48 protein-coding genes and 2 pseudogenes (2 of these 50 only partly in view) are annotated in these 56,735 nt (G+C 68.8%); 26 read left to right on the top strand and 24 right to left on the bottom strand.

The genetic code is table 11. The features are described 5' to 3' along the window. Together ACW5F0_RS09210 and ACW5F0_RS09205 are read left to right on the top strand one after the other, a co-directional pair. Positions 1-626, top strand: partial view of an McrB family protein gene (locus ACW5F0_RS09210; protein ID WP_456999605.1) — the 3' portion only. Its footprint begins 355 nt before the window's first position; only the last 626 of its 981 coding nucleotides appear in the window; the start codon falls outside the window, past its left edge; it ends in the stop codon at positions 624-626. Further along, a complete protein-coding gene (locus ACW5F0_RS09205) occupies positions 571-2,019 on the top strand; it encodes a 5-methylcytosine restriction system specificity protein McrC (protein WP_456999604.1) in 1,449 nt (482 codons plus the stop codon). The genes ACW5F0_RS09210 and ACW5F0_RS09205 overlap by 56 nt, the downstream gene beginning before the upstream one ends. Before the next feature lie 284 nt (positions 2,020-2,303). Here the strand turns inward: ACW5F0_RS09205 and ACW5F0_RS09200 are convergent, their stop codons facing one another. From ACW5F0_RS09200 to ACW5F0_RS09185, 4 genes are all read right to left on the bottom strand, one after another. Continuing rightward, positions 2,304-2,612 (bottom strand): hypothetical protein, encoded by a 309-nt coding sequence (locus ACW5F0_RS09200; protein WP_456999603.1) that lies wholly within the window; start codon positions 2,610-2,612, stop codon positions 2,304-2,306. A 306-nt stretch (positions 2,613-2,918) separates the two neighbouring features. Beyond that, entirely contained in the window at positions 2,919-3,677 is a 759-nt protein-coding gene (locus ACW5F0_RS09195; protein WP_456999602.1) for a hypothetical protein, read from the bottom strand. A 780-nt stretch (positions 3,678-4,457) separates the two neighbouring features. Next, positions 4,458-5,267, bottom strand: coding sequence for a hypothetical protein (locus tag ACW5F0_RS09190; protein WP_456999601.1), 810 nt, complete (start codon positions 5,265-5,267; stop codon positions 4,458-4,460). Further along, entirely contained in the window at positions 5,264-6,460 is a 1,197-nt protein-coding gene (locus ACW5F0_RS09185; RefSeq protein WP_456999600.1) for a tyrosine-type recombinase/integrase, read from the bottom strand. The genes ACW5F0_RS09190 and ACW5F0_RS09185 overlap by 4 nt, the downstream gene beginning before the upstream one ends. Before the next feature lie 392 nt (positions 6,461-6,852). Here ACW5F0_RS09185 and coxB point away from each other — a divergent pair, with 392 nt between their 5' ends. The 4 genes from coxB to ACW5F0_RS09165 are packed head-to-tail and all read left to right on the top strand — an operon-like array spanning position 6,853 to position 10,940. After that, positions 6,853-7,524 (top strand): cytochrome c oxidase subunit II, encoded by a 672-nt coding sequence (coxB, locus tag ACW5F0_RS09180; protein WP_456999599.1) that lies wholly within the window; start codon positions 6,853-6,855, stop codon positions 7,522-7,524. Next, entirely contained in the window at positions 7,521-10,040 is a 2,520-nt protein-coding gene (ctaD, locus tag ACW5F0_RS09175; protein WP_456963642.1) for a cytochrome c oxidase subunit I, read from the top strand. Before coxB ends, ctaD begins: the two co-directional genes overlap by 4 nt. Beyond that, complete coding sequence (locus tag ACW5F0_RS09170; RefSeq protein WP_456999598.1) at positions 10,037-10,411, top strand: hypothetical protein; 375 nt, start codon at positions 10,037-10,039, stop codon at positions 10,409-10,411. The genes ctaD and ACW5F0_RS09170 overlap by 4 nt, the downstream gene beginning before the upstream one ends. Position 10,412: 1 nt before the next feature. After that, on the top strand, positions 10,413-10,940 hold the full coding sequence (locus ACW5F0_RS09165) for a DUF2231 domain-containing protein (RefSeq protein ID WP_456963640.1): 528 nt from the start codon (positions 10,413-10,415) through the stop codon (positions 10,938-10,940). 31 nt (positions 10,941-10,971) lie between these two features. On the opposite strand, the gene ACW5F0_RS09160 is transcribed toward ACW5F0_RS09165, so the two are convergent. Beyond that, positions 10,972-11,430 (bottom strand): CopD family protein, encoded by a 459-nt coding sequence (locus ACW5F0_RS09160; protein ID WP_456963639.1) that lies wholly within the window; start codon positions 11,428-11,430, stop codon positions 10,972-10,974. Positions 11,431-11,502: 72 nt separating this feature from the next. On the opposite strand from ACW5F0_RS09160, the gene ACW5F0_RS09155 reads away from it, so the two are divergent. Continuing rightward, entirely contained in the window at positions 11,503-12,408 is a 906-nt protein-coding gene (locus ACW5F0_RS09155; protein WP_456999597.1) for a cytochrome c oxidase assembly protein, read from the top strand. A 32-nt stretch (positions 12,409-12,440) separates the two neighbouring features. Here ACW5F0_RS09155 and ACW5F0_RS09150 read toward each other — a convergent pair whose 3' ends face one another. The 5 genes from ACW5F0_RS09150 to ACW5F0_RS09130 all read right to left on the bottom strand — a co-directional run bounded on the left by ACW5F0_RS09150 (position 12,441) and on the right by ACW5F0_RS09130 (position 16,506). Then, positions 12,441-12,941 (bottom strand): hypothetical protein, encoded by a 501-nt coding sequence (locus ACW5F0_RS09150; protein ID WP_456963637.1) that lies wholly within the window; start codon positions 12,939-12,941, stop codon positions 12,441-12,443. 80 nt (positions 12,942-13,021) lie between these two features. Further along, entirely contained in the window at positions 13,022-14,494 is a 1,473-nt protein-coding gene (gene trpE / locus ACW5F0_RS09145) for an anthranilate synthase component I (protein WP_456963636.1), read from the bottom strand. Then, positions 14,491-15,426 (bottom strand): lipid kinase YegS, encoded by a 936-nt coding sequence (yegS, locus tag ACW5F0_RS09140; protein WP_456999596.1) that lies wholly within the window; start codon positions 15,424-15,426, stop codon positions 14,491-14,493. The genes trpE and yegS overlap by 4 nt, the downstream gene beginning before the upstream one ends. Then, entirely contained in the window at positions 15,423-16,100 is a 678-nt protein-coding gene (gene rpe, locus ACW5F0_RS09135) for a ribulose-phosphate 3-epimerase (RefSeq protein ID WP_456963634.1), read from the bottom strand. The genes yegS and rpe overlap by 4 nt, the downstream gene beginning before the upstream one ends. A 76-nt stretch (positions 16,101-16,176) precedes the next feature. Next, positions 16,177-16,506 (bottom strand): J domain-containing protein, encoded by a 330-nt coding sequence (locus tag ACW5F0_RS09130; protein ID WP_456963633.1) that lies wholly within the window; start codon positions 16,504-16,506, stop codon positions 16,177-16,179. Between the two features lie 79 nt (positions 16,507-16,585). Between ACW5F0_RS09130 and ACW5F0_RS09125 the strand changes: the two are divergent. Then, positions 16,586-17,503: pseudogene (locus ACW5F0_RS09125) on the top strand (phosphoribosylaminoimidazolesuccinocarboxamide synthase); the annotation flags it as partial. A 46-nt stretch (positions 17,504-17,549) separates the two neighbouring features. Here the strand turns inward: ACW5F0_RS09125 and glnE are convergent. Continuing rightward, positions 17,550-20,348, bottom strand: a complete 2,799-nt coding sequence (gene glnE, locus ACW5F0_RS09120) for a bifunctional [glutamate--ammonia ligase]-adenylyl-L-tyrosine phosphorylase/[glutamate--ammonia-ligase] adenylyltransferase (protein ID WP_456999595.1) — start codon at positions 20,346-20,348, stop codon at positions 17,550-17,552. A 118-nt stretch (positions 20,349-20,466) separates the two neighbouring features. On the opposite strand from glnE, the gene ACW5F0_RS09115 reads away from it, so the two are divergent. Further along, the gene (locus ACW5F0_RS09115) at positions 20,467-21,219 is read left to right on the top strand and encodes an FkbM family methyltransferase (RefSeq protein ID WP_456999594.1); all 753 of its coding nucleotides are present in this window, start codon (positions 20,467-20,469) and stop codon (positions 21,217-21,219) included. Positions 21,220-21,359: 140 nt separating this feature from the next. Here ACW5F0_RS09115 and ACW5F0_RS09110 read toward each other — a convergent pair whose 3' ends face one another. The 3 genes from ACW5F0_RS09110 to ACW5F0_RS09100 are packed head-to-tail and all read right to left on the bottom strand — an operon-like array spanning position 21,360 to position 25,034. Then, complete coding sequence (locus ACW5F0_RS09110; protein WP_456999592.1) at positions 21,360-22,976, bottom strand: phytoene desaturase family protein; 1,617 nt, start codon at positions 22,974-22,976, stop codon at positions 21,360-21,362. Positions 22,977-22,980: 4 nt separating this feature from the next. After that, positions 22,981-24,123: a UDP-N-acetylglucosamine--N-acetylmuramyl-(pentapeptide) pyrophosphoryl-undecaprenol N-acetylglucosamine transferase gene (locus ACW5F0_RS09105; RefSeq protein WP_456963629.1), complete on the bottom strand. Its 1,143-nt coding sequence runs from the start codon at positions 24,121-24,123 to the stop codon at positions 22,981-22,983. After that, positions 24,120-25,034 carry a DUF808 domain-containing protein gene (locus ACW5F0_RS09100; protein WP_456963628.1) on the bottom strand — a complete coding sequence of 305 codons (915 nt, stop codon included), beginning with the start codon at positions 25,032-25,034 and terminating at the stop codon, positions 24,120-24,122. Before ACW5F0_RS09100 ends, ACW5F0_RS09105 begins: the two co-directional genes overlap by 4 nt. A 153-nt stretch (positions 25,035-25,187) precedes the next feature. Here ACW5F0_RS09100 and ACW5F0_RS09095 point away from each other — a divergent pair, with 153 nt between their 5' ends. Continuing rightward, positions 25,188-25,763: an ECF-type sigma factor gene (locus ACW5F0_RS09095; protein WP_456963627.1), complete on the top strand. Its 576-nt coding sequence runs from the start codon at positions 25,188-25,190 to the stop codon at positions 25,761-25,763. Then, positions 25,753-28,374 (top strand): protein kinase domain-containing protein, encoded by a 2,622-nt coding sequence (locus ACW5F0_RS09090; RefSeq protein WP_456963626.1) that lies wholly within the window; start codon positions 25,753-25,755, stop codon positions 28,372-28,374. The genes ACW5F0_RS09095 and ACW5F0_RS09090 overlap by 11 nt, the downstream gene beginning before the upstream one ends. A gap of 66 nt (positions 28,375-28,440) precedes the next feature. Here ACW5F0_RS09090 and groL read toward each other — a convergent pair whose 3' ends face one another. From groL to ACW5F0_RS09075, 3 genes are all read right to left on the bottom strand, one after another. Next, positions 28,441-30,081, bottom strand: a complete 1,641-nt coding sequence (groL, locus tag ACW5F0_RS09085; RefSeq protein ID WP_456963625.1) for a chaperonin GroEL — start codon at positions 30,079-30,081, stop codon at positions 28,441-28,443. Positions 30,082-30,134: 53 nt separating this feature from the next. Further along, the gene (locus ACW5F0_RS09080) at positions 30,135-30,422 is read right to left on the bottom strand and encodes a co-chaperone GroES (protein WP_132986752.1); all 288 of its coding nucleotides are present in this window, start codon (positions 30,420-30,422) and stop codon (positions 30,135-30,137) included. Positions 30,423-30,594: 172 nt separating this feature from the next. After that, complete coding sequence (locus ACW5F0_RS09075) at positions 30,595-31,101, bottom strand: hypothetical protein (RefSeq protein ID WP_456963624.1); 507 nt, start codon at positions 31,099-31,101, stop codon at positions 30,595-30,597. 162 nt (positions 31,102-31,263) lie between these two features. On the opposite strand from ACW5F0_RS09075, the pseudogene ACW5F0_RS09070 reads away from it, so the two are divergent. Further along, positions 31,264-33,027: pseudogene (locus ACW5F0_RS09070) on the top strand (endonuclease); the annotation flags it as partial. 190 nt (positions 33,028-33,217) lie between these two features. On the opposite strand, the gene ACW5F0_RS09065 reads toward ACW5F0_RS09070, so the two are convergent. After that, complete coding sequence (locus ACW5F0_RS09065) at positions 33,218-33,715, bottom strand: hypothetical protein (RefSeq protein WP_456999590.1); 498 nt, start codon at positions 33,713-33,715, stop codon at positions 33,218-33,220. A gap of 216 nt (positions 33,716-33,931) precedes the next feature. On the opposite strand from ACW5F0_RS09065, the gene ACW5F0_RS09060 reads away from it, so the two are divergent. From ACW5F0_RS09060 to purD, 11 genes are all read left to right on the top strand, one after another. Continuing rightward, positions 33,932-36,319 (top strand): protein-disulfide reductase DsbD family protein, encoded by a 2,388-nt coding sequence (locus ACW5F0_RS09060; protein ID WP_456999662.1) that lies wholly within the window; start codon positions 33,932-33,934, stop codon positions 36,317-36,319. Then, positions 36,319-36,918, top strand: a complete 600-nt coding sequence (locus ACW5F0_RS09055) for a TlpA family protein disulfide reductase (RefSeq protein ID WP_456963622.1) — start codon at positions 36,319-36,321, stop codon at positions 36,916-36,918. Before ACW5F0_RS09060 ends, ACW5F0_RS09055 begins: the two co-directional genes overlap by 1 nt. 113 nt (positions 36,919-37,031) lie before the next feature. Next, on the top strand, positions 37,032-37,478 hold the full coding sequence (gene aroQ / locus ACW5F0_RS09050) for a type II 3-dehydroquinate dehydratase (protein WP_456963621.1): 447 nt from the start codon (positions 37,032-37,034) through the stop codon (positions 37,476-37,478). A 49-nt stretch (positions 37,479-37,527) separates the two neighbouring features. Then, complete coding sequence (gene accB, locus ACW5F0_RS09045) at positions 37,528-38,007, top strand: acetyl-CoA carboxylase biotin carboxyl carrier protein (protein ID WP_456963620.1); 480 nt, start codon at positions 37,528-37,530, stop codon at positions 38,005-38,007. Positions 38,008-38,017: 10 nt separating this feature from the next. Then, positions 38,018-39,385, top strand: coding sequence for an acetyl-CoA carboxylase biotin carboxylase subunit (gene accC / locus ACW5F0_RS09040; protein ID WP_456963619.1), 1,368 nt, complete (start codon positions 38,018-38,020; stop codon positions 39,383-39,385). Positions 39,386-39,485: 100 nt separating this feature from the next. Next, positions 39,486-41,483 carry a hypothetical protein gene (locus ACW5F0_RS09035; RefSeq protein ID WP_456963618.1) on the top strand — a complete coding sequence of 666 codons (1,998 nt, stop codon included), beginning with the start codon at positions 39,486-39,488 and terminating at the stop codon, positions 41,481-41,483. 89 nt (positions 41,484-41,572) lie between these two features. Continuing rightward, on the top strand, positions 41,573-42,493 hold the full coding sequence (gene prmA / locus ACW5F0_RS09030) for a 50S ribosomal protein L11 methyltransferase (RefSeq protein WP_456999661.1): 921 nt from the start codon (positions 41,573-41,575) through the stop codon (positions 42,491-42,493). 40 nt (positions 42,494-42,533) lie between these two features. Then, on the top strand, positions 42,534-43,592 hold the full coding sequence (locus ACW5F0_RS09025; protein ID WP_456999588.1) for a DUF3426 domain-containing protein: 1,059 nt from the start codon (positions 42,534-42,536) through the stop codon (positions 43,590-43,592). 86 nt (positions 43,593-43,678) lie between these two features. After that, a complete protein-coding gene (fis, locus tag ACW5F0_RS09020) occupies positions 43,679-43,951 on the top strand; it encodes a DNA-binding transcriptional regulator Fis (protein WP_456963616.1) in 273 nt (90 codons plus the stop codon). A gap of 67 nt (positions 43,952-44,018) precedes the next feature. Further along, positions 44,019-45,602 carry a bifunctional phosphoribosylaminoimidazolecarboxamide formyltransferase/IMP cyclohydrolase gene (purH, locus tag ACW5F0_RS09015; RefSeq protein ID WP_456963615.1) on the top strand — a complete coding sequence of 528 codons (1,584 nt, stop codon included), beginning with the start codon at positions 44,019-44,021 and terminating at the stop codon, positions 45,600-45,602. Between the two features lie 153 nt (positions 45,603-45,755). Continuing rightward, entirely contained in the window at positions 45,756-47,063 is a 1,308-nt protein-coding gene (gene purD / locus ACW5F0_RS09010) for a phosphoribosylamine--glycine ligase (RefSeq protein ID WP_456963614.1), read from the top strand. Here the strand turns inward: purD and ACW5F0_RS09005 are convergent. Both ACW5F0_RS09005 and ACW5F0_RS09000 read right to left on the bottom strand, forming a co-directional pair. Beyond that, on the bottom strand, positions 47,051-48,064 hold the full coding sequence (locus ACW5F0_RS09005) for an Mbeg1-like protein (RefSeq protein ID WP_456999586.1): 1,014 nt from the start codon (positions 48,062-48,064) through the stop codon (positions 47,051-47,053). The two genes, purD and ACW5F0_RS09005, sit on opposite strands and share 13 nt — an antisense overlap. 57 nt (positions 48,065-48,121) lie before the next feature. Next, the gene (locus ACW5F0_RS09000; protein WP_456999584.1) at positions 48,122-48,877 is read right to left on the bottom strand and encodes an ankyrin repeat domain-containing protein; all 756 of its coding nucleotides are present in this window, start codon (positions 48,875-48,877) and stop codon (positions 48,122-48,124) included. A 113-nt stretch (positions 48,878-48,990) separates the two neighbouring features. Here ACW5F0_RS09000 and ACW5F0_RS08995 point away from each other — a divergent pair, with 113 nt between their 5' ends. Beyond that, entirely contained in the window at positions 48,991-50,901 is a 1,911-nt protein-coding gene (locus ACW5F0_RS08995; protein WP_456963611.1) for an MFS transporter, read from the top strand. 111 nt (positions 50,902-51,012) lie between these two features. On the opposite strand, the gene ACW5F0_RS08990 is transcribed toward ACW5F0_RS08995, so the two are convergent. Genes ACW5F0_RS08990 through ACW5F0_RS08975 form a run of 4 tightly spaced genes read right to left on the bottom strand, consistent with a single transcriptional unit; the run spans position 51,013 to position 54,123 of the window. Continuing rightward, on the bottom strand, positions 51,013-51,975 hold the full coding sequence (locus ACW5F0_RS08990) for a hypothetical protein (RefSeq protein WP_456999582.1): 963 nt from the start codon (positions 51,973-51,975) through the stop codon (positions 51,013-51,015). Between the two features lie 44 nt (positions 51,976-52,019). Further along, the gene (nudC, locus tag ACW5F0_RS08985; protein WP_456963609.1) at positions 52,020-52,943 is read right to left on the bottom strand and encodes an NAD(+) diphosphatase; all 924 of its coding nucleotides are present in this window, start codon (positions 52,941-52,943) and stop codon (positions 52,020-52,022) included. Then, positions 52,940-53,320, bottom strand: a complete 381-nt coding sequence (gene erpA, locus ACW5F0_RS08980; protein ID WP_456999580.1) for an iron-sulfur cluster insertion protein ErpA — start codon at positions 53,318-53,320, stop codon at positions 52,940-52,942. The genes nudC and erpA overlap by 4 nt, the downstream gene beginning before the upstream one ends. A 32-nt stretch (positions 53,321-53,352) precedes the next feature. Further along, on the bottom strand, positions 53,353-54,123 hold the full coding sequence (locus ACW5F0_RS08975; RefSeq protein WP_456963607.1) for a DUF6776 family protein: 771 nt from the start codon (positions 54,121-54,123) through the stop codon (positions 53,353-53,355). A gap of 89 nt (positions 54,124-54,212) precedes the next feature. On the opposite strand from ACW5F0_RS08975, the gene ACW5F0_RS08970 reads away from it, so the two are divergent. Both ACW5F0_RS08970 and ACW5F0_RS08965 read left to right on the top strand, forming a co-directional pair. Beyond that, positions 54,213-54,794 (top strand): DUF4126 domain-containing protein, encoded by a 582-nt coding sequence (locus ACW5F0_RS08970; protein WP_456963606.1) that lies wholly within the window; start codon positions 54,213-54,215, stop codon positions 54,792-54,794. Between the two features lie 108 nt (positions 54,795-54,902). Continuing rightward, on the top strand, positions 54,903-56,735 hold the 5' portion of the coding sequence (locus ACW5F0_RS08965) for an EAL domain-containing protein (RefSeq protein WP_456963605.1). Its footprint extends 30 nt past the window's final position; 1,833 of the gene's 1,863 nt are visible here — the first part of the coding sequence; its start codon is at positions 54,903-54,905; its stop codon lies off the right edge, out of view.

Here is a 56,735-nt window from a genome sequence, read left to right as displayed (position 1 = left end):
ATGTATGCGCCGATGCTGAAGAGAATCCCGATAGAATTTTTGTTCTAGTTATCGATGAAATTAGCCGCAGTGATGCAGCGCGGGTCTTTGGTGAGGCGTTAACGTATCTGGAAACGTCGAAACGCGGAATGGAATTCAGTCTCGCGTCAGGCACCACTACTAGCGTCCCCAAGAATGTCGTCATCATCGGCACCATGAATCCTTGGGACCGAGGTGTTGACGACGTTGACGTGGCACTACTTCGTCGCTTTGCCCAAATTGAGATGGCCCCGAATGCCAACATCCTAGACGACCTGCTCACGCGTAATGGCGTTGAGCAAAAGCTGATAGATGGGGTCGTTCAGTTCTTCGCCGCATTGCAGAAGCAGGCCAACCCGATGCTCCACGTTGGGCACGCTTACTTTGCTCACGTGAATGACGCTGATTCACTCGGCCGTGTGTGGGAGTTCCAGTTGCGGCATCATTTCCGGTCCGTGTGCCGCCTCGAACCTGAGGAGCTGAAGAAGCTCGAAAGCATGTGGGGACAGCTAGTAGTACCGCTACTTTCAAACGCGCCGGCACGGGCTGGCGATGCTTCTGAAGAGGCTGCTCCTGCACCACAGGCTGTTGAGGGCCAACCGGCCTAGCGCCATGGCAGTGAAAATGTTGCCGCAAGAGGCGGGTGAGCGCGGCATACTCCAAGCGCCAGTTGGCTCTGAACGCAGGCTCGTCTTCCAGACCTCTGAATATCAAGAGGTTCCGATTCCCATCGACTTGCTGGTGGTAAATGGGCGACTAGACATCTACCCGGAACTGCTCCGGACAACGGTACTCCGCTCTTACTCTCGTGACGGAAATTTATTGTTTCAAGCTGGCGGCTGGATTGGGTTTATCCCTGTCAACGACCGTGTCGCAATCGAAGTCCGTCCTAGAGTTCCAATAGCGAATCTTGAGCGGGTGCTCTGCCTTGCAGGCAACACATCTCCGCTCGTACTTAAGGGGCACTTGCACGCGTTTGCAGGAGCTGCAGGCGGGCTGCCCGCATCGCTCATCGACATCCTAGCCGAGCGCCTCGCAGTGCTCACTGAGGCCTGCTGGAGCGAAGGTCTGCATTCCGAGTACGTTCGACGCGTTCGAGTAGGACAGAATCCGCGCGGGAGGCTACTTCCTTTTGCCACCGCAAAACATCGCATACGCACTCACGACCTGCTGTCCACCGTATCCGAGCAGTACGAGAGAACCCACGATACAGGGCCTAACCAATGTATAGCTGCGGCGCTGGACCGGCTGCACACGATTTACTCAGGAATCCGAAACAGGGCCGGGGTTCGCTCTCTGGCTTCACGACTTGGCCGGGCGCGGCAACTGCTGCTGCATGTGAGTCGCGTCAGCGAGACTACCTTTCTGTCAAACCCGCTTGTAATCGACCCTACTCGACTGCCAGCATCTCGGCCGAGCTACCCGGCAACCGTGGCTCTCGCAAAGATAGTTCTATCTGGTAGCGGGATAGACCTAAGAAGCACTAGCGGCCACATATCGTTGCCGCCGATGATGATAAGCATGGAGACGGCGTTCGAGAGCTATCTTCGTAACGTTCTTCTCGAAGGTGCGGATGGCATCTTGGTACAAGATGGAAACGCGCGACCACCCGCAGGCGCGAGCGCAAACCTGTTCCATGATGCTCCTCTCGATAGCCCGCTGAGGAAGACCCAATCAACCCCTGATATCGTCTGCTCTGCGTTAGGAGAGCCTACCGAGCGTCTCGTCATTGACGTCAAGTACAAGCCCGACACCAGTCGAGATGACCTTAATCAGGTGCTGGGCTATGCCTTGACGTACCGAAGCAACGCGGTGCTGCTTGCCTGCCCAAGAAAGAGCGCCTCATCCCCTATCGGTCTTCAGTTGCTTGGGACGGTCGGAGGAGTAAAGGTTTACCACTATTTCGTGGATCTCGGCGCCTCCGACTTGGAGCAAGAAGAGAGAGTCTTCATCACAGCAATTCGGCAGCTATTACGAGTTGAAAGCATTACAACCGATTAGTTACTGCGACCCAGAGCCGGCCCCACTGTGTCCACATCAACCCCCGATTTTGCAGAGAATCCGGGCCAAGACTGACCGATGGAACTCATCGAGCAACCTTGACCGCATGTACCGACATCCCCGGATATTGTGTCGCGGCGATGTTGCGAGCCATACCCGGAGACAACGCTGCAATTAATGCAGTGAAAACACCTGCTCCGCCGCCCGGACGGCCCATCGTGACGAGGTATGTGACCATGGTGACTCTCCGAGTATGGATTGCACTATGGTACATACCGCCTGTATCACGCCGTGCGAATCACGCCCTGCAATGGGCTATCTGAGGCGAGCTTTCTATTAATGGACCGAATGGCTTGTAACAGCGTCTCACTTGGAAGGTAGTGCGGGTCAACATCAAGCTTGTTGACGATGAAGTTGGCCAGTTCGATTTCATCCCGGGCTAGCGCACGGCAGTTGAATAGCATGTTGGCCACTCGAGCGTTTAGCAGCGCCGCGATTTCAGGACGTATTGCGTTCCGCCCAGCCCCATACTCGCCAAGATGTACGTCAGGCGCGGACGCTCCATCAGCCCCGGTGATGTCCTCTATCTTCATAAAAATACTCCGACGTCGCGCAGATGCGACCTATGAGCTATTTATCAAAAGCTCAGAGGTTGAGCATGCGTCGGACGCAGTGACAGCGAGCCATGCTGAACGCTGCGGGTCAGTGAATACCAAAATAGGACATCTATCGCCACATGAGCTGGTAGCACAAGGTTCTGCACTACCATTCTGTATGTACCTAATTATTAAAGAGCACTAGAAAGTCTAGACGGGGCTTCACCGAGCGAACCAGTTGATTGCGATGTAGGTACCACCCCTCCTTTACGAAAAGCAGGATACAAGTCCCGCAGTCGAAGCCTAATCGAGATGTAAGTACTTAACTAGCAGACCGAGCGTGTCCGTTGCTTGCTGCTTGAGAACGTAGCCGACATACGTCTTTCGCAGCGCGCCACTCGTCAGCGGTAGGAACCATTGGTCACTGTCAGGACAGTAAATCTTCGGGTCTCCGCATAGTCTTCCGGTGACTTTCCAAGCCTCTTTGATTGCGTCCTTGTACTTGTACGGGTCGTCACCACGTAGTCGCATCAAGACATGGAGATGGGTTCCTTCCCGGCCCTCCATTGTCAGCCCCAATTCTCGAAGTTGCTCCTTGCTATCTTCGATTATTGGCACCATCGGAACTCTTCCATTTCGAATCCCCTTCCGCAGCACGATTGGAGCAAGGCGCTGAAGGAACTTGCCAAATAGTTTAGTTGCTAACGCGAGGCTGACCCCGTCCGCAGAGTCAAAGGTCAGCGTAATCATGACGTTGAAGTGGCCTTGGCCTAGCCAATCCGCTAACTCCGCTTGCAATCGCGTTTGAGAGTATTTATCACTGCTGGAGACGTGTGCGTCGCCTTCCGGCTCGCCAAGCGAACTGGGTGCGCTCTTGCGCTTCGCTGCAATCGTAGGCCTACCGGCGATGCTAACCTCGCGTCTTTCGTCAACGAAACCTTCCAGACGATTCGCCCGCAGCAGTTGCCATTTTGCCCACGCCCTAACCTCTTCATGGGTGGCGATGTGGGGATTGCATGAGCCGCGTGGAGAAATCCTCTTTCGCTGCGAGAATTCGTTCATGTGCTCGTTCACTCCCCTATCCGAAGGAGAAGGGGGAAGTAGGGGAGGGAGACAAGTCATGTCATCTCCTCCGGGCCGGAGAGCCACGACCCCAGAATGAATTTTTGGAGCACTACGACCTTCTGAAGCGGGACTTCTTCAACGCACCCCATCCAGTGGTTCGGGTTGCTACCGACTCCATACGCCACCCGCTCTAGCGCATTTGCCACCTTACGGCGCATCCCCGTTTTCTTTCGCAGTGACGGCCAGCTCAATAGGCCGGATGACTCGACGCCGAACCTGTAGCGCCCCCCTGCCAGCCGGTCCAGCTCATCCATCGTGGCGTCGCGGTTCCGTCCTGTCCCGGGGTCGAGAATTCCTTTGGTCGCAGTCGGCTCCCACGATTCATTTAGAGAGAACCAGACGGCCGGCCTTTCGCACCGGGGCACCCCCTCGGTGGCAGGCAGGATGACGCCTGCTTGCACGATTTGAATTGCGCAATGACCAGTGGTGTAGTGCCAAGCGATTGAGCTGGTCACGCCTGCCCCCTCTCTGCGGAACCCACCCGGAGTGGCAAAGAGCGAAGGCTATCGATGTAGACAAATCGGCGTGTGCCGAGACGGAATGTACGGAGTTGGCCGCCAGATGCCAGCTCGTACGCCTTCGTCTTGCCGATGCCGAAAGCACGGCACGCCTTGACGAATGGTGCGTATGTAGGGGTTGGGTTGTGGTCGCCGCTCATCGTGTCCTCCTGTAGGCAGGAGGCGATGATTGCTGTTTACGGAATTCCCGCGTGAGGAGTTAAGCGAGCGATTTCTTGCCCTTAGCTCCATTGATGACCTTTGCGACGGTGGACTGGTCTAGCACACCCTCTGGGTACAGACAGTTCACGAGCGCGGTAGTCACATTGTCGAGCCGCTTTGAGAGCCGGGTGCCGTCCTCCATTTCTGCTGAGTAAAACTCTTCGAACCAATCGGCCATGCTGATGATGAAGTAGCGGCGAGCCGCATCACCCCTCCCCGGGCGCTGAAGGACGGGTGCTCTCTGCACCCAAATGTCAGCCCCCTCCGCAATCCGCGACAGAAGAACCTGCAGCTCTTCGTGAGGGAGTGGGCACACGAACGGGTACTCACGCTCGTCCGGAGAGCTTGCGAGCCACACCGTCTCAAGCTCGGACGCCAGCTTGCGGGCCGAAATGGATATCGCGTCACCCAATGTCTTACGGTGGCTGCGGGTCATAGCCTCCAAGCGCGTATGCCCGCGATGCGCCATGTGTGCTGCCTGCAAGAGGTCGGCCACTTGGTTGATTTGAGGTTCTTCGTCCGACCACTCTGCACGCCCTTGCGCGAAGTGAGCGGACACCAGCCAGCGGTGTTGCTCAAGTGCCGTCCACACCGGTGCGGAGGTAACGTTTCCGAGAATAGTTTCGTAGAACTTCAGCCGGTCCGATGTAGAAATCGCGGCGTCATCTCGAAGTTCGCCATCGGGACCTAGCGTTTCCCACAAGTAGGTGAGGTACTCCTTCTTAACCCATGGCGGAAGCGAGCGCATTGTCGGGCGGATTAGTTCCTCTTCCCAACCGCTACTTTCGTCAATGTGCGGGACGCTCATGATGCTGCGGCCTTCCGGCCATTCAGTCGGTAGCCGTCGATGAAGTTCGACCAGCTTTGCATCATATCGGTGCGCTCCTTCAGGTACTCCGCATGGTTGTACGGCCTGCGCGAAGCGTTGCGTTCTTGGTGGGCAAGCTGCCGTTCTATCAGGTCAGCCCGCCAGCCGCTCTCGTTTAGGTGGGTCGATGCCGTAGCGCGGAATCCATGCGCAGAGAACTTGCCTGCGTAACCCATACGCTCGATTCGGCGGTTCAGGGTAGTCGCCGACATCGGTCGCTTTGGGTCCCGTTGATTGCGGAACAGCAGGCCAGCGCCGCTATGAATCTGCCTGAGTTCCTCTAGAAGGGCCACGACCTGTTCGGATAGGGGAACGATGTGCTCGTGCCCCTTCTTCATCCGAGCGCCGGGGATGTGCCACTGCCGGTGAGCTAGGTCAAACTCAGACCAACTTGCACATCTCAGCTCAACTGGGCGAACGAACGTGTGCATAAGAAGTTCGAGCGCGATTCGCACATGCGGCTCGCCGGCCGACCGGTCTAGCTTGCTCAAGAATTCTGTCAGCTCTGCTTTCTTCAGCGCCTTCTTGTGCTTTGTTGGCGGCCGAACGACAACGCCCCGAAGGGCACTGGCTGGGTCCGCTTTCAGCCCCCGGGTGCGAATCGCGTAACGGAAAATCTGCGATGACCACATCTGTATGAGTGCGGCAATAGATGGTGCGGGCCGCTCCATGACCTTCGTCACGACTGATAGAAGATGCGCGGCCGTTACATCCTTGATGGGAAGGTCACCGATAGCAGGGAATACGTCGTTCTTAAGAACTGTTGCTACCTGTCCTCGGTAGTACGGCTTCCAGTTCTTGTTTGCGGCAATCCACTCCTCAGAAACGGCCTTGAACGTCGTGGCTGCCTCATGTGAGGCCAACAACTTGCCTGCTCTCCGATGCTGGGTTGGGTGGACCCCACCACTGACGAGCTGATACGCCGCAGCCCGGGCCGACCGGGCTTCCAAGAGGGACACTTCCGGATATCGACCTATGGCAAACAACTGCTCTTGGCCGTTCAAGCGGTACTTGTAGCGCCACAAGCGCGACCCGGTTGGCTGGACGAGCAAGTACAGGCCGTGACCATCTGCGAGCTTGTAACGCCTCTTAAGAGGCTTTGCGTTTCGCACCTTGGCGTCGGTCAGTGGCATAGGGGTATCCGCAAGAAAGTACCCCCAATTATACCCCCGATGTGAGCGGCTTCGGGCGAACGATGGCGAACCGGAGCGGCCACATACCCCTTGTTTTATAGGGTTTTTTTGAAGCTACCCGAACAACGTCGAACTGCAGCGAACGGCTGTGGCAGTTTTCGATCATCAGCAGCATCGGCTGCGCGCTCCGTTCGAGTGGCGGCCCGTGCCTCCCATCCCCGCATTCTCTCGCAAAAGTGCCGCGCCACGGCGTATTCACGCCGGCTGCCGCGGGACATGGCTAGCCTGTCCCGCACTCGCGCACACCGTGTCCGGTGCGGCATCCATGAGGAGGGGAGATCATCGCGTCCAGGTCACGCTTCCGATGCGCATCCGCCGCGTCTGCGCTTACCGTGGCGCTCTCCGTCGGCGCCTGCGCCGGCCCGCAGTCGGCGCTGGACCCGGCCGGCCCGTCCGCGGCCGCCATCGCCGACATCTGGTGGCTGATGTTCTGGGGCGCGCTCGCGGTCTGGCTGCTGGTGATGGCGCTGGTGACCTGGGCGCTCTACCGCGGCCGCAACACGCGCGCGCTGGCCAGGCCCGAGCGCCTGATCGTCGGCGGCGGCCTGGTGCTGCCGCCGGTCCTGCTGGCGGGCCTGCTGGTGTATGGCTCGGTCTCGAGCGCGCGCATCACCGGTTCGGCGGACCAGGTCGATGCGCGCATCGAAGTCGTGGCCGAACGCTGGCGCTGGCGCTTCCGCTACCTGGACGACAAGGGCCAGGTGGTGGCCGAATCGCTCGACGCGCTGTCGCTGCCGCGCGGGCGCATGGTCGAGTTCCATATCACCAGCAACGACGTCATCCACTCGTTCTGGATCCCGCGCCTGGGCGGCAAGATCGATGCCATCCCCGGGCGCGTGAACCACCTGCGCCTGCGCGCCGATCGCGTCGGGCCGATCCGCGGCCAGTGTGCCGAATACTGCGGAACGGGACATGCGGTGATGGCTTTCAACGTCCTGGTGCACGACGACGCGGCGCACGCGGCGTGGCTGGCCGAACGCCCGGTGGACGGGAGCGCGCCTTGAGCACTACGACGAACGACGTCGCAACCGGCGACATGGACGAACGCCTGCGCGCCCTCCACGCCACCTGGGCCACGCCGCCGGGCTGGCGCGGAACGCTGACGGCGGTCAACCACTCCACCATCGGCCTGCGCTTCATCGTCACCGGCCTGGTGTTCTTCCTGATCGGCGGCCTGCTGTCGATGTTCATCCGGCTGCAGCTGGCCTGGTTCGGCAATCAGGTGCTCGATCCGCAGCGCTACGCCGAGTTCGTGACCATGCACGGCACCACGATGATGTTCCTGTTCGCGGTGCCGGTGATGGAGGGCTTCGCGCTGTACCTGGTGCCGAAGATGATCGGCTCGCGCGACCTGCCCTTCCCGCGGCTGTCGGCCTTCGGCTACTGGTGCTATCTGTTCGGCGGGCTGTTCCTGTACTCGAGCTTCCTGTTCGACGCGGTACCGGATTCGGGCTGGTTCATGTACGTGCCGCTGACCGACTCGACCTGGTCGCCCGGCCTCAACGCCGACTTCTGGCTGATCGGCGTGACCTTCTCCGAGATCGCGGCGGTGGCGGCGGCGGTGGAGATGATCGTCGCCATCCTCATCTGCCGCGCGCCGGGCATGGACCTGCGCCGCATCCCGCTGTTCGCATGGGCGATGTTGGTCACCTCCTTCATGATCGCCTTCGGCTTCCCGCCGCTGATCCTCGCCAGCATCCTGCTGGAGATCCAGCGCGCGTTCGATTTCGTGTTCTTCGATGTCGCGCGCGGCGGCGACCCCCTGCTCTGGCAACACCTGTTCTGGCTGTTCGGCCACCCCGAGGTCTACATCATCTTCCTGCCGGCGGCGGGCGTGGTGTCGATGGTGGTGTCGACCTTCGCGCGCCGGCCGATGGTGGGCTACACCTGGGTCGTGCTTGCGCTGGTGGCAACCGGCTTCCTCAGCTTCGGGCTGTGGGTGCACCACATGTTCACCGTCGGCATCCCGCTGCTGGCGCTGGCCTTTTTCAGCGCGGCGAGCATGGCGGTGGCGATCCCGATGGGCATCCAGGTCTTCGCTTGGATCGCGACGCTGTGGGCGGGGCGTCCGTGGCTGCGCGTGCCGACGCTGTACCTGTTCGGCTTCTTCTTCGTGTTCGTGCCCGGCGGCCTGACCGGGGTGATGGTGGCGATGGTGCCCTTCGACTGGCAGGCGCACGACAGCCACTTCATCGTGGCGCACCTGCACCACGTGCTGATCGGCGGGCTGATGTTCCCGCTGTTCGCAGGCCTGTACTACTGGCTGCCGCTGGCCAGCGGACGCGAGCCGTCGGAGAGCCTCAGTCGCACCGCGTTCTGGCTGGTGTTCATCGGCTTCAACCTGACCTTCCTGCCGATGTACCTCACCGGGCTGCTGGGCATGCCGCGGCGCGCATACACCTATCTCCCCGAACTCGGCTTCCACTGGCTCAACCTGGTCTCGACGGCGGCCGGCTTCGTGCTCGCCATCGGCATGGTGGCGGTGCTGTTCGACGTGGTGCTGAGCTTCCGCCACGGGCCGCGCTGCAGGCGCAATCCCTGGCGCGCGGGCACGCTGGAATGGGCGATCGAAGCGCCGGTGCCATCGTTCAACTTCGCTTCGATCCCGCAGGTGCAGGGGCGCGATCCGCTCTGGGCCGATCCGATGCTGGCGCAGGCCAGCGCGAAGCCCGATGGATTGCTGGGCGATGCCCGCCACGGGCACCGCGAAATCCTCGGCACCGGGCTGCTCGACGCGAAGCCGGAGCAGGTCATCCGTATCTCGGGACCGACCTGGCTGCCGCTGCTCGCGGCGCTCGCGCTGGCGGTGCTGCTGGCCTGCTTCATCGCCAAGGCCTACTGGTTCGCGCTGGCCCTGGTCGTCCCGCTGCTGGCGCTGCTCTGGCGCTGGGCATGGACCACCGGCCATCCCGGTGCGCCAGCGATGCTCGAGGCCGGGCCCGGCATGACCCTGCCCAGCCACTACGCCGCACGCAATGCGCCGGGCTGGTGGGCACTGGTGATCTCGCTGTTGGTGGATGGCTCGCTTTTCGCCTCGCTGGTCTTCAGCTATTTCTATCTGTGGCTGGGCACCGAGGCCTGGCCGCCCGCAGGCCTGGGCGTGTCGTCGATGGGGGTGGCCGCGGTGGCGCTCGGCCTGCTCCTGGCCTGCGCGGCGGCGACGCGCCTGGCGGCCCGCGCGCTCCGGCGCGACGCGCGGCGCGTGGCGGCGCTGTGCTGGCTGGCCGCGGCCGCCTGCGGCATGGCCTTCGTCATCGCACACGGCTGGGCGCTGCTGCCTTCGGGCCGGCCGCAGATGCATGCCTATGCGTCCGTGGCGTGGACCCTGGCCGGCTTCCATGCCCTGCACGTGGTGATCGCCGCCCTGTTCGCCGTCTTCGTGGCCGCGCGGCTGCAGCGTGGGCTGGTCTCTGCGGCGCGCCCGCTGGAATCGCGCGTCACGGCCGGGCTATGGCGCTACACCGTCGCGCAAGGGCTGCTGGCCTGGGGCGTGCTCCACCTGTTCCCGAGGCTGACATGAAGGAGCCCTTGTCTCCGTACCGGCTGACCGGGATCGCCGCCCCCATGGCGGTCTGGGCCCTGCACCTTGTAGCCGTCTACTCGCTGCAGGGCGTGACCTGCGCCGAAGGCCTGGACCACGTCCGCTTCGCCGGCATGGAGGCGCTGGCCTGGTGGCTGTGCGGCATGACGCTCGTCGCCCTCGCCGCCCTCGCCTGGCTCGGCCTGCGTGCATGGCGCGGCTGGCGCGACGCGCCGCCGGGCAGCGACGTTCCGGCGCGCGCGGCGCGACGCCGCTTCGCGGCCGCGGTGACGGGCGCGCTCTCGCTGATGGCGATCGTCGCGGTGTGCTTCACCACCATCCCTGTCCTGCTGCTGCCGGGGTGCGCCTGACATGCGCCGCTCGCTGAAACAGCCGACGCCACCGCAGCTCACCCGCACCGTCGAAAGCCGGATGGCGATCCGCAAGCATCCGATCCATCCGATGCTGGTCGTGTTCCCCATCGCCTTCCTGTCCGTGGTGATGCCGCTGGACCTGCTGCACCTGTGGAGCGGGCTGCCGTTCTGGGCCCAGATGGGCGCCGTGCTCAATGCCGCGGGGCTGGCGATCGGACTGGTGGCGGCGGTCGTGGGCAGCGTCGACCTGCTGCTGATCCGCGTGGTGCGGCGGCATGTCTCGGCGTGGAGCCACGCGATCGCGGCGGTGATGCTGCTGGCGGTCGCCGCGGCCAACACCTGGCTGCGCTGGCCCGATCCGGTAGCCGCCGTATGGCCCTGGGGCCTGATGCTGTCGGCGGTGATGCTGGTGCTGGTGGGCGTTGCCGGCTGGCTCGGCGGCGGCCTGAGCTTCCACCACGGCATCGGCGTGGCGGGCCATGAGGGTGGAGAAGACCGGGGGCCGGACGCGCCCCCCGAGGGATGACTCCGTGCGCGACGCTGATCGTGTCCGACCCTCAGCGCTCGGCCCCGGCACTGGGCGGCGGCGGGAGGTCCCCGACGGTTTCGGGCTTGGCACCGGTGAGCCCGGCGACCGCCAGCACGATAAACAGCGGCGCCCAGCCAAGGAGCCGGTACAGCGCCGGGCCATGGCGTTCGCGTCCCTGGCCGAGTTCGTACAGCACCATGCCCATGTACAGGTGCAGCAGGACCGCGCAGGTCACCACCACCAGCTTCATCACCAGCCACGCGCCGGTCGGGCCGAACGCGATCAGCACCATGCCCGACGCCACCGCCACCAGCGCGGCCGGCGTCGCCACGCGGAAGAACACGGTGTTGGCGGCCACGTTGAAGTAGGACGCCGCGCCGTCGCGCTCACCGCGGTGGCGGGCCACGAACAGGCGCGGCAGGAAGAACAGCCCCGCGAACCAGAGGACCATCGCCGACACATGCAGGATCTTCAGCCAGAAATACACGGTGCGCCCCCGCTCGGTTCACGCCAGTGTGCACGCGTGCGTGCGAAGCGGCCGTGGTGGCGGCGGGCCTGCGTGCCGGCATGGCCACTGCGGGCGGGCCCGACGCTGGTGGTCGCGCTGTCGCTGTCGCTGGCCACCGGCCCGGCCTTCGCGCACGCCGGGCACGAACATCCCCCGACGCTGGCAACTGCGTGGACGCCGTCTGCGTGGCTGCTGGTGCCGCTGGCGGCGTGGGTGGTCCTCTATTCCGTGGGCCTGCACCGGCTGTGGGGCCGGGCCGGCATCGGCGCCGGCGTGGGCGCAAGCGGCGTCGCCTGTGCCGCGACCGGGCTTGTCGTTCTCCTGTTGTCCACCACCTGGCCGCTTGATGCGTACGGAGAGTGGTCGCTGGCGGCGCACATCGCGCAGCACATGCTGCTGATCGCGTTCGTGCCGCCGCTGCTGCTGGCCGGACAGCCCTTGGCAGTCGCCGCGCACGCGCTCTCCAGCAGGATGGCGGGGCGCGTGCATCGATGGCTCGGCGCGGCGCGCGCATGGGCCACGAATGCCCTCACTGCCGCCTCGGTGGCGCACGGAGCCGTCCTCTGGACCTGGCACCTGCCGGTCGCCACCACCGCCGCGCTCGAGAGCGATCCCGTGCACTGGGCCATGCACGGCAGCTTCCTCGCCACCGGCCTCTGGCTGTGGGCGGCGATGTGGCGGCGCATCCGCGACCCACGCGTCGGCGCCGGCGCCGGCGTGGTGGCGATGGTCGCGGTGATGATGCAGATGGGCTTTCTCGGCGCGCTGCTGACCTTTGCCCCGCGGCCGCTGTATCCGATCTATGCGGAACGCGCGCCGCAGCTAGGCCTGGACGTCATGGCCGACCAGCAGCTCGCCGGCGTGCTGATGTGGGTGCCCAGCTGCATTCCCTACCTTGCCGGCGCGATGTGGTTGCTGTGGCACGGCTTCGCGCGGCTGGCGCGGCGCGGGTCCTGACAGCCGCCGCGCAGGTGGCGACGCTGGCCCTGTCAGGGGTTCGGGCTCCCGTACCAGCTACGCAACGTGGTGTTGAGCGTCGTACCGGGCGGCAACATGCAGCTCAGATTCATGGGCCCCGTCAAGGGCTGGTCTTCAGTTGGCCACCATTGGAAAACAGAGAACCCGTTCTCCGCCACCACCCTGGACTGCGGGAGGTACAGCGGAACGGCTCCCTCCTTTTCCCAGCCGCCTACCAACGTGCAATTGATCGTGCTCGTACCGGCACCGTGATTGCGCACCAGAACCTGGAGCGCAGACGTGTCGTCCTGGTACATGAAGTCGCCGCTCAGAGAACATGTGACAAAGGCCGGAGCATCGCCCTCGTTGCCGATCGCCATGGGGCGCTTGCGGATCTGGCCGTCGAATACCGGCAGGGCAGACTGGCAGTTGCCGGTCGCGTTCTGGATGTCCATTCCGGCATCGGCATCGGCATCGCCCGCGAACAGCAGGAGCAGCGGAAATAAAGCGAGGAGTGGCGCGTGGAGTTTCATGGTCCGGTACCGCTTTCACTGAGGTAGCCTGATGTACGACGTCCCTGGTCTCAACCGGACAGCCGAGCCACGCCCCGGAGTCAGAGCCCCCCGGCCGCCTGCGCCACCGCCCGGAACAACGCGCGGCCCTTGCTCATCGTTTCTTCCCACTCCTTCACCGGGTCCGAGTCGTACACGATGCCGGCGCCGGCCTGCACGTGCAGGCGGCCGTCCTGGATCACCGCGGTGCGGATCGCGATCGCCATGTCGGCGTCGCCGTTCCAGCCGATGTAGCCGATGCTGCCGGCGTAGACGTTGCGGCGCGTCGGCTCGAGCTCGCGGATGATCTCCAGCGCGCGGATCTTGGGCGCGCCGCTGACGGTGCCTGCGGGGAACGTGGCGCGCAGCACGTCGGCATAGGACAGCCCGTCGCGCACGCGACCGGTGACCTCGCTGACGATGTGCATGACGTGGCTGTAGCGTTCGACCACGAACTGCTCGCCGACCTCGACCGTGCCGGGCTTCGCGACATGGCCGACGTCATTGCGGCCGAGGTCGACCAGCATCAGGTGCTCGGCGCGCTCCTTGGGATCAGCCAGAAGCTCCGCTTCCAGCGCGACGTCCTCGGCCGGTGTGGCGCCGCGGGGGCGCGTGCCGGCAATCGGGCGCACGGTCACTTCACCGCCCTGCATGCGCACCAGGATCTCCGGCGAGCTGCCGACCACCTGGGTGCCGCCGACGTCGAGGAAATACATGTACGGCGAGGGATTGAGCGCGCGCAGCGCGCGGTAGACATCCACCGGGCGCGCTTCGAACGGCACCGACAGGCGCTGCGACAGCACCACCTGGAACACGTCGCCGGCGGCGATGTAGTCCTTGACCTTCGCCACCGCGTCGATGAAACCCTCGCGCGTGAACCCGGAGACGAAGTCGCCTTCGACCAGCGCCGCAGGGCGCAGCGTTTCGGGATAGCCCGCGCCGGCCTGGCGCAGGCGGTGCACCAGCGCATCGAGCCGCCGCTGCGCGCGCGCCAGCGCCTGCGGTTCGGCCGGATCGGCGTGCACCACCAGGTACAGGCGGCCCTTGAGGTTGTCGAACACCGCCAGCTCGTCGCACTGCATCAGCAGGATGTCGGGCGTGCCGATGTCGTCGGGCAGCGCGCCCTGCGCGAGCCGCGGTTCGATGTAGCCGATGGTCTCGAAGCCGAACCAGCCCACCAGGCCGCCGCTGAAGCCGGGAAGCCCCTCGACCTCGGGCACCGACTGCGCTGCGCGCAGCCGCTCCACTTCGGCGAAGGGATCGGCGACCTCGCGTTCGTCCACGATCTCGCCATGCTCGCGCACCGCCAACCGATGGCCCCGGAACTCGTACACGCGCGTCGCCGGCAGGCCGATGATCGAGTAACGGCCGAAGCGCTCGCCGCCCTCGACCGACTCGAACAGGCAGCTGTGCGGGCCGTCGGCGAGCTTCAAATAGACCGACAGTGGCGTATCGAGGTCGGACAGCACCTCGCGCACCACGGGAATACGGGTATGGCCGGCGGCGGCGTGGTCTTGGAACTGTTCGGGCGTCATCGGGCCACCAGCAGCGGGCAGTCGGCAGGCAGGTGCATGCACAGCCGACCGGCAACGGCTTCGATCCGGAAGCGGGAGGACTCGACCGGTTCGCCGTCGAGATTCAACGCCAGTGGCTGGTCGGCCTCGATTTCGATCCAGGGCAGCTGCGCGCGGACGGCCACGCGGTCGAGCGCGGCGTGCCGGCCCTCGGTCATCACCGCGCCCAGCGTGGCGCCGACCTCGCCTTCAAGCGTCGGGACGATGGTGAGATCGAGCAGCCCGTCGTCGAGCTGTGCATCCGGGCACAGCGCCTGGCCGCCGCCGGCCTGCCGTCCATTGCCGATGCCCAGCGCGATGAAGTCTCCTGCCCATTCGAATCCCGGGCCGCGCGCGCGCGCGGTGAGCGGTTCGATGCGCCCCAGCTTGGCCATGCCGGTCACGAGGTAGGCCAGGCCGCCGAGCAGCTTCTTCAGGCCTTCGTCTGTCTCCAGCGTCACCTGCGTGCCGAAGCCGCCACTGACCAGATTGGCCGCCCAGTGCACGCTGCCGCCGTCGGCTTCGAGCTTCAGCAGGTCCATCCGACGCGCCGGCTGCTGCAGCACCAGCTCCAGCGCCGCCAGCGGCGTGTCCGGAATGCCCGCCGCGGATGCGAAATCGTTGGCCGTGCCCATCGGCACCAGCCCCAGGGACGGCAGCGCATCGGCCGGCTCGTCGCGATGTGCGAGCACGGCCGCGACCGTGCTCAGCGTTCCGTCGCCACCCGCCGCGATGACGCGATCTACTCCGCGTTCGATCGCCGCCGCCACTTCGCGCTCGGCGTCGCCGTCTTCCCAGGTCACGCGCACGTCCAGCGCGACGCCGCGCGCGCGCATCGCCTGGACGGCGTCGCGCAGGTCGTCGTCGCCGGCGGATTTGCCGTTGAGGACCAGCAGCCAGCGCGGCGAGTTCATCGCGATACCGTCGCCTTGACCTCTTCGCGCATGCGCGCGATCACCGCGGCGTAGTCGGGCTGGCTGAAGATCGCCGAGCCGGCCACGAATGTGTCCGCGCCCGCGGCGGCGATGGCGCCGATGTTGTCCGGCTTCACACCGCCGTCGATCTCCAGGCGGATGTCGCGCCCGCTGGCGTCGATGCGCTTGCGCACCGCGCGCAGCTTGTCGAGCGCGGAGGGAATGAAGGCCTGGCCGCCGAAGCCGGGATTGACCGACATCAGCAGCACCAGGTCGAGATCGTCGAGCACGTAGTCCAGCACGTCCACCGGCGTCGCCGGGTTCAGCACCAGGCCGGGCTGGCAGCCCGCGGCGCGGATCAGCTGGATGGTGCGGTGCACGTGCAAAGTGGCTTCGGGATGGAAGCTGATCAGCGTCGCGCCGGCCTCGGCGAAGTCGCCGACGATGCGGTCCACCGGCGACACCATCAGGTGCACGTCGATCGGCGCGGTCACCCCGTGCTTCCGCAGCGCCGAGCACACCAGCGGCCCGATCGTGAGGTTGGGCACGTAATGGTTGTCCATCACGTCGAAGTGCACCCAGTCGGCGCCGGCGGCGAGCACGTTGTCGACCTCTTCGCCGAGGCGTGCGAAGTCCGCCGAGAGGATGGAGGGGGCGATGACGGTGGGCAGCATGGCGGTGCTCGTGGCGACGATGGGGAGTGCATGCCGGCCCGGCGCGAAGCCGCGGGCGGCGCTGCGGGGATCGATTCTACCGGCCGCCGCGCTGCTTCCGGATCCGGTCGTAGGCGCGGTTGACCTCGGCGGCGCGCTGCTGGGCCTGCTCGAGCAGTTCGGGCGCGGCGCCGGTCATGCGGTCGGGGTGGTACTGGGCCATCAGCCGGCGGTAGGCGAGGTCGATCTCGGTGTCGCTGGCGTCGTTGTCCACGCCCAGCACGTCGTAGGCATCGTGCGCCGGGCGCCGGAACCAGTCGCTGTCGAAGGCATGCCCGATCAACAGGCCGATGAGACCGCCGGCCGGGTGGCGCATCAGCAGCCAGCCGGCAATGAACCCGAGGAGTTTCCCGTACCAGCGCTTCATGCGCGTGATTCTACCGTCCGGTGAGCACGCACGCGCCACGCATCGCTACAATGCCCCCCCGACGGCTGCGATACGACCCATGGCAACGACCCTGATCGAAGCCCGCCTGCCCGGCCTCGAACTGCTCCACCGCGGCAAGGTCCGCGACGTGTACGCGCTCCCTCCCGGCTCCGGGCCGGAGGCGTTCGGCCCGCTGCTGCTGATGGTCGCCACCGACCGCCTCAGCGCCTTCGACGTGGTGCTCCCCGACCCGATTCCCGGCAAGGGCGAGATGCTCTGCCAGGTGTCGAACTTCTGGTTCGACATGACCGAGCACCTGGTGCGCAACCACCTCACGGGCATCGACGTGGCCTCGGTGCTGCCGGCCGGCGTCGATCCCGACGCCTACCGCCTGCGCTCCGTCGTCACCCGCCGGCTGAAGCCGGTGCCGGTCGAGGCCATCGCGCGCGGCTATCTGATTGGCAGCGGCTGGAAGGACTACCAGCGCACCGGGCGCGTCAGCGGCATCGCGCTGCCCGACGGCCTGCGCCAGGCCGAGAAGCTGCCGCAGCCGATCTTCACGCCCTCGACCAAGGCCGCCGCCGGCGACCACGACGAGAACATCGACTTCGACACCATGGTGCGCACCATCGGCGCCGAGCTCGCCGAGCAGGTGCGCGACGCCACCCTGCGCCTGTACGCGTTCGCGGCCGACTACGCCGCCGAGCGCGGCATCATCCTCGCCGACACCAAGTTCGAGTTCGGCACCGATGCCGATGGCCGCCTGTACGTCATGGACGAAATGCTCACGCCGGACTCGTCGCGCTACTGGCCTGCCGACGGGTACGAGGTGGGCACCAGCCCGCCGAGCTACGACAAGCAGTTCGTGCGCGACTACCTTGAAACGCAGGACTGGGACAAGACCGCGCCCGGCCCGAGCCTGCCCGCGAACGTCATCGATCGCACGCGGGCGAAGTACGCCGAAGCCCTGCAGCGCCTCGCCGGCATCAGCATCGACGATGACACCGCCGCGGGCAGCGAAGTCCGCTCGGGCAGCGCGGGCGCTAGCCGGGGCTGAGTCCGGCGCCGTGCAGCGCGTCGCGGATCGCCGCACGCGCCGCGTCGAGGGCGTCGTCGGCCGCGGGCACGACCCGCGCGCGCCGGTCCAGGGTGCGCTCCAGGCCCAGCGCCACCAGCAGCGCGTGCGCATCGCGCAGGGCGGATGCCGCATCGCCATCGAGCAGGCCGGCACCGCGGCAGGCGTCGATCAGGGCCGGCGTCGAACGCGGGCCGAGCAGTTCCGGATGTGAGGCCGCACCACCCAGCACCAAGGCCTGCAGCAGGAACTCCAGGTCGACCAGGCCGCCTTCGCCCTGCTTGAGATCGAACAGGCCGTCGCGGCCGCGGTCGAGTTCGGCGCGCATGCGCGCGCGCATTCCCGAAACGTCGGCGGCCAGCGCGACCGGATCGCGGGGACGCCCCAAGGCTGCCGCGCGCACGCGTTCGAATGCGGCGTGCAGCGACGCGTCGCCCGCCACGCAGCGCGCGCGCACCAGCGCCTGGTGTTCCCAGGTCCATGCGCGCTCGCGCTGGTAGGCGTCGTAGGCCGCCAGCGACGACACCAGCAGTCCGCTGCCACCATCCGGGCGCAGGCGGACGTCGACCTCGTACAGTTGCCCGGCGCCGGTGGGGGTGCCGAGCAGGAGCACGATCTTCTGCGCCAGGCGCGCGAACCAGCGCTGTGCCTCCAGCGGTCGCGGGCCGTCCGACTGCGCATCGGCCGACGCGTCATACAGGAACACCAGGTCGAGGTCGGAGCCGACCCCGAGCTCTTCGCCACCGAGGCTGCCGTAGCCGATCGCGGCGAAGGGCGCGTCGGGCACCGTCCCGTGGGCGGCGCGCATTTCGCGTTGTGCCAGCTCGACCACGGTGGCGACCACGGCATCGGCCAGCCAGGCCAGCTGGCGGGCGCTGTCGACCGCGGGCATGCGCCCATCGAGCGTGGCCAGGGCGATGCGGAAGCTCAGCGCCTGGCGGGTTTCATTGAGCGTGAACAGCGCGCCCTCGAGATCGTCGCGAGACAGCACCGCGGCGCAGGCGGCGTCGACCTGCCCGCGCCCGGGCATCGGTCCCTCGACGCGCGCATCGAGCAGCTCGTCGAGCAGCAGCGGGTGCGCCGCGACGCGCTCGGCGAGGAAGGCGCTACGCGTGACCAGGCCGATCAGCCGCGACAGCGCCGCGGGCTGCTCATCGAGCAGGGCCAGGTAGCTGGCCCGGCGCAGGATGTTGTGCAGCAGCGCCAGCAGGCGGCGAATCGCCTGCAGCGGACGGTCGGCCGGCACGCTGGCCTGCAGCATCACCGGCATCACCCGGTCCAGGCGCGCGCGCGCGGCGTCGGACAGCTCGCGCACGCTGGGCGACCGCGCGAAGTCGCGCAGCGCGGCGTCGACCTCGGCTGGATCCCCGAAGCCGGCCGCGGCGAGCACGCCGGCATCGCCGCCCTCGGGCAGGGCGCGCCAGTAGCCTGCAAGGTCACCGCTGACCGCGCCGCGCGATTCGTCGCGGTGCGACAGCAGGGCGTCGAACTCCGCGGCAACAAGCGCGCGACGCCGCGTGACGTCGGCGACCAGCGCAGGCCAGTCGGGATAGCCCAGGCCGTCGGCGATGCGCAGCCGGTCCAGCGGATCGTCGGGCAGGACATGGGTCTGCGCGTCACGCAGCATCTGCAGGCGGTTTTCCACCCGGCGCAGGAACAGATAGGCCTCGGCGAGATCGCGCGCGGCGTCCGGCTCCACCTGCCGCGCCGCGCGCAGGGCATCGAGCATCGGCAGCAGCCGGCGGCCGCGCAGCGCGGCTTCGCGGCCGCCGCGGATCAGCTGCAGCACCTGCACCAGGAATTCGATCTCGCGGATGCCGCCGGAGCCGCGCTTGACGTCGTCGGCCAGCTCCTTGCGCGCGACCTCGGCCTCGATCGCCGACTTCATCTCGCGCAGGCCGGCCAGCGCGCCATAGTCGAAGTAGCGGCGGTAGACGAAGGGGCGCAGCGCTACGAGAAAGCGCTCGCCGGCGTCGAGGTCGCCGGCCACCGGCCGCGCCTTCTGCCAGGCATAGCGCTCCCAGTCGCGGCCCTCGCGCTGGAAGTACTGCTCCATCGCCGCGAAGCTGAGCGCCACGCGCCCGGCATTGCCGAACGGTCGCAGGCGCAGGTCGACGCGATGGCAGAAGCCGTCGACGGTGGGTTCGTCGAGCAGCTTCGCCAGCGCACGTCCCAGGCGCGCGAAGTACTCCTCGGCGGCCAGCGGGCGCGGGCCATCGCTCTCGCCGGCCTCGGCGTAGGCATAGACCAGGTCGACGTCAGAGCTGAAGTTGAGCTCGCCACCGCCGAGCTTGCCCAGGGCGAACACCACCAGGCGGACCGGGGTTCCTTCGCTGTCGCGGACCACGCCGTGGCGGCGGATGAATTCACCCTCAAGCGCCTCCAGTCCCAGCTGCAGGCACTCCTCGGCAAGACGGGTGCTGCCCGCAAGGGTGTCGGCGACATCGTCGAGCCCGTTCACGTCGCGCCAGACCAGCCGCGCCGAGGCCGCCATGCGGTACCTGCGCAGCAGCGCGGGCCAGGTGTCGGGCGCATCCGGGTCCAGCAGGGGCAGGGGAACCTGCGCCACCGGATCGGCCAGCAGCGCTTCCAAGGTGGACGGCCGGCGGATGAACACGTCCAGCGCGAAATCGCTGGCGCCGGCCACGCGACGCAGCGGTTCGCTCCCGCGTTCGGCCAGTCCTGGCGGCAGTCGCGCGAACGCACGCGCAACGTGAGCGCTCAGGGCCAGGGACGGGGCGCGGGCGGCAACGGTGGAGGGATCCATCCGGGGGATTGTGGCACCCCGCCCTCCCGGTCGCCGCGCACTTGGCCGAGCAGGATGGTCTGCCGCGTTCCTGCCAAGAGCATGCCGACACCGGGACGCGCCGGGACGGGGGGGTCGCTTGAAGCTGGCATTCGATATCGGCATGTACGACGGCGCGGATACGGACTATCTGCTGCGATCGGGTTTCCGGGTCGTCGCCATCGAGGCCCAGCCCGGCCTCTGCAGCCAGGCGGAAACGCGGTTCGCGGAGGAAATCGGGGAAGGCCGACTGACGGTCGCCAACGTCGCCATCGCAGGCAGGGAGGGGGTGGCCGATCTCGCCCTGTGCAGCGACGACATCGGCTCGAGCTCGATCGTCGCCGGGAAGCTGGGCGGCCTGCGCCACGGCGGCACGCTGCGGGTCGCCGCGACGACGATCCTGTCGTTGATCTCGAGGCACGGCACGCCGGACTTCATGAAGATCGACATCGAGGGCGCCGACCGGCACTGCATCCTGCCGCTGACGCCCGACGTCGCGCCGCGCTACCTCTCGTTCGAGGTCGACGAGGACGTGGCCGAACTGGTTGATCACACGGCCGCGATCGGCTACACGAAGTTCAAGCTGATCGGGCAGACCAGCTTCCTGGAAATAAGCCGCGAACGCGGTGTCGGCTACCGGGCCCGCAACCGCGTGATGAAGTGGCTCGGCTACGGCGAGCCCGGCCTGGCGCGGCGCAGCGGCCAGTGGTTCCCCCTGATGCACAGCAGTGGCCCCGGGCCGTGGGAGAGCGACGGCGACTGGTATTCCGCCGCAGTCCTGCTCGACAGATGGACGCGAAGCAGTGCAATGAATGGCCGCCAAGGCTGGTACGACGTTCACGCGATGCGTTGACCAGGCGAAAAAAAGCCCGGAACGGCGGACCGTTCCGGGCTTTGCTCCCTCCCCCACGTCGGGTGCGCAGTGATCGTGAAGGAAACGTTATCCAAAGTGCACGCTGCAGCGCAAAACGAAACCGGCGAGTACAGGAACTGTCAAGTGCTGGTGGCCGCCTTGCGGCCGAAGTCGCGGAGCATTTCGCGCGCTGCATTTCGACCCGGCAATCCAGTGACGCCGCCACCGGGGTGCGTGCCGGAACCGCAGAGGTACAGGGCTTTCAGCGCGCCGCGGTAATTTCCCTGGCCCAGCAGCGGCCGGGCGGAGAACAGCTGGTCGAGCCCCAGCGAGCCGTGGAAGATGTCGCCGCCGACCAGGCCGAAGCGGCGCTCCAGGTCCAGCGGCGTCAGTGCTTCGTAGCCGAGCACGCTGGCGCGGAAGTTGGGGGCGACCGTGTCGACGGTATCGATCATCAGGCCGGCAACGGTGTCGCGGTGCGCGTCCCAGCCCCCGTCGACGTCCGGATTCACGTGCTGGCAGAACAGGCTGGCGACGTGCTGTCCCGGCGGCGCCAGGGTGTCGTCGAGCGTCGAGGAAATTACCAGCTCGACGATCGGCGCGCGCGACCAGCCGGCGTTGTGTTCCTTCGACTTCGCATCGAAGTAGGCCTGCTCGAAATAGCGCAGCGAGTGGCCGACCAGGATGCCGCTCTGGTGGTGCGGCTGCAGCGCGGTGCCCGGCGCGGCCGTGAAGTCCGGCAGCTCCGACAGCGCCACGTTCATGCGGAAGGTGCCGGACCCGCAGCGGTAGCGCTCGATGCGCCGCGCGGTGTCGTCGTCGAGGTGTTCCCGCGGCACCAGCTTCGTGTACAGCAACTTGGGATTGAGATTGCTCGCCACCGCGGCCGCGCGCAGCTCGCGGCCGTCGGCCAGCGCGACGCCCACGGCGCGGCCACCCTCCACCAGCACACGCGCGACCTCGACGTCGGTTTCGATGGCGACGCCGCGCGCGGCGCATTCAGCGGCCATGGCCTGCGTGATCGCGCCCATGCCGCCGATGGCGTGCCCCCAGGCGCCTTGCTTGCCGTTCACCTCGCCGAAGACGTGGTGCAGCAGCACGTAGGCCGACCCCGGCGTGTAGGGACTGGCGAAGTTGCCGACCACCGAGTCCCAGCCCAGCGCTGCCTTCAGCGGCTCGGACTCGAACCAGTGGTCGAGCAGTTCGCCCGCCGACTTGGTGAACAGGTCCAGGAGGTCGCGGCGGCCGCGCATGTCGAGGCGGCCCAGGCGCCGCGCCACCGACGCCGACGCCAGCCAGTCGGCGAGCACGAAGCCATCGGACACGTTCGGCGGCGTCAGCTGCATCAGTTCGCGCAGCACCACGACCACGCGTTCGAGCATCGCGAAGTAGTCGGGCAGCCGCGCGGCGTCTCGGGCCGACCACTTCGCCACTTCGGCCGTGCCGTGCTCGCCACCGAGGCGGAAAGCGCGGCCGTCGGGCAGCGGCAGGAAGTTCGAATACGGCCGTTCCACCACGCACAGGCCATGCTGCGCCAGGCGCAGGTCGGCGATCACCTGCGGGTTGAGCAGGCTCACGGTGTAGCTCGCCACCGAGTTGCGGAAACCGGGGTGGAACTCCTCGGTGACGGCGGCCCCGCCGACGATGCCCCGGCGCTCGAGCACCCGGACCTTCAGGCCGGCGCCCGCCAGGTAGGCCGCACACACCAGACCGTTGTGGCCGCCGCCGATGATGAGGACGTCGTCGCGCGCGGCCATGGCGTCAGCCCCGGGCAGACCCGGCACGCGACTGCAGCAGCGCCTCGACCTCATCGGCCAGGCGTGCCGCGGCATCCGGCCGTCCGAGCCGCGCGGCGGAATGGGCGGCCGCAGCCAAGGCCGTCGGATCGGTGAACAGCGCATCCAGCCGCGCCGCCAGCGCGGGCGCGGTGAACCCGCCGGCGTCCTCGGCCATGCACCAGCCGGCGCCCAGACGCTCCAGCGCTTCGGCATTGCCGCGCTGCTCGTCGCGCGAACCGCCCTGCGGGATCGGCACCACGATCGCCGGGCGCCCCACCACCAGCAGGTCGGCGATGGTGGTCGCGCCGGCACGGGTCACGACCAGGTGTGCGTCGCGCAGCCGCGCGGACATATCGTCGAAGAAGGGTTGGAGGTCGACCGCGATGCCTGCATCCCGCAGCTGCGCGGCCACCGCATCGGCATCGTCGCCGCGGTATTGCAGCGACACGCGCAGCCGCGCGCGCAGTGCGGCGGGCAGCGCCAGCAGCGCCGGCGGCACCACGCGTCCGAACACCGCCGCGCCCTGGCTGCCGCCGACCACCAGCAGATGCAGCGGCGCATCGCCGGTCAGCGGCGGATACGGCGCCCGCGCGGCTTCGAGGATCGTCGCCCGCACCGGATTGCCGGTCTCGACCAGCTTGCCGCGCGCGCCGACGTCCACCCCGCCGATGTCACCGAACGAGGTCGCCACACGGTCGGCGAAGCGCAGCAGCTGCCGGTTGGCCATGCTCAGCCGCGTGCCCTGTTCGTGCAGCAGCAGCGGCAGGCCCAGGCTGCGCCCCGCCATCACTGGCGCAAAGCTCGGATAGCCGCCAAAACCCGCGACCAGTGCCACGCCACGCCGCTTCATGTCCGCGCGCGCGATCGCCGCGGCCCGCGTGATCACCGCCGCGGCAGCGAGCTTGCCGCCGAGGCCGCCCGCCAGGCTGCGCGCCGGCAGCACCAGGTGCGGCAGGCCGGCAAGTGCCTGCGTGAACTGCGCGCCGCGGCGCTCGGTATAGATGACCACGCCGTGGCCGCGCGCCTGCAGCTCGCGCGCCAGCGCCTCGGCCGGGAACAGGTGGCCGCCGGTACCGCCGGCGGCGAGGCCCACCGTCCCACGCACGCGTCCGACGCCCGTGTTCAATGCGCGACCTCGGCCGTCTTGCCGCGCAGCTTCCCGACCAGGGCGACCGCGCCCAGCACCAGCGCGCCCACCACCAGGCCCACCATCAGGCTGGCCAGCATGTCGGCGAGGAACGCGGGCACGCCCGCGCCCTCCATCACTTCAAGCACATGGTGCAGGACATCGATGTTGTGCACGAAGATCCCCCCGCCCACCAGGAACATCGCGATGGTGCCGACAATGCCGAGCGTCTTCATCAGCCATGGGGCCGCGTAGACAAGTCCCCGGCCCAGGGCCGGCACCACAACGCCCCGCTTCTGGGCCATCCACAGGCCCGCATCGTCCATTTTCACGATCGCCGCCACCAGGCCGTACACGCCGATGGTCACCCCCAGCGCGATCACCGAAAGCGTGGTGGCGCGGGTCAGCAGCGGCTCGGCGGCGACCACCGCCAGCGACAGCACGATGATTTCGGCGGACAGGATGAAATCGGTGCGCACCGCGCCCCGGATCTTCGTCTTCTCGAGTTCCTCCGGGGTTTCGCCCGATTCCAGCACGGCCTTCGCCCGCGCCTCCGGATCCGGCTTCGCTTCGCGATGGAACAGCTTGTGCACCACCTTTTCAAAGCCTTCGTAGCAGAGGTAGGCGCCGCCCACCATCATCAAGGGCACCACCAGCACCGGCGCAAGCCAGCTGATCAGGAGGGCCGCCGGCACCAGGATCAGCTTGTTGACCAGCGAGCCCTTGAAGACCGACCAGACCACCGGCAGCTCGCGGTGCGCCTTCACGCCGGCCACCTGCTGGGCATTGAGGGCGAGGTCGTCACCCAGGACGCCCGCGGTCTTCTTCGCCGCCACCTTGGTCAGGATCGAGACGTCATCGAGAAGCGTGGCGATGTCGTCGAGGAGGGTGAGCAGGGAGGCACCAGCCATGCGGGTTCCGGGGATTCGGGCAGGACGCGGATTGTCGCACCGCCCGGACCGGCCCCGCATGACGGCCCCTCACCCCGGGGACGCCCCGATTGCGACCAGGCGACGGCCCCTGCTACCGTCGCCCGCTTCACACGTCTCCGGGAGGGGAGTCGCGTGGCCGAAAAGGAAATCACCCAGCTGCTGGTGCGTGCCCGGAGTGGCGAGCCCGAACTCATGGGCGAAGTATTCAAGGCGCTGTATCCCGAACTCATGCGCATGGCGCGCTCGCGGCTGCGCGGGCGGGACGCCACCATGACGCCCACCGTGCTGGTCCACGAACTGTTCCTGCGCGTGACCGCGTCGGAACAGCTGAGCCTGGTCGACCGCCGCCATTTCTTCGCGGCCGCGGCGCAGGCGCTGCGCTGGATCATGGTGGAAGAGGCGCGCAGGCACCTGTCGCAGAAGCGGGGCGGCGGCGCCATCCACATCGAACTCGACGAAGACCTGTCCCCGGCCGCGCCCGCGGGCAGCGCCGATACCGGCGTGCTTGCCCTGCACGAAGGCCTCGACGCGCTGGGAGAAATCAGCCCGCAGCGCCGCCAGGTGGTCGAGCTGCGCTACTTCGCGGGCCTGGAGTTCAAGGAGGTCGCCGAGCTGCTGGAGATCTCCGAGCGCACGGCCCAGCGTGAGTGGGAGCGCGCGCGCGCCTTCCTGCTCGCGATGCTCGACGGGGACGCGGATGGACCATGAACAGCTCGCCCAGTGGCAGGCGGCCGACATCGCCTTCGACCGCTGGCTGGACCTGCCCGCATCGGGACGCGACGACTGGCTGGCGGCGCAGGACCTGACGCCGCCCGTGCGACGCCGGCTCGAGCAGCTCATTGCCGCCCACGAGCGCCCGCGCGCGGCACTGGCTCCCGACGGCAGCAACCTCGCGGGCTGCCAGCTCGGCGACTGGACGCTGGACAGCGAACTCGGCCGCGGCGGCATGGCCGTGGTCTACCGCGCCTGGCGTGAGCAGGGCGTGGCGCGCCAGCAGGCCGCGGTCAAGATCCTGACCCTGGGCGCGCTCGGCGCGATCGGGCGCGAGCGCTTCCGGCGCGAGGCCGAGATCCTGGCGCGCCTGAACCACCCCAACGTCACCGCACTGGTCGATTCCGGGGTGGCCGAAGACGGCACGTTCTGGCTGGCGATGCCGCTGGTCGACGGCGAACGCATCGATCACTGGTGCGACGCGAAGGCGCTGGATGCGCGGGCGATCGTGCGGCTCCACCTGCAGGTTTGCGGCGCGGTGGCGTATGCGCATCGCAACCTCGTGATCCATCGCGACCTCAAGCCTTCCAACGTGCTGGTGGATGCGGACGGCCAGGTGCGGCTGCTCGATTTCGGCATCGGCCAGTTCACCGATGTGGAGAGCGAGCGCACGCACACGATGTGGCGCGCGCTGACGCCCGGTTACGCCGCCCCGGAACAGCTGCGCGGCGATCCGCCCAGCACCGCCATCGACATCTACGGCCTGGGTGCCCTGCTGCACCGGCTGCTGACCGGCCGGACGCCGCAGGGAACGACCGGAGGCGCCGATACGACGCGCCCCTCGCTGCTGGTGCGCGCGACCGACGATGCCTACCACCGCCACTACCTGCCGCTGAAGACCGACCTGGACCGGGTGCTGCTCAAGGCGCTCGCCGAGGAGCCGGAGCAGCGCTACGCCACGGCGGAGGCCCTGGCCGACGACCTGCGTCGTTGGCTCGACGGGCGGCCGGTGATGGCGCAGAAACCGGGCCTGGGCTATCGCGCGCGGAAGTTCGTGGGGCGCAACCGGGTGGGCGTGGCGGCGGCGGTGCTGCTGGCGGCCAGCCTGGCCGGCGGCATCGGGGCCACGCTGTGGCAGGCCCGGGAAACGCAGCGGGAAGCGGAGAACGCCAGGATCCAGGCGCAGCGGGCAACGCGCGTGCGCGACTTCCTGCAGCGCGTGTTCGAGTCCACCGAGCCGGCAGCGGGCGGCGTGCCGGATGCGCTGGAGCTGCTGGACGAAGGCGCGCGCCGCGCACGGGCCGACGTGCTAAGCACCGACCCGCTGGCCGCCGCCGACATCCTGATGCTCACCGGCCGGGCGCGCCTGGCGCTGAGCGAGCACGACGACGCCCGTGCGGACCTGGAGCAGGCACGCGCACTGTTCGCCGCCACCGCGCCCGAAGCCTACCGGGAACGCGCCGACATCGAGGGCGAACTGGCCCAGGTGGCGCGCGTGCGCGGTGAAGTCGACGCCGCGCTGCTCCATTCCCGTGCAGCCATGGCGCTCGGGGAACGTGCGCTCGCAGAACACGGCGACCCCGAAACGCTGCTTGCTGCCAAGGTCAGCCTGGGCATGACCCTGTTCGCCAGCGACCCGCAGGCCGCGAAGATCCTGTTCGAAGAAGTCCTCGCTGCCCTGCCGTCGCATGGCCTGCAGGACACCGTGCTGCACATCACCGCACTCGATGGCCTGGGGGTCACGCTCGGCGTCACCGATCCGGAGGACACGCGGCGGGTGCTCGAAGTGGCCGAAGAACAGATTCGCCTGTCGCGACGCATCGACGGTCCCGAAAGCGGCCATTACGCGACCACGCTGTCGGACATGGTCCCGGACCTGGGCCGGGCGGGCGACCATGTGCGCGCGGAGCAGGTCGCATTCGAGGCGGCCGCGATCGCGGATCGCGCGTACACGAAGCCGCACTCGGGAAGGGCCCGCGTGCACTGCCAGCTGGCCGCCCATCTCCAGTGGCGCGGACGCTATGCGGAAGCCGTGGAGCATTTCGCGATCGCCAACGACATTGCCAGGCAGCTCCAGCTCAGCGACCTGCACGTGCAGGCCTGCTTCCTGTTCGGGGCGTATTCCCGCGCCGTCACGGGGGACTACCAGGGCGCGCTGGAAGACGTGCAGCGCAGCTGGGAGATCGTCGGGCAGCACGACTACCGCCAATCACCCATGGGATACGCGACCTGCGGCACGCAGGCGGCGATCGAGCTGCGTCTAGGCAATCTCCGCGGCGCGGAATCCACGCTGGCCGCCTGTCCCACCGCCGAAGGTGACGTCTCGCAGCTGCAGCATGCCCAGGCCCGCGCGGAGCTGCACCGCGCCCTCGGCAGATTGGATGAAGCCGCGGCCCTTGCGACCGAAGTCCGCAAGACCAGGCCGCCAGAGGCCGGTGATCGCTACTGGATGCGGCCCTGGATGCTGTCCGTACTGCTCGCCCATCAGCGCGGCCAAGCGGACGCAGTGGCTTCGCTGACCGCCGAGCTCGGGGAACACGCCACCACGCCGCCGCTGTCGCATTGCCTCGCGCAGCCGAACGAAACCAGCTGCCTCGCCCTTCCCTGACCAAAAAGAAGAAGGCCCGCGCGAGGCGGGCCTTCCAGTGTTGCAGTCTCGTGCGAGACAGGCGGATCAGAAGCCCATGCCGCCCATGTCGCCCATGCCACCGCCGCCGCCCATGGCGGGCTCGTCCTTCTTCGGCAGCTCGGCCACCATCGCTTCGGTCGTGATCATCAGACCGGCGATCGAGGCCGCGTTCTGCAGCGCGGTGCGGGTGACCTTGGTCGGGTCGAGGATGCCGAACTCGACCATGTCGCCGAACTCGCCGTTGGCGGCGTTGTAGCCGTAGTTGCCCTTGCCGTCCTTGACCTTGTTGACGATGACCGACGGCTCTTCACCCGCGTTGGCCACGATCTCGCGCAGCGGCGCTTCCATGGCGCGCAGGGCGATCACGATGCCGTGGTTCTGGTCTTCGTTGGCGCCCTTCAGGCCTTCGACGGCGGTCTTGGCGCGCAGCAGCGCGACGCCGCCACCCGGGACCACGCCCTCTTCGACGGCTGCGCGCGTGGCGTGCAGGGCGTCTTCGACGCGGGCCTTCTTTTCCTTCATTTCGATCTCGGTCGAGGCACCGACCTTGATCACCGCAACGCCGCCGGCCAGCTTGGCCACGCGCTCCTGCAGCTTTTCCTTGTCGTAGTCCGAGGAGGTCTCCTCGATCTGCGCCTTGATCTGCTTGATGCGGCCTTCGATGTCGGTGCTCTCGCCGGCGCCGTCGATGATCGTGGTGTTCTCCTTCGAGACCTGGATCTTCTTGGCGCGGCCGAGGTCGTTGATGGTCGCCTTCTCGAGGGAGAGGCCGACTTCCTCGGAGATCACGGTGCCACCGGTGAGGATGGCCATGTCTTCCAGCATCGCCTTGCGACGGTCGCCGAAGCCCGGCGCCTTGACGGCCACGACCTTGACGATGCCGCGGATGGTGTTGACGACCAGCGTGGCCAGGGCCTCGCCCTCGACTTCCTCGGCGACGATCAGCAGCGGCTTGCCCGACTTGGCCACGCCTTCCAGCACGGGCAGCAGGTCGCGGACGTTCGAGATCTTCTTGTCGTGCAGCAGGATGAAGGGATCATCCAGCTCGGCCGACATCGACTGCTGGTTGTTGATGAAGTACGGCGACAGGTAGCCGCGGTCGAACTGCATGCCTTCGACCACGTCGAGCTCGTTGTCCAGGCCCGAGCCCTCTTCAACGGTGATCACGCCTTCCTTGCCGACCTTGTCCATCGCCTGGGCGATGAGGTCGCCGATGTTGGCGTCGGAGTTGGCCGAGATGGTGCCGACCTGGGCAATTTCCTTCGACGTCGACGACGGCTTGCTGATCTTCTTCAGCTCGGCCACGGCGGCGATCACGGCCTGGTCGATGCCGCGCTTGAGGTCCATCGGGTTCATGCCGGCGGCGACCGCCTTCATGCCCTCGTGGATGAAGGCCTGGGCGAGCACGGTGGCGGTGGTGGTGCCGTCACCGGCGTTGTCGGAGGTGCGCGAGGCGACTTCCTTCACCATCTGCGCGCCCATGTTCTCGAACTTGTCGGCCAGCTCGATCTCCTTGGCGACGGACACGCCGTCCTTGGTGATCGTGGGCGAGCCGTAGCTCTTGTCGAGCACGACATTACGACCCTTGGGGCCAAGCGTCGCCTTGACGGCGTTGGCGAGCACATTGACGCCACGCACCATCTTGGCGCGCGCGTCTTCGCCGAAGCGGATTTCCTTCGCGGACATTGCAGTTACCTCGAAATTGGATCAGGGAATGGAGTTGCGATGCGCGAGCGCGCTCAGCCGACGATGGCGAGGATGTCGTCTTCGCGCACGATCTTGTATTCGGTGCCTTCGTGCTTGTACGCCGAGCCGGAGTACTGGCCGTAGATCACCTTGTCGCCAACCTTCACCTTCGGCGCGCGCAGGCTGCCGTTGTCCAGCGCCTTGCCCTCGCCCACGGCGATCACTTCGCCCCTGGTCGGCTTTTCCTTGGCGTTGTCGGGGATCAGGATGCCGCCGGCGGAGACTTCATCGGCTTCGATCGGCTTGACGACCACGCGGTCATAGAGCGGCTTCAGGTTCATGCAATCCTCACAAGTGATTGATTTGTTACGTCTAAGGAGCAAATCGGTCGCGTATTCTGGCAGTCGGGCCAGCCGAGTGCCAGAACGCGCGCCGCGAAAACCCGGCAAAGCCGGGATGCCTGTTAGATGGGGTGGTCCAGCCGGGGTTCAAGGCCCCCCGCGCAAGGCGGACTCAGAAGCGCCAGGCCGCCACCAGGCCGGTCTCGCCGTTGTTGGGGCTGTGCAGGCTGGCGTTCGAGATGTGGCGGAGCATCAGGGAGAAGCGGTCCCAGCGCCAGCCGGCGGTGGTGACGAACTGCGGGTCGCCGGAAACCGCGTCGGTTTCGCCGGACTGCGCGCCGATCGCGGCGCCCAGCGTCAGGCCGTTGTCGGTGCGCTCGTAGCGCAGGCCGACGAAGCCGACCCAGACGTCGTCTGCAAGGTCACGGCCGCGCACCTCGCCCCGACCGTCGATGTAGACCGCGCCCACTTCGGCGCGGAGCACGGCATTGTCCAGCTGCCGCAGCTCGGGCAGCCAGGCCACCGAGGCCGCGCGGGTGAACTCGCGGTCGGTGGTGGTGGAGACGCCCGCGGCGAGTTCGATGTCGGTGGCTGCCGCTGCGGGGAACGCAGCGGACAACAGCAACATCGAACAGGCGAGCCCCGCGCGCAGGGCGGCGGGGAGGAATGAAACGTGCATGGGGGGAACACCTGGATGAATTGGGAAAGAAGCGCGCCACGCAGAGGATAAGGGCGACGTGTCGCATCAGCGTGCAGACGGGCGGAATACTGTGTGCGCCTTCTGTCTGGCAAGCGTCACAAATGGCGGTTAGATTGCCGGGTCCACAACGGGGAGAGATCCATGCGTCTTGAAAGTTCCAGGCTGGGCTGCGCCATCGCCCTGGCATTCGCCGCCGCGTTCCCGGCCCAGGCCGAGGTGTTCATCAACGAGATCCACTACGACAACCTCGGCGCCGACGTCGGCGAGGCGATCGAGGTGGTGGGAAGCGCAGGCGAAAACCTCGCCGGCTACCAGCTCGTTCTATACAACGGCAGCAACAACCAGACCTACCGGACCGACACCCTGCCAGAGGGCAACCTCGCGACGTGCGGCGGCCAGGTGCGCTTCGCGGTCGTCAACTATCCGCAGGACGGATTGCAGAACGGCTCCCCGGACGGCATCGCGCTGATCGACCCGCAAGGCGGCGTGGTCCAGTTCCTGAGCTACGAAGGCACGATGACCGCGGCCAACGGCCCCGCTGCCGGCGTGACCAGCACCGACATCATCGTCTCCCAGGCCAACGACACGCCGGTGGGCCTGTCGCTGCAGCTGGGTGGCGCAGGCAACGTCTCCGCCGACTTCGCCTGGGCCGAATCGGCCACCGCGACCTTCGGTACCTGCAACAACAACCAGACCTTCGGCGAACCCGGCAACGCCGCTCCGCGCGTGGTCGAAACCTTCCCGACGCAGGACTCCAGCAACTTCCCCTACGCCGCCGACCTGACGGTCACCTTCAGCGAGCCCGTCATCGCCCAGCCGGGTGCCTTCACCCTGGCCTGCGAAGGCCTGGCCCGTCGCCGCTCTCCGAGGCTCGACCACGTCGCGCAGGCCACCACCTTCACGCTGACGCCCGCGACCCCGCTGGTCCCCGGCCAGGCCTGCGCGCTGCACATCGACGCCGGCCTGATCGTCGACCTCGACGAGACCGCACCCGAGTCCGGCGCCACCGTCGACTTCCTCGTCAAGCGCGCCGACCGTGGCACCGGCAGCGGCGAGTACTACGGACTGGTCAACGACTCCAGCCCGGGCCAGCTGCGCTGCTCGCTGCACGAGACCATCCGTGGCCACGTCGCCTACCCCTACAGCGGCAGCGGCACCAACACCTGGACGATCCTCGAGATCGCCGACGAGGACCCGAACGATCCAGCCAAGATCCTCGACGTCTACCGCAACCGCAGCTACACCAAGGGACAGGACCGCGCCGGCAGCGGCGGCAGCAACAAGTACAACCGCGAGCACACCTGGCCGAATTCGCTGGGCTTCCCCTCCAACTCCGTCGGCGGCCTGCCCAACGCGCCGTACACCGACACCCACATGCTCTACCTGAGCGACGAGGTCTACAACAGCAACCGCGGCAACATGCCGTTCGCGGACTGCAGCAGCGGCTGTGCGGAGCGCGCGACGGAGTTCAACAACGGCCGCGGCGGCGGCAGCGGCACCTACCCGGGCAACTCGAACTGGGTCCAGGGAAACAACGGCAACCAGGGCTCGTTCCAGGTCTGGGGCGCACGCAAGGGCGACATGGCGCGCGCGGTGATGTACATGGCAATCCGCTACGAGGGCGGCCAGCATCCGACCAGCGGCCAGTCCGAGCCCAACCTCGAACTCACCGACAACCGCAGCCTGATCGTCGGCACCAGCTCGCTCAACGCGCCGGCCTACATGGGCCTGCTGTCCACCCTCGTCGAGTGGCACCTGGCCGATCCGCCGGATGACGCCGAGCGTGCCCGCAACGAGGTGGTGTTCGCCTACCAGGGCAACCGCAACCCGTTCATCGACCACCCCGAATGGGCCACGGCGGCGCTGTTCAATTCGACCACTCCGGCCACCTGTGAGCTGGGTACCCCGTCGAACCCGAACCCGGAGCCGCGCAACCCGAGGCTGCGCGACCCGCGGCCGCAGGTGGTGGCGCCGGCACCGGCCGCGCCCGTGGTCGGCACCAAGCCGCGCACCACGCTGCGCATGCGTTGAGCCAAAGGCACCACGCGTAAAAAAGGGGCGCCGGGAAATCGGCGCCCCTTCTTGTTTTGCCGGCTCAGATGAGCGAGAGCAGGGTCGTGATGCGGTTGCGATTGAGCGCGGTGAGCGGAGGCAGGTTGCAGCTCAGGGCCACCGAATCGGCGAGCACGAGCCCACCCGCATCAAGCCCGGTCCAACTCAGGGTCCCCGACGCCAGCGGCGCGAGGTTGATCGACTTCACCACGTAGTCCGCGGAACCGGCGTCCTCCCCGATCACCGCGGTGCAGCTGATCGTGACGGGAACGTTCGAAAGGTTGCGCACATCGGTGCGGAAGCTCTGCACGTTCAGTGAAACTTCCTCGGTGGTGAGCGCACAGGTCACGAAAGCGGCCGTGTCGCCCTCGTTCGCCAGCGCAAGCGGGCGCTTGCGGATCACGCCCTCGTACGCGGGTAGTGCAGCCTGGCAATTTCCCGCGGCACCGGTGCCCTGGGTGCTCAGCACATCCAATGCATCGGCCTGCATGCTCGCCAGCAACAAGGTCGCGCCGGCCACTCCGGCAAGAATCTTCACCATGGTTGTCTCTCCTTAGGCAACGCGCGGGCGCCGGTGGCGCCCGTCGCACGGTCCAGCCTGCCCTGAGGCCCATCAAGGTTCCGTGCGCGAGGACCCATTCGGCGAACTTCGGCAAGCCCCTTGGGATACCCTAGACGGCCCGGTCCGCGCCCATGAACGAACACGCCCCGTGCTGATCTGCCACCGCAGTTGTCCCAAGCAGGCACCCGCAAAGTGATCGCATCCTCGCAGCTCTGGCAGCGCGCACGCGCGGCCCTGGCAGCGCTTGCGCTGTTCGCGGCGTGTGCAGGGACGGCCCATGCCGCGGTCGACCTCGAGGACCTGCTGCCGGTCGACGAGGCCTTCGTGCTGCGCGCCGAAGCCGGCCCCGACGGCATCCAGCTCAGCTGGACGATCGCCGACGGCTACTACCTGTATCGCCACCGCATGGGCGCCGAGTCGCTGGATGCCGGATTCCGCGCCGATCCCGCAGGGCTCCAGCTCCCGGCCGGAACGCGGCACACGGACGAATTCTTTGGCGAGGTCGAGACCTATCGTGGCCGCGTGAGCGGTGTATTGCCGGGCACCGCGGCGGCAGCGCGCACGGAGCTCAAGATCCGCTACCAGGGCTGCGCGGACATCGGCATCTGCTATCCACCGCAGACCCGCACCGTGGCCGTCGCCCTGCCCGTCGTGGCCGCAGCCGCAGCCGGCAAGCCCGACGCCGGCTTCGCCGCACTGGGCCAGGCCCTGGGCTCCGGCAGCGCGGGCAGCGGACCGCTGTCCCTGCCGGGGGCGAGCGACACCCTGCCGCTGCCCGAGGAGCAGGCGTTCGCCTTCGAGGCCATCGCCGGCGACGGCGACACGATCCTGATGCGCTTCACCCCGGCACCGGGCTACTACCTCTACCGCGACCGCAGCAGCTTCATGCTCGAGGCCGAGGACATCCGCGCCGGCGCCCCACGCTGGCCGCGCGGCGTGCCCCACAACGACGGCTACTTCGGCAACGTCGTGGTCTATTTCGACCAGGTCGACGTCCCGCTGCCCCTGCTTCGCAGCCATGCCGGCCCGCGCGAGGCCACGCTCACCGCGACCTTCCAGGGCTGCCAGGACGACGGCATCTGCTATCCGCCGATGACCCGGCGCGTGCGCGTATCGCTGCCTGCGGGCACGGTGGCGACGGCAGCCGCTGCCGACCCCGACGCAGGCACCGGAACCGACGCCGCGGATGCAGGCACCCCCGTCGACGCAGGGGCCGGCGACACCAACGCAGCGCAGGCCGACGCCGCAAGCGCCGACGCCGCGGCGAACGGCGACACGGAAATCCCGGCAGCCGGCACGTTCGCGGACGGCACGGACGGCGCCACCGCCACCGCGGACAACGCCGCGCGCAGCACGCCCCCCGCCGTGCCCCGCATCGGACTGGCGCTGGCACTGCTGCTGGCACTCGCGGGCGGCCTGTTGCTCAACGTGATGCCCTGCGTGCTGCCGATCCTGTCGCTGAAGGTGCTGGGCCTGGCCCAGGGCGGCGCCAGTCGCGCATCCGCCCGCCGCCATGCGCTCTGGTACACCGCCGGCGTGCTCGTGGCGTTCGCGCTCATCGGCCTGGCGGTACTCGCGCTGCGCGCGGCGGGCCTGGCGATGGGCTGGGGCTTCCAGCTGCAGCAGCCCGGCTTCGTGGCGGCGCTGGTGCTGCTGATGGCCGCCGTGGGTTTGAGCCTGTCGGGGGTGTTCAGCGTCGGCGGCAGCGCCAACCTGGGGCACGGCCTGGCCACGCGCACCGGTCCGGTCGGCGACTTCTTCACCGGCGTGCTGGCCTGCGTGGTCGCCAGTCCCTGCATCGCACCCTTCATGGGCGGCGCCCTGGCCTTTGCCTTTACCGCATCGCCCGCCGCGGCACTGCTGGTGTTCCTGGCGCTGGGCCTGGGCCTGGCGCTGCCGTTCCTGCTGATCGGCTTCGTACCTGCGCTGGCCGACCGCCTGCCGCGGCCCGGCGCCTGGATGGAAACGCTCAAGCAGGTGCTGGCCTTCCCGATGTACCTCACCGCGATCTGGCTGGCCTGGGTGTTGGGCCGCCAGCGCGGCGTCGATGCCATGGCTTTGGTGGCCGTCGGCGTGGCGGTGATGGCCTTGGCGCTGTGGTGGCTGGAGCGCGCGCGCCTGCACGGCGGCTGGCTGCGGCGGCTGCCGGCGATCGCCCTGCTGCTGGTCGCGCTGTCCTCGGCCTGGCTGGTGGGTCGCCTGCCGGCGCCCGCGCTCGCCGCGGCGACGGTCGCTGACGGCAGCGTCCCCTATTCCACCGAAGGCCTGCGCACGCTGCGCGACGCCGGCACCCCGGTGTTCGTCAACATGACGGCCGACTGGTGCGTGACCTGCAAGGCCAACGAACGCAGCACCCTGTCCAGCGACGCGTTCCGCGATGCCCTGCGCCGCACCGGGACCACGTACATGGTGGGCGACTGGACCAACGTCGATCCCGAGATCAGCGCCTTCCTTGAACGGCATCGCGCCGTCGGCGTGCCGCTGTACGTGGTCTACCCGGCCGACGGCGGCGAGGGCGAAATCCTGCCGGCCGTGCTCGACCGCGGCACCGCGATCGCGGCGCTGGAACGGGCGGCGCGCTGATGCGCACGCGCAGCATCCTGCTGGTGGCGCTGGCCGCGGGGATCCTCGGCGTGGTCGCGGGCCTGGCCGTGAACGGCCCCGGCCCGCTGCTGCGCACCGGACTCGGGCAGCGCGCGGTGCAGCAGGCCATGGATGCCGTCGCGCCGCCGCCCCCCGAAGGCCTGCTCGTGGCGAAACGCGGCGAGCAGGTGCCGGCCATCACCCTGCCCGACCTTTTCGGCGCCCCGCGTACCCTGCCCGCCGAATTCAGCGGCCGGCCGCTGCTGGTCAACCTCTGGGCCAGCTGGTGCGGGCCGTGCATCGAGGAAATGCCGGAACTCGACCGCTTCGCCGCCGAACAGGGTGGCAACGGTGTGCAGGTGATCGGTATCGCGCTTGACGACCAGGCCGCGGTGGAGGAGTTCCTGCAGCGCATCCCGGTGCGCTACCCGATCCTGATCGACGCCGCGGGGCCGCGCGACGCCGGCGTGCAGCTCGGCAACCTGCGCGGCGTGCTGCCGTACACGGTGCTGCTGTCGGCCGATGGTCGCCTGCTGAAGCAGCGCATCGGGCCCTTCGTCGACGGTGAACTCGACGACTGGGCGCTGCCGGGCGGCTGATTCAAACGGCCGCTTAAAACAGGCCTAATTCGCAAAACTTCGGCGATCTGGACACGATCGGCCGCTTGACGCAGACTGGCCGCCGTTTTCGCGAAGGCGATTCCGCGCCACGAATGCACAGGCTCCTCGTCCTCCACGGCCCCAATCTCAACCTGCTCGGCACCCGCGAGCCGGAGGTCTACGGCCGCGACACGCTGGCCGCGATCGACGCCGGCCTGCGCACGCGCGTCGAGTCGGCGGGCTTGGGGTTCGAGAGCCTGCAGTCGAACGCCGAGCACGTCCTGGTCGATCGCGTCCAGGCCGCCGCCGGCGACGGCACCCGCTTCATCCTGCTCAACCCCGCCGCCTTCACCCACACCTCGGTGGCGCTGCGCGACGCGCTGGCCGCCGTCGCGATCCCGTTCATCGAAGTGCACCTGTCCAACCCGCACGCCCGCGAACCCTTCCGCCGCCAGAGCTTCTTCAGCGACCTGGCGGTGGGCGTGGTCTGTGGCTTCGGCGCGGCCAGCTATTCCCTTGCCCTGGATGCCGCCCTGGTCCGCCTGGCGCCGGCATCCTGACCCTTTCCTCCGCCGGCGCCCGCGCCCGGCCCCACCCGTAGAGGCCCGCATGGACCTGAGAAAAATCAAGAAGCTCATCGACCTGCTCGAGGAATCCAACCTCGCCGAGATCGAGATCAAGGAAGGCGAGGAATCGGTGCGCCTGGCGCGCACGCCGCGCGCCGGCCATGCGTCGCCCCCGCCGCAGTACGTGGCCGTCGACCCGCACCAGGGCCAGGTCATGCCGATGCATTCGCCCGTGCAGGCAGCCACCGGTGGCCGCCCGGCCGAACCCACCGGTCCCGCGCTACCCGAAGGCCACGTCGTGCGTTCGCCGATGGTGGGCACCTTCTATGCCTCGCCGGCGCCGGACAAGCCGTCGTTCGTGACCGTGGGCCAGAGCGTCAACGCCGGCGACACGCTGGCCATCGTCGAGGCGATGAAGATGTTCAACCCGATCGAGGCCGATGTCGGCGGCACCGTGCTCGCGATCATCGCCGAGAGCGGGCAGCCGGTCGAATTCGACCAGCCGCTGTTCGTGATCGGCTGAGGCGGCGACGATGCTCGACAAGGTCGTCATCGCCAACCGCGGCGAGATCGCGCTGCGCATCCTGCGCGCCTGCCATGCGCTCGGCATCCGCACGGTCGCGGTGCACTCCACCGTCGACCGCAACCTCAAGCACGTGGCCATGGCCGACGAATCGGTCTGCATCGGACCGGCACCATCGCCCCAGAGCTACCTCGACATGGCCAGCATCATCGCCGCCGCCGAGGTCACCGACGCGCAGGCGATCCACCCCGGCTACGGCTTCCTGGCCGAGAACGCCGACTTCGCCGAGCGCGTGGAGCAGTCGGGCTTCGTCTTCATCGGCCCCAAGGCCGACACCATCCGCCTGATGGGCGACAAGGTCGAGGCGATCAGGGCGATGAAGGCGGCGGGCGTGCCCTGCGTGCCCGGCAGCGGCGGCCCGCTGGGCGACGAGCCGGCGGAGAACATCCGCATCGCGCGCGAGATCGGCTATCCGGTGATCGTGAAGGCCGCCGGCGGCGGCGGCGGCCGCGGCATGCGCGTGGTGCACACCGAAGCGGCACTGCCGGCCGCGGTCATGACCACGAAGCAGGAGGCCAAGGCCGCCTTCGGCAACGACATGGTCTACATGGAGAAGTTCCTGGAGAACCCGCGCCACGTGGAGATCCAGGTGCTGGCCGACGGCCAGGGCAACGCCATCCACCTCGGTGAGCGCGATTGCTCGATGCAGCGCCGCCACCAGAAGGTCGTCGAGGAAGCGCCGGCGCCGGGCATCACCGAGCAGATGCGCGAGGAGATCGGGCGCGTGTGCGTGGAGGCCTGCCTGCGCATTGGCTACCGCGGCGCCGGCACCTTCGAATTCCTGTTCGAAGACGGGCGCTTCTACTTCATCGAGATGAATACGCGCATCCAGGTCGAGCACCCGGTCACCGAGATGGTCACCGGCATCGACCTGATCCGCGAGCAGCTGATGATCGCCGCCGGGCGCCCGCTGTCGATCCGGCAGGAGGACGTGGTGATGCGCGGCCACGCCATCGAATGCCGCATCAACGCCGAGGATCCGGACAGCTTCCTGCCCTCCCCGGGCCTGATCAGGCACTTCCACGCCCCCGGCGGGCCGGGTGTGCGCGTGGACAGCCATGTCTACGAGGGCTACCAGGTGCCTTCCAACTACGACTCGATGATCGGCAAGCTGATCGTGCACGGGGCCGATCGTGAACAGGCGATCTGCCGCATGCGGGTGGCCCTGAGCGAGATGGTGATCGACGGCATCCGGACCAATATCCCGCTGCAGCAGCGGATCCTGGCCGACGGCGGCTTCGAGGAAGGCGGGCGCAACATCCATTACCTGGAAAAGCGCCTGGCCGAGCGGAAGGAGAAGTCGCTCTCGATCCTCTGACCATGCGGCAGCGCACCTTGGTGCGCCGGGCCGGCCTCGCATATGCTCGGACGTTCGCCGGGCACGGGGGCCGGCACCACCGCAGAGGGAGAGAAGATCGATGCGCTTCAGCAAGAGCAAGATCGCGACCGCCATGCTTGGCGGGCTGCTGGTCACGGCCACCGCCGGGATCGTTTTCGCACAGCCGCACACCGCGGCTCCCGCGCCCAAGGGTGCAGACCGTGCCCAGACCGAGCGGCCGTGGAGCGTCGCCGGTGGCGATATCGGCATCCGCTGGAACCATGACCTCGCCGCCGACCTCGGCATGCGCATCGTCCCCGGCTCCATCCACGGCCGCCGCGCCAACGACGGTTCCGAGCGCTTCGCGGTGCAGGAGGCGCAGCAGATGCGCTTCATGGTCGACAACGGCTACGCCCGCGAGATGGCCGGCGGCGCGCTGCAGGCGCGTGGTGGCTACGTGGTGCAGCTGAAGGGCGGCACCATCGACCTCGACGGATTCCGCCTGGTCCCGCGAAGCGTGAAGCGCGGCGCCGAGCCAGAGTTCGACCTGGTCGATGCCCGCGGCGATGCCTGGTTCCACGTCGACCATGTGATGCACGAGCTGCTCGACGATCCGCCGTCGTTCACCATCGGCTCGTCCGACATCCGGATCAGCGAGCGCCTCGCACAGCGCCTGGGCGCACCCCATGCCGCCGGCATGGCGATCGCCGAACTGCAGCTGGACGTGCCGGTGCAGGTCCGCGGCAGCGGCGACCTCGCCCCGCTCGCCAACCACATCACCTGGGACGGCGATCCCGCCCCCAACGGCGGCACCTACCAGAACGACATCTTCATGCTCAGCACCTTCGCGCAGTACCTGCGCTGCCAGGGCTGCAGCGGTCCCGCCGGCAGCGGCACCATGGCCATCGCGCCGTCGGCGACGCTGAAGAACAACGTCAACGAGGGCAGCATCAACGCCACCGTCCCCGGCGATCCGCTGGGCACCAGCACGGCGATGTGGACGGCCACGATCCCCTGGCACCAGAAGTTCTCCGGCAACTCCGCTCCGTACAACAACGACCAGCATCCGTACCTGATCTGGAACATGTACCGGACCAACGCCGACGGCAGCCTCGAGCAGATCGGTCGCTCGGGCGTGAAGCACGCCTACCTGACCACCAACGGCAGCTGCCTGGACAGCAACGACCACAACGGCCACGCGCTGGGCCGCGGTTGCACCGACACCTACTCGGTGGGCAACAACGACTACACCCAGGGCATGACCTCGCGTGCCGAGATCCTGCCCGGGCCCGGCCTGTGGGGCCGCTGCGGCTCGGTCTTCGACCCCGACTGCAATGGCGTCCAGAACACCGCGCCGGGCGACAACTACACGTTCCGCCTGCTGGTGGGCGAGTCGCAGGTGTCGGCGGCCGCCAACCCCGGGGCCACTTGGCTGTTCGAGTCCTGGTACGTGGCACGGGGCGACATCAACATCTACAACTCGATGTCCACCAAAGCGACCACGCCCGCGTGGACCGGCAGCATCTGGAACATCGGCACCAACAGCGAGCGCCTGGGGTCTGCGATCGACCGCTGGTTCGGGCAGGACAACAGCGTGCCCATCAACCCGCGCAACCCGCGCATGAACCCGGTGAAGGACAGCCGCAAGCTGATGACCGAGTTCGTGGCCGGCGACCAGCACGCCAAGCTCGCGGTCAAGGTGACGCGCCTGCCCGGCGGCAACTGGCAATACCACTACGCGCTGATGAACTTCGACTTCGCCTTCGCGCAGACCGAGGGCAACTCGCCGAACCTGCGCATCGTGTCGAGCCAGGGCTTCGACGCCCTGGCACTGGCCACGGCCTCGGGCAGCGCCATCACTTCGACGGTCTTCCGTGACGGCGACCTGGTCGCGGGTAACGACTGGGCGTTCGAAGCCGGCCCCTCCAGCGTCGAATGGAAGGCGGGCGATGCCGGTCGTTCGCTCGGCTGGGGCGAGTTGTACTCGTTCACCATCGTGTCCCCGAAGCGGCCGACAAGCGGCACCGCCACCTTGCGTGCCGACGGTTTCGGCCGTGAGACCGCATACGACGTGGCGACCCTCGTCCCGGCGCCCTGAGTTCCAGCGCCGGCCCGGGACATCCCCGGGCCGGCGTGCTGGCGTGGCATGCCGCTACCATGCAGGCCCCCCAGCCCCGGCCGTCCGCGATGCCCTTCCTCGAACTGACCCTGCACTGCCGCGAATCCGAGCAGCCCCGCTACGAACATGCGTTCGACGATGTCGGTGCGCTCGCGGTAACCATGCTCGATGCCGACGCCGATACCGGCAACGAAGACGCGATCCTGGAACCGGGAGTCGGCGAAACGCCGCTGTGGAACTCCATCTCGCTGAGCGCGCTGTTCCCGCACGATGCGGACGCGCTGCTGCTCCTGGCCGCGCTCGAGAGCTTCGACCCCGGCCTGGACTGGAGTCGCGTCTCCTTCCACCACGTCGAAGACCAGGACTGGGAGCGGGCGTGGATGGACCAGTACGTGCCGCTGCGATTCGGCCAGCGCACCTGGATCGTGCCCTGGAACCACGAACTCCCCGCGGGTGCCGACGAAGCATCCGCCGCAGTGGTGCGGCTGGACCCGGGCCTGGCCTTCGGCTCCGGTACGCACCCGACGACCGCGCTCTGCCTGCGCTGGCTCGACGACCTGGCTTGCGCGGGCCTGCTCGCCGATGCACGCGTGCTCGATTTCGGCTGCGGCAGCGGCATCCTCGCCCTGGCCGCGCTCAAGCTCGGGGCCGCGCATGCCACCGGCATCGACAACGACCCGCAGGCGCTGCTGGCCACCGCCGACAACGCCGAGCGCAACGAGGTCGGCGCGCGGCTGTCCGTGCACGCCCCCGACGCGGCGCCCGACGGCACCTGGCCGATCGTGGTCGCCAACATCCTCGCCTCGGCGCTCGACGCGCTCGCGGACACCATTGCCGCATGCGTGGCGCCGGGCGGCCGGTTGGCGCTGTCGGGCATCCTCGACGGCCAGCAGGAACCGCTGCTGCAGCGCTACGGCGCGTGGTTCGACACGCTCGAAGTCGTGGTCGAAGGTGACTGGGTTCGCATTGACGGCATCCGCCGCCGCTGACGGCTGCCGCCCGCCCGCGGCACATGCTTGAATAGCGCGCATGTTCGTCAACTGCCCGTTCTGCCGCGCACTGGTCGCCACGGATCCCGCGACCGACCTGCCCCCTGAGCGCTGCCCGCGCTGCGCGGCGCACATCCGCGACGGCGCGCCCGTGCAACCGGTGGTCGACGATGCGCGCAGCAACGTGGCGAGCGCCATTGCCGGGATCGTCCATGAGCACGACGCGGTGGACGCGGACCTGGCGACGCAGCCGGCGGTGTCGATCGCCACGCTGCTGCAGCCCGGACCGGAACCCGCGCTTCCCCCAGAGCTCGAGCAACCGGCGCGAACGCCCGTGGACATTGAGCCGCCTGTGGAGGCAGCCGACGGGCCCGCCATCGACGCTGCGGTCCGGGAGGTTCCTGAGGTCCCGGCTGCCATGGCGGTCGTGGAGGTCGCGGAAGCCCGGGAGGTCGCTGAGGCCCGGGAGGCGCCGGAGGCCCCGGATGCACCGGAAGCACCGGAAGCACCGGAAGCCGCGCATACCCCCCCAATTGGCCTTCCCCCGGTCGCGACCGGAACGCGCCGCGCTCCCGGCCGCGTGGCTCCGAGCTTCGCGCGCCGCCGGACGGCCATCGCCTCCGAACGCGCGCCCGGACGCCGCTGGCTGATGCCCGTGGCCATCGCCGGGCTCACCTTGCTGCTCGCACTGCAGTGGCTGCTCGCCGACCGCGCGCGCCTGGCCGCCGACCCCGGCTGGCGTCCGCTGGTCGCGGGCGCATGCGCGGTGCTGCAGTGCAGCCTGCCGCCCTGGCGCGAACCGTCCGCCTTCGTGCTGCTCGAGCGCGACGTGCGCCCGCACCCGGACGCCGCCAACGCCCTGCGCATCACCGCCAGCTTCCGCAACGATGCCGCCTGGGCCCAGCCTTGGCCGGACGTGGTGCTGACGCTGTCCGATATCGACGGCCGCCCGCTTGGCACCCGTGCGTTCACGGCGGCGGAATACCTGGCGGGCGCCCCTCCCTCCGACCTGCTCGACAGCGGCCAGGGCGCGGTGATCCGCATGGACGTGCTCGAACCCGGCACCGGCGCCGTCGGCTTCGCCTTCGACTTCCACTGATCGCCCGCCAATGGCGGCCATGGCGCCATCGCGCTAGACTCGATACCCACTCGCGCGCGACGCGCGAGCATGCTCCAGGGGTCCGATTGAACGCTGCCGACAACAACGAGCCGCAGGCCCGCGGCACGCAACGGGCACCGCTGCGCGAGCACGTGGCGAACTCCGTGCGCCGCTACATCCGCGACCTGGACGGCTGCGACGCGGAGAACCTGTACGACATCGCCCTGCGCGAGCTCGAGATCCCGCTGTTCGTGGAAGTGCTCAACCACTGCGAAGGCAACCAGAGCCGCGCCGCCGCGATGCTCGGCATCCACCGCGCCACCCTGCGCCGCAAGCTGCGCGACTACGGCATCGTCTGAGCTCCACGCGGCCGGCCGCGCCGCTGGCGCGCCGTATAATCGCGGCGTCCCCGCTGCCTCCCACGCCATGACCACCGATCGCCTGCCCCTGCGCCGGGCCCTGCTGTCCGTGTCCGACAAGACCGGGCTGGTTGAACTCGCCCGGGCGCTTGCCGCGCGCGGCATCGAACTGCTTTCCACTGGCGGCACCGCCCGCGCCCTGCGCGAGGCCGGACTGGCGGTGCGCGACGTGTCCGAGGTGACGGGCTTCCCGGAAATGATGGACGGCCGGGTCAAGACCCTGCACCCGGTGGTGCACGGCGGCCTGCTCGGGCGCCTGGGCGTGGACGACGCGGTGATGGCCGAACACGGCATCGGCGCCATCGACCTGCTGGTGCTGAACCTCTACCCGTTCGAGCAGGTCACGGCGAAGACCGACTGCAGCCTGGCCGATGCGGTGGAGAACATCGACATCGGCGGCCCCGCGATGCTGCGCTCGGCGGCGAAGAACTTCGCGCGCGTGGCGGTGGCCACCGATCCGGCGCAGTACTCAGGCATCGTCGATGAGCTTGAAGCCCACGGCGGCGCGCTCTCCGCTGCCACCCGCTTCGCGCTCTCGGTCGCCGCCTTCAATCGCGTGGCGCAATACGACGCGGCGATCGGCAACTACCTGTCGGCAGTCGCCGATGCCACGGCCGCGGTACCGGCGCGCGAGGAGTTCCCCGCGCAGATGCACAGCGGCTTCGTGAAGGTGATGGACCTGCGCTACGGCGAGAACCCGCACCAGAGCGGCGCCTTCTACCGCGACATGCATCCGGTGCCGGGCACGTTGGCCACGTTCACCCAGCTGCAGGGCAAGGAGTTGAGCTACAACAACCTCGGCGACGCCGACGCGGCCTGGGAATGCGTGCGCCAGTTCGACGCGCCCGCCTGCGTGATCGTGAAGCACGCCAACCCCTGCGGGGTCGCCACCGCATCGGGCTGCGGCGAGGCCTACGAGCGCGCGTATGCGACCGATCCCACGTCGGCCTTCGGCGGCATCCTCGCCTTCAACACCACGCTCGATGCCGCCACCGTGAAGGCGATCCTCGACCGCCAGTTCGTGGAAGTGCTGATCGCGCCCGAGTACGAGCCCGCAGCGCTCGACTACTGCGCGAAGAAGGCGAACGTGCGCGTGCTGCGCATCCCGCACGGCGACGGCCGCAACCTGTACGACAGCAAGCGCATCGGCTCCGGCCTGCTGCTGCAGGCCGCCGACAACCGCGGCATGACCGTGGAAGAACTGAAGCAGGTGACAAAGCGCGCGCCCACTGCGGCCGAACTGCGCGACCTGCTGTTCGCCTGGCGCGTGGCCAAGTACGTGAAGTCCAACGCCATCGTGTATGCGAAGGACGACGCCACCATCGGCGTCGGCGCCGGCCAGATGAGCCGCGTGTACTCGGCGCGCATCGCCGGCATCAAGGCCGCCGACGCCGGGCTGCAGGTCGAGGGCTCGGTGATGGCGTCGGACGCCTTCTTCCCGTTCCGCGATGGCCTCGACGCCGCCGCCGAAGCCGGCATCCGCGCGGTGATCCAGCCGGGCGGCTCGATGCGCGACGCGGAGGTGATCGCGGCGGCGGACGAGCACGGCATCGCGATGGTGTTCACCGGGGTGCGGCACTTCAGGCATTGATGTCCGGCTGCGCCGGGCATCAATCCCGAAGTTCGCTGCGCGAACTTCGGGCCCCGCCCCCGCGCTGCCACACCCCCATTCGCGCCTTGCGGCGCGGACCGCCCCCTGACTCAGGGGGCTATGCTCCCAACAGCTTGAACAGCAAGGTCGAACATGAAGGTCCTGGTGATTGGTTCCGGCGGGCGCGAGCACGCGCTGGCGTGGAAGCTGGCGCAGTCGGCCGGCGTGGATGAAGTGCTGGTCGCGCCGGGCAATGCCGGCACAGCGGTCGAAGACCGCTGCCGCAACGTCGCCGTGGGTGCCACCGACATCGAGGCGCTGCTGGCGCTGGCCCGCGACGAAGGCGTGGCCTTCACCGTCGTCGGCCCCGAGGCGCCGCTGGTCGCTGGCGTGGTCGACCGCTTCCGAGCCGCCGGACTGCGCATCTTCGGACCCAGCGCTGCGGCGGCGCAACTGGAAGGCAGCAAGGCCTTCGCCAAGGATTTCCTGGCCCGCCACGGCATCCCGACCGCGCACTACGCGGTGTTCACCGATCTCGAGCCGGCGCTGGCCTACCTGCGCGACACGGGCGCGCCGATCGTGGTCAAGGCCGACGGCCTGGCCGCCGGCAAGGGCGTCATCGTGGCCATGACGCTGGCCGAGGCCGAGGCCGCGGTGCGCGACATGCTCGGCGGCAGCGCCTTCGGCGAGGCCGGCGCGCGCGTGGTGATCGAGGAGTTCCTCGATGGCGAAGAAGCCAGCTTCATTTCCATGGTCGATGGCACGACGGCGTTGCCGATGGCCACCAGCCAGGACCACAAGCGCGTGGGCGACGGCGATACCGGCCCGAACACCGGTGGCATGGGCGCGTACTCGCCCGCGCCGGTGGTCACGCCCGAGGTGCACGCGCGGATCATGCGCGAGGTGGTCGAACCGACCGTGCGCGGCATGGCCGCGGACGGCGTGCCCTTCACCGGCTTCCTCTACGCCGGGCTGATGATCGATGGCCACGGCGCGCCGAAGGTCATCGAGTTCAACGTCCGCTTCGGCGATCCCGAAACGCAGCCGGTGATGATGCGGCTGCGCTCGGACTTCGCGTCACTTATCGAATCCGCCATCGACGGTGCGCTCGATGGCCTGGGGGCCGACTGGGATCCGCGCCCGGCGCTCGGGGTGGTCATGGCCGCCGAGGGTTATCCGGGTACGCCGCGGACGGGCGATGCCATCAACAGCGTCGACCTGCCGGTGCCTGCCGATACCCGGATCTTCCATGCCGGCACGCGCCTGGAAGGCAGCCATGCCGTGACGGCTGGCGGGCGCGTGCTCTGCGCCTGCGGAATCGGAGGGAGCGTCGCCGAAGCCCAGGCTCGCGCGTACGAAGCCGTGGCCGGGATCTCCTGGCCGGGCGAGTTCCACCGGCATGACATCGGCTGGCGCGCGATCGCGCGCGAACGCGCGTCGGGCGGCGGTCAACGCGCGTAGGCGGCCTGCTCCGGAAGCTCGACGGGCGCCGGCTCCTGCTCTCGGATGCCGGTGGGCCGCGCCTCGGATCCGCTCGCGGCGAAGTCGCGCTCCCAGGCGCTGCGCGCCGTCGGGTCGACGTCGCCGGCCAGCAGCAAGTCGAGGCGTGACATCGGCGTTGCGGCGGGCTCGGCCTGGGCCTGTGCATACGGCCTCATCTCCAGTCCCGCCGCGTCCTGCGCGCGCATCACCGCACCCACGTAGTGCAGGTCGACGCGGTGCATCAGCATCTTCCCCGGCACCAGGCGTTCGAAGAAGCCGAGCGGATCAGGGTCGGGCAGGTCGATGCGGTGCCCGGGCGCATCCGGCATCACGTACTTCAGCGGGAAGCTGTCTTCCTGCAGGTGGGTGAGCAGTTCGCTCTGCACCGCGTAGCTGCGGACGAGTCCCTGGGCGGCATCGTGCTTCAGGACGCCGGCGTCGAAGCCGAGCCGCTCCAGCGTGCGGTCGTGCACGCCGGCGGCGTTGAAGGTGACCGCGGGCACCTCGTGCACCATGGCCGCGGCCGCCGCGAGGCCACCGCCCAGTGAATGGCCGGTCAGGACCAGGTCGGGGCCGAATGCGCGGCGCGCTTCCCCCGCCAGCTCGATGGCCTGGTCGTACTGCGCATCGCGCAGGCCCAGGCCCTGGCCCAGATTGTGTCGCCAGTCGCGGCCCTCGTCGGTGCCGGTGAACGCGAGCACCACGTGGCCTTGCGCGTTGGTATAGACGTTCGCGCCGAAGCCGCTCCTGGTGTCGTGCAGCAGGGCCGGGTCGATGCCCGCCTGGCGCAGCGCCTCGTCGTCCATCCGCGTCCAGCCCTCCGGCGGCTGCGACGCGACGGAGCCGCGACCCCTGCGCTCATCGGTCCAGTTGTAGTTGTCCTGCAGGACCGCCGACAGCTCGCGGTCGATCACGTGCGGCTCGTGGCCGGCCACCCCGGCCGCCAGCCCCGTGTCGGCGCGTGCGGGAAGTCTGTCCATTGGCGCGTCCATCGCGGCTCCCTTCCAGGTCGTCCTGTCCTGACTGCGGTCGGTGGATCAGGGCTGCGGAATGTCCCGCGCCGCCAACCACTCGCGAACCTCCTGTCGCGCAGCGCGGGTCTGCGCGTTGAGCCGCGCATCGGACCCGGCGAACAGCGCGACCTGGAACGTGTCGCCGCGGCTGTTCTCCGCGTCGGGGGCGACCCCCGCGTCGAGCAGCTCCAGCACCCGACCCGCGTCGTTGACGCTCGCGGCCACGTGCAGCAGCCCGTTGCCCATGGAATCCTGGCGTTGCAGGTCGACGCCGGCGGCCTTCAGCATGGCGACCTGCGGATCACGTCGATGCAGCACGGCGCGAAAGATCGGAGTCCGGCCACCGCGCGCGCCCACGATGTCCACCGGCGCGTCGTGGTCGATGAGCACCTGCAGGTAGCGCGCGTCGTCGACCATGGCGGCCATGTGCGCGACGGTCTCGCCGTCCATCCCGGGCTGCGACGGATCCGCGCCGGCGTCGAGCAGGGCCGCGAGCGCCTCCGGCTGCCGGTTCCAGATCGCCCACTCCAGGAGGGTGACGTCGTCCTCGCCGTGAGCGGCAAGATCACTTGTGGGAGCCAGGGCGCGGATGCGCGATATATCACCGGATGCCACGGCATCGGCTATCGGCCGTACCGCAGGATCCTTGAAAGGGGTATCAGGGGTTTTAGCGACTGCCGACATCCGGGTGTCCTCCTTGGCGCTGCTCGGCCCAGCGGCACATGAAACCATGACGAACATGGCGGCGGCGGCCGCCAGGACTGGAACTGCTCTGTGCATGACGGATCCTTCCTGTCGCTGGGCGCATTCCTGAATGGCGCCCGGCGAGGCTAGCACGCCTTCACGAATGGCAAACGGGACGCTAGTCTCGCTGCGGACCGATGGGGGAATGCATGGCGTACAACCAGTTCCAACTGCTGCGGGAGCGTCGCTTCCTGCCCTATTTCGCCGTGCAGGCGCTGGGCGCCTTCAACGACAACGTCTACCGGCAGGCCATCATCGGCCTGCTGTTCTACCTCGGCGTCGACGCCGGGCAGCGCACGCTCTACACCAACCTCGCGCCGGCGCTGTTCATCGCGCCCTACTTCCTGTTCTCCGCCATCGCCGGGCAGTTCGCCGAGAAGCTGGAGAAGCAGCGACTGATCCGCATCACCACGGCGATGGAGATCGGGATCATGACGCTGGCGGGGATCGGCTTCCTGCTCGGCAACATGCCGCTGCTGCTGGTGGCGCTGTTCGCGACCGGCATGCAGTCGACGCTGTTCGGGCCGGTGAAGTACTCGATCCTGCCGGCGGTGTTGAAGCCCGAAGAGCTCACCGGCGGCAACGGACTGGTGGAGATGGGCACCTCGCTGTCGATCCTCGCCGGCATGATCTACGGCGGCCTGGTGTTCCAGGTCGCGGGCACGTGGGGCGCGGAGGCGGCGGCGGCTTCGGTGATCGCGCTGGCCATCGCCGGCAACCTGGTCGCGCGCATGATTCCGCGCGTCGACGCCGGCGCACCGGAGCTCAAGGTCAACTGGAACCCGGTGCCGGAATCGGTCCGGATCTGGAAGCTCACCCGGCGCACGCCGGCGGTGCGCAACGCGATCCTCGGCGTGTCGTGGTTCTGGTTCGTGGGCACGGTGCTGACCGCGCAGCTGCCCAACTATGCCGAGCTGCACCTGGGTGCACCGGAGCGTTCGACCAGCCTCTACATCTTTGGCCTGGCGCTGTTCTCGATCGGCGTGGGCACGGGGTCGCTGCTGTGCGAGAAGCTGTCCGCGCGCACGGTGGAGATCGGCCTGGTGCCGCTGGGCGCGCTCGGCATCAGCGCCTTCATGCTCGACCTGTACTTCGCGCGCAGCGGGTTGGCGCCGCAGGCGGGGCTGGACATCGCCGGCTTCCTCGCCGGCGACAACGGCTGGCGCATCGCCATCGACCTCACCGGCATCGGCTTTTCCTGCGGATTGTTCATCGTGCCGCTGTTCGCGCTGGTGCAGAGCCGTACGCCGAAGCATGAAATGGCGCGCGTGTTCGCCGGCCTCAACATCCAGAACTCGGCCTTCATCGTCGCCGCGGCCGTCATCGGCCTCGCGCTGCAGCAGGTGCTGGGCTGGAGCATTCCGCAGGTGTTCCTGGCGGTGGCGATCGCCAACCTGCTGGTGGCCACGTGGATCTTCACCATCGTGCCCGAGTTCGCGATGCGCTTCGTCAGCTGGCTGCTGGTGCGCACGCTCTACCGGCTGGAGCTGCACGGCATCGAGCGCCACGTGCCCGACGAAGGCCCGGCACTGCTGGTCTGCAACCACGTCAGCTACATGGACGCGCTGATCCTGGCGGCGAGCATCCCGCGACCGGTGCGCTTCGTCATGTACTACCGGATCTTCCAGATCCCGGTGATGCGCTGGATCTTCCGTGCCGCGGGCGCAATCCCGATCGCGAGCCCGCGGGAAGACCGGGCGATGATGGACCGCGCGTTTGACGCCATCGATGCCGCACTGGCGGCGGACGAGCTGGTGCTGATCTTCCCCGAGGGCCGGCTGACCACGGACGGTGCGATCACGACGTTCAAATCCGGCGTCGAGCGCATCCTGCAGCGGCGCCCCGTGCCGGTGGTGCCGATGGCGCTGCGCGGCATGTGGAGCAGCATGTGGAGCCGTCGCAGTGCATCCGCCGCCAGCGGGCGGATGGCCCGCATGCGCGTGCCGCGCCGCTTCCGCGCCCACGTGGCGGTCATGGCCGACGCACCGGTTCCCGGTGCCGCAGCCGACGCCCCGATGCTGGAGGCGAGGGTGCGCGCCCTGCGCGGCGACAATCCCTGAGCTCCCATGCAGCGCGCCAGCGCGGCGCTCGTGTGTGGGAGCGGCTACAGCCGCGATCGCCGGGTCACTCCGGTGGTTGATAGCGGCTATAGCCGCTCCCACAAAAAAGCGTCAGTTGACCCAGCCGGCGACGACGAACAGGGCCAGCACCGCCAGCCATGCCAGCAGCACGCGCCAGACCAGGGACATCGCATCGCGCATGGCCTGGGCCAGCGGAACATCGAGTACGTCACCCGTGGTGAAACCCACGGGCGGCACGCCGGCACCGCCAGGATCGACCGCGCTCGCGGAGGCCGCGGCGAACGCGTCCGCGGACTCATGCAACTCTTCCGCCAGCTCCCAGCGCACGCTGGCGCGACCGGCGGCGGCAAGCACGCGGGTGGCCAGGCGCAGACCCGCACCCCCGGCGGCTTTCCAGGCCGACACCACGACGTCGAAGTTGCCCACCAGCGCCAGCGACAGCGCCATCAGCTGCGCCACCGGCCAGTCGAGCAGCACCAGCAGCTTGCGCGCGCCATCCACCGTTCCTTCGGGCAGGTAGAGGGCGGGCTCGTCCTCGGCGGCGATCGCGACCAGGCGGTACAGCAGGGCGCCGACCGCGCCCAGCACCACGAACCAGAACAGCACGCCGAACCAGCGCCGCAGCGCGGCGATGAAGACGCGACCGACATCGTCGCCGCCGTCCGCGGCACCGCTCGCGGCCGCGGGCCGCAGCCGCGCCAGCGCTTCGCCACGTGCGGCCGAATCCTCGGCATCGACCACCGCGGCCACGTCCACGTCGAGGTCGCGCGGCCCCCAGGCGTAGAACACCATCGCGACGCCGAACAGCAGCGCCGGCAGCCCGAACATCACGCCATCCAGCGCCCATTGCACGAGGCCGACCAGCAGCACCACCGGCACCAGCGCCAGCAGCAGGCCCCAGGGGCCGCGCCAGAAGCCGTCGTCGCGGAAGCGGCGGTCCAGCCACTGCAGCAGCGCGCGGTACCAGCCGTCGTCGCGCACCGCGGAAGCAAACGAAGGCGCCAAGTGCCCCAGCACCAGCGCGACCACCACGGCGAAGAGGGTCGAGAACATCCCCCGATTCTAGCGCCAGCGACCGCGCGCGACGGTGCCGGCGCTCAGCTCCCGGCGTGCCACCGCTCGATCAGCCAGCGCGAGATCGAGATCGACGGCGACAGCAACAGGCCCTCCGGCCCGGACTCGCCGCGCAGCGCGGCCCCGACCTCGTCGCGGCTGAACCAGCGCGCGTCCTCAAGCTCATCGCTGGGGCAGTGCGGTTCGTCGGGTCCAGCCTCGGCCTCGAAGCCGAGCATCAGCGACGACGGGAACGGCCACGGCTGCGACGCCAGGTAACGGCAGGCGCGCACGCGCACCGACGATTCCTCGAACACCTCGCGCACCACGGTCTGCTCCAGCGATTCGCCCGGCTCCACGAAGCCGGCCAGCACCGAATAGCGTCGCGGCGCCCAGCCCGGCCCGCGGCCCAGCAACAGGCGCTCGCCGTCGCTGACGGCGACGATCATCGCCGGATCGGTGCGCGGGTAATGCTCGAGCCCACAGGCGCCGCAGTGGCCGAGCCAGCCAGCGCGCAGGAACTCCAGAACGCCGCCGCAGGCGCCGCAGAACCGGTGCCGCGCGCGCCAGTGCAGTACCGCACGCGCCTGGGCGAAGGCGGTGGCCTCGAAGTCGGGCCATTGCGCAGCCGCGCTGCGCAGGTCGATGCGCGGCGGCCCCGCGGACGCGCTGGCAGCCGGAGTTCCTGCATCCGCAGCAGCGATGTCTTCTTCGCGAAGCGCGAACCAGCCTTCCTCGCCGCGCAGGCCGAGGAACAGCGCATCGCCGGGGGCATCGCCCAGGTCCGCCGCGCGCAGGGCAAGCAGCGCACCGTCATCCGTCGACCGCGCGCAGCCCTGCGCGTCGAGCACAAGCGCGCGGCCACCAGCCCAGAGCCGGGCAAGGGCTTCGCGGTCGTCACGGAGGTTCTCGGCGCGGTCCAGCGGCGCCTCGACGAAGGCGAACGGCGCGGCGCGCCGCGGACTCATGCGGTGAAGCTGCTTCCGCAGCCGCAGGTCGACTTCGCGTTCGGGTTGCGGATGGTGAACTGCGCGCCGTGCAGGCTCTCGACGTAATCCACCGCCGCACCCATCAGGTACTGCAGGCTGAGCGGATCGACCAGCAGCGTCACGCCGTCGGTGGCCACGGCCAGGTCGTCCTCGCCCTGCTCCTCGTCGAACTCGAAGCCGTACTGGAAGCCCGAGCAACCACCGCCCTGGATGTAGACGCGCAGCTTGAGGGCGGCGTTGCCCTCTTCGGCGATGAGTTCGCGCACCTTGGCCGCGGCCGCGGGCGTGAAGTCCAGCGGGCGCTCGAGCGCCTGGTAGCCGGGGGCGGAGAGATCGATCGTGGTGATGCTGCTCATGCCGTCAAGCATGGGGGGTGCCGCGACGGGCTTCAAGCGTCCGGCGCGGAACGCGGCGTCGCTGCGACGGCCTCGGCCCATGTGAACGACTCTTCGACCGCGGCGCCGCGGGAGGGCGCCAGGCGCACGATCACACGCAACGGCTTGAAGTCCGCCGGCAGCATCAGGTCGCCTTCGACCTGCTGGAAGTACTTGAATGAATACTCCACGCCCGGCGCATCCTCGAGCTGGCGCAGGTCGGTCCAGGCCAGGCGCTCCAGGCTGTCGTTGCGCGAACCCTCCACGGTCACGGTCAAGCTGCCGCTGCTGACCGCCGCCCGGTTCAGGGTCTGGGTCAGGGTGGCGATGAAGTGCCAGGCGCCTTCGCCCTGCGACTGCAGCCGCAGGCCGTGCACGGTCAGTCCACGCCGCTGGCTGGTGCTGCCGACCAGGCGCTCGTAGAACGCGACGTCCGCGCGCAGGGCCGAGATCTCTTCGTCGCGCTCGGCGAGCGTGCCCTGCAGGTCCTGGTTGGCATCACGGCTGACCTGGTCGGAGCGCCCCAGGGTGGCCACCTGCTGCCGCAGGTCCTCCACTTCCGCGCGCAGCACGGCGTCATCACCGCGCCCTGCACCGCTGGACACCGTCCACGCGCCCCAGACACCAAACAGCAGGCACGCCGCGAGCACGACCAGCAGCAGCGCATGCGCGCGCGGATGCGGATGCTCGGGCGGCGCGTCGCCGCGGGCCGGGACAGGCGGCGGCAGGTCCCCGGGTGGCGGGGACGCGGGGGGCGCTTCGTCGGACTGCGGCGTCTCGGGCATCCCCGCATGGTAGCGCCACGGGGCCGGGCACCGGGAGCCCCGGGCCCCGCATATACTCCGCGCCATCGCAGCCCGCCGGGAGCGCGTCCATGTCCGAAGCCCACCTCTTCGCCGCCGGCGTCCTGCTCGCCTGGCTGGCCGGCATCCGCGTCTACCTCACGGTGTTCGGCGTCGGCCTGGCCGGTGCCTTCGGCTGGCTGGACCTTCCCGCAGCGCTTGAAGTCACTGCATCGCCCTGGGTGCTGGGCGTCTCCGGCGTGCTGGCCGTGGTCGAGTTCTTCGCCGACAAGATCCCCGGGGTCGACTCCGGCTGGGACCTGCTGCAGACCCTGGCCCGGGTGCCCGCAGGTGCCTTCCTGGCCGCCGCCGCACTGTCGCCCGATGGCGAACTGTCGGCTGGCATGCTCGCCACGGGAGCGGGCGTGGCCCTGGGCAGCCACGCGCTCAAGGCGGGCAGCCGGGTGCTGATCAACGCCTCGCCCGAACCATTCAGCAACCTCGGCGCCTCGGCCACCGAAGACATCGCCGCCATCGGCCTGCTGGCCTTGGCACTGGCCAATCCGCTGCTGGCGCTCGGCATCGCGCTGACGCTGAGCCTGGTGCTTGCGCTGGCCCTGTGGTGGGTCTGGCGGCGGCTGTTCAGGCGCACACCGGTGGCCAGCACGCGCTGACACGACGCGCTTCGCACGCTCCCGGCTCCGGTTCGTTGTAGGCTTGGCGATTCGGGGGACGCGCTGGACGCGGCGGGCCTCCGTTTTCGCCCACGGAGGAGCCCCGCAGTGAGCGCAGCACCCGGCACACGGTCCCTGGCTGGCACCGGCACGACAGCGCCGCTGCCCGGGGTCCCGCCACGCGCCGAGTTCCCGCCGGCCGGCTACTGGCGCCGCTGGTGCGAAGACGCCGCGCCTCCGGTTGCCATGCGCGTGGATGCGCCCCCGACCGAGCCGCCTCCGCCGGCCGTGGCTCCGCCGGTCGCCCCCGACGGCACCACCGAAGCGCCCTATCGCGTACTGGTGGTCGAAGACGACCTCAGCCAGGCCCTGTTTGCCGAGAGCGTGCTCTGCGGCGCGGGCATGCAGGCGGCGGTGGTGTCGGTGGCAAGCGAAGTGATGCTCTCGCTGGAGGCCTTCCGCCCCGACCTGGTACTGATGGACCTGCACATCCCGGGCATGGACGGCGTCGAGCTCACCAACCTGATCCGCAACCACGAACTGCACGGGCACGTGCCGATCGTGTTCCTCACCGGCGACCCGGATCCCGAGCGCCAGTTCGAAGCGCTCGAAACCGGCGCCGACGACTTCCTCACAAAGCCCGTGCGTCCCCGCCACCTCATCGCCGCGGTGCAGAGTCGCGTGCGCCGCGCACGCATGCTGCAGCGCGAGCGCAGTGGCGGCGGACGGCACCCGGTCACCGGCCTCTACACGCGCTCGCACATGCTGCAGCGGCTGAACTCCATGATCCCCGGCGATGGCAAGGGCGCGCTGTACATGGTCGAGGTCGCCGGCGTCGGCGCCCTGCGCGACCGCTATGGCTATGCCGGCCTGGAACAGCTGCTGACCGATGCCGCGGGCCGCATCGGCGAAGCCGCCGCCGGACACGCCGTGTCGCGCCTGAGCGACAGCATCTACCTGGTCCACGCCGCCGAACTCGAGGCCGAACAGCTTCCCGAAAGCGCCCGCGCGCTGCGCGACGCGCTCGGCCGCGAGGGATTCACCGTGAAGGACGAAACCGTGCGCCTGCGCGCCTTCGTCGGCTACACCACCCTGGCCCACGCCTATGGCGATGCCAGCAGCGCGCTGGCCGCGGCCGAACGCGCGTTGCGAGAGGCCCGCTCCCAGCCCACCGCGGTGGCCGGCTACCAGCCGCCACGCCAGCGCGACCACGACCAGGCCGTGGCCGAGTCCGTGCGCCAGGCGCTTGCCGACAACCGCTTCGAGCTTGCGTTCCAGCCGGTGGTCGCCGTGGCCGGTGGCGACGAAGCCCAGTTCCAGACCCTGCTGCGCATGCGCCAGGACGACGGCAGCCTGCTGCCGGCGGCGGAGTTCCTGCCGGCCGCGGATGCCGCCGACCTCATGCACGACATCGATGCGCGCGTGCTCGAACTTGCCGTGACCGTGCTGCACCAGCGCGCGGAGGCGGGCAAGCCGGTGCGCCTGTTCGTATCGCAGTCCGCGCGCAGCCTGGCCCGCGACGGCCACGCCGACCATGTCCTCGGCATGCTCGCCGCCTACGGCGTCGCCGGCGAACGGGTCGTGATCGACGTGCGCCAGGACGAAGCCCTGATCCATGCCCTCGCCCTGCGCGAGTTCTGCGACGCCATGGTCCCCGCGGGCGTGCAGCTGTGCCTGGGCCAGTACCACTCCGGCCGCGAGGCCGATGCGTTGCTCAGCCAGTTGCCGCTGGGCTACGTGCGGCTGGCATCGCGCTACTCGCAGAAGCTCGACGATCCCGCGGTGCGCGACGAGATGCGCCAGGCGATCGAGCGCGCGCACCGCCTGGGCCTGTGCGTCATCGGCCAGCAGGTGGAGGATCCGCAGGCCGCGGCCACGCTCTGGATGAGCGGCGTCGATTTCATCCAGGGCAATCTGGTGCAGCACGCGGCGGGCGGACTG

The organism is Luteimonas sp. A534 (assembly GCF_054072805.1).
The sequence above is the reverse complement of the archived record's forward strand: the minus strand, read 5'-3'. Positions and strand labels throughout refer to the sequence as shown.

Bases quoted from the DNA above. Each gene is read 5' to 3' on its own strand.
- ACW5F0_RS09205 (WP_456999604.1), top strand. From the start codon at position 571: ATGCTTCTGAAGAGGCTGCTCCTGCACCACAGGCTGTTGAGGGCCAAC.
- ACW5F0_RS09200 (WP_456999603.1), bottom strand. From the start codon at position 2,612: ATGAAGATAGAGGACATCACCGGGGCTGATGGAGCGTCCGCGCCTGAC.
- ACW5F0_RS09195 (WP_456999602.1), bottom strand. From the start codon at position 3,677: ATGAACGAATTCTCGCAGCGAAAGAGGATTTCTCCACGCGGCTCATGC.
- ACW5F0_RS09190 (WP_456999601.1), bottom strand. From the start codon at position 5,267: ATGAGCGTCCCGCACATTGACGAAAGTAGCGGTTGGGAAGAGGAACTA.
- ACW5F0_RS09185 (WP_456999600.1), bottom strand. From the start codon at position 6,460: ATGCCACTGACCGACGCCAAGGTGCGAAACGCAAAGCCTCTTAAGAGG.
- ACW5F0_RS09170 (WP_456999598.1), top strand. From the start codon at position 10,037: ATGAAGGAGCCCTTGTCTCCGTACCGGCTGACCGGGATCGCCGCCCCC.
- ACW5F0_RS09165 (WP_456963640.1), top strand. From the start codon at position 10,413: ATGCGCCGCTCGCTGAAACAGCCGACGCCACCGCAGCTCACCCGCACC.
- ACW5F0_RS09150 (WP_456963637.1), bottom strand. From the start codon at position 12,941: ATGAAACTCCACGCGCCACTCCTCGCTTTATTTCCGCTGCTCCTGCTG.
- trpE (WP_456963636.1), bottom strand. From the start codon at position 14,494: ATGACGCCCGAACAGTTCCAAGACCACGCCGCCGCCGGCCATACCCGT.
- yegS (WP_456999596.1), bottom strand. From the start codon at position 15,426: ATGAACTCGCCGCGCTGGCTGCTGGTCCTCAACGGCAAATCCGCCGGC.
- rpe (WP_456963634.1), bottom strand. From the start codon at position 16,100: ATGCTGCCCACCGTCATCGCCCCCTCCATCCTCTCGGCGGACTTCGCA.
- ACW5F0_RS09130 (WP_456963633.1), bottom strand. From the start codon at position 16,506: ATGAAGCGCTGGTACGGGAAACTCCTCGGGTTCATTGCCGGCTGGCTG.
- glnE (WP_456999595.1), bottom strand. From the start codon at position 20,348: ATGGATCCCTCCACCGTTGCCGCCCGCGCCCCGTCCCTGGCCCTGAGC.
- ACW5F0_RS09110 (WP_456999592.1), bottom strand. From the start codon at position 22,976: ATGGCCGCGCGCGACGACGTCCTCATCATCGGCGGCGGCCACAACGGT.
- ACW5F0_RS09100 (WP_456963628.1), bottom strand. From the start codon at position 25,034: ATGGCTGGTGCCTCCCTGCTCACCCTCCTCGACGACATCGCCACGCTT.
- ACW5F0_RS09090 (WP_456963626.1), top strand. From the start codon at position 25,753: ATGGACCATGAACAGCTCGCCCAGTGGCAGGCGGCCGACATCGCCTTC.
- groL (WP_456963625.1), bottom strand. From the start codon at position 30,081: ATGTCCGCGAAGGAAATCCGCTTCGGCGAAGACGCGCGCGCCAAGATG.
- ACW5F0_RS09080 (WP_132986752.1), bottom strand. From the start codon at position 30,422: ATGAACCTGAAGCCGCTCTATGACCGCGTGGTCGTCAAGCCGATCGAA.
- ACW5F0_RS09075 (WP_456963624.1), bottom strand. From the start codon at position 31,101: ATGCACGTTTCATTCCTCCCCGCCGCCCTGCGCGCGGGGCTCGCCTGT.
- ACW5F0_RS09065 (WP_456999590.1), bottom strand. From the start codon at position 33,715: ATGGTGAAGATTCTTGCCGGAGTGGCCGGCGCGACCTTGTTGCTGGCG.
- ACW5F0_RS09055 (WP_456963622.1), top strand. From the start codon at position 36,319: ATGCGCACGCGCAGCATCCTGCTGGTGGCGCTGGCCGCGGGGATCCTC.
- aroQ (WP_456963621.1), top strand. From the start codon at position 37,032: ATGCACAGGCTCCTCGTCCTCCACGGCCCCAATCTCAACCTGCTCGGC.
- accB (WP_456963620.1), top strand. From the start codon at position 37,528: ATGGACCTGAGAAAAATCAAGAAGCTCATCGACCTGCTCGAGGAATCC.
- accC (WP_456963619.1), top strand. From the start codon at position 38,018: ATGCTCGACAAGGTCGTCATCGCCAACCGCGGCGAGATCGCGCTGCGC.
- ACW5F0_RS09035 (WP_456963618.1), top strand. From the start codon at position 39,486: ATGCGCTTCAGCAAGAGCAAGATCGCGACCGCCATGCTTGGCGGGCTG.
- prmA (WP_456999661.1), top strand. From the start codon at position 41,573: ATGCCCTTCCTCGAACTGACCCTGCACTGCCGCGAATCCGAGCAGCCC.
- ACW5F0_RS09025 (WP_456999588.1), top strand. From the start codon at position 42,534: ATGTTCGTCAACTGCCCGTTCTGCCGCGCACTGGTCGCCACGGATCCC.
- purH (WP_456963615.1), top strand. From the start codon at position 44,019: ATGACCACCGATCGCCTGCCCCTGCGCCGGGCCCTGCTGTCCGTGTCC.
- purD (WP_456963614.1), top strand. From the start codon at position 45,756: ATGAAGGTCCTGGTGATTGGTTCCGGCGGGCGCGAGCACGCGCTGGCG.
- ACW5F0_RS09005 (WP_456999586.1), bottom strand. From the start codon at position 48,064: ATGGACAGACTTCCCGCACGCGCCGACACGGGGCTGGCGGCCGGGGTG.
- ACW5F0_RS09000 (WP_456999584.1), bottom strand. From the start codon at position 48,877: ATGCACAGAGCAGTTCCAGTCCTGGCGGCCGCCGCCGCCATGTTCGTC.
- ACW5F0_RS08995 (WP_456963611.1), top strand. From the start codon at position 48,991: ATGGCGTACAACCAGTTCCAACTGCTGCGGGAGCGTCGCTTCCTGCCC.
- ACW5F0_RS08990 (WP_456999582.1), bottom strand. From the start codon at position 51,975: ATGTTCTCGACCCTCTTCGCCGTGGTGGTCGCGCTGGTGCTGGGGCAC.
- nudC (WP_456963609.1), bottom strand. From the start codon at position 52,943: ATGAGTCCGCGGCGCGCCGCGCCGTTCGCCTTCGTCGAGGCGCCGCTG.
- erpA (WP_456999580.1), bottom strand. From the start codon at position 53,320: ATGAGCAGCATCACCACGATCGATCTCTCCGCCCCCGGCTACCAGGCG.
- ACW5F0_RS08975 (WP_456963607.1), bottom strand. From the start codon at position 54,123: ATGCCCGAGACGCCGCAGTCCGACGAAGCGCCCCCCGCGTCCCCGCCA.
- ACW5F0_RS08970 (WP_456963606.1), top strand. From the start codon at position 54,213: ATGTCCGAAGCCCACCTCTTCGCCGCCGGCGTCCTGCTCGCCTGGCTG.